The sequence below is a fragment of the Bacillus sp. B1-WWTP-T-0.5-Post-4 genome, assembly GCF_009183795.1.
GTDB lineage: Bacteria > Bacillota > Bacilli > Bacillales > Bacillaceae_G > Bacillus_A > Bacillus_A cereus.
Map to the genome: position 1 here is coordinate 287,688 of NZ_WEIJ01000001.1, position 57,165 is coordinate 344,852.

Sequence of the window (57,165 nt, forward strand, 5' to 3'; positions counted from 1 at the left end):
CAAAACTTTTTATCCGTATCTTCACGTAAATAATCTTCGTACTTACCTGTGTATTTACGAATAAGTGGATACTTCATCAATTCTCTCGCCATTATAGCCATATCATTTGCTGTCGAATAATGGTCTTTGGCCGGAAGACCTGTTGGATTTTGAAAATGTGTATTTTTCAGCCCTAAATCTTTCGCCTTTTTGTTCATCATATTTACAAATCCTTCTTCTGAACCTGCGATGTGCTCAGCTACTGCAACAGATGCGTCATTTCCAGATGCAATTGCAATACCCTTTAACATCTCATTTACAGTCATCTCTTCCCCAGGTTCTAAAAAGATTTGCGATCCACCCATTGAAGCTGCATGTTCACTCGCTCTAACTTTATCGGTCAGTTTTAGTTTTCCTTTTTCAACTTGTTCCATAATTAAAAGCATTGTCATAATCTTTGTCATACTAGCAGGTGGTAATTTTTCATTTGGGTTTTTATCAAATAAAACTTTACCTGTATCTTGCTCAATTACGATTGCTGACGACGCTTGTTCCGCTAACTTCGGCGTTGTTTCTTCTGTTTTCTCCTGCTTCGTTTTTTCAGATTGCGCAAAACTCACTGAAGTTCCAGAAAGCAATAACATGAAACAAACAAGTATTCCAAAAACTCGCTTCATGACTAACCCTCCATTCTATATCAGACCTATTTTTTCCAATTCTCCTTTTTTTAATACCAATTTTTTCTATTATTTTCAGTTGACAAATACATTCGTCCCCTATATTGTATTAAGTGTATTACACATAGTAGTACACTTAATACATATGAGGAAGGAGACATTGCTCTTGCATATTCAACTTGACCCAAGAAGCAACACTCCGATATGGGAACAAATTGTTCAAAATATAAAAGAACTCGTATTGAAAAACATGTTGGCTCCAAGTGATAAACTTCCTTCTGTACGCGAACTCGCTTCTTTACTCGTTATAAATCCAAATACAGTGAGTAAAGCGTATCAAGAGTTAGAGAGACAAGGAATTATTGAAACGTTACGAGGAAAAGGAACATTTGTATCCCAATCGATTACCCCAACATTAGACGAAAGGAAAATCGCTATGGTTGAAAAGCAATTTCATCAATTACTATTAGAAGCCTCTTATCTTGGTATTACGAAAGATAAAATTCATGATTGGATAGATTCATACTATAAAGAGATTGGAGGGAATACGGATGTTGAAAGTGACAAGCTTGAAGAAAACAATTGATAATCAAACAATTTTAGACGATGTTTCTTTCACATTACAAAAAGGTAGTATCGTCGGATTACTTGGAAGAAACGGCGCGGGAAAAACAACTTTATTACGAACGATGGTCGGCATTTTAGACCCAGACGAGGGAACTGTTACATATGAGGATATCGACATCCATAAAAATCCTGAAACGAAACAAAAAATCGTATATGTTCCGGATTCTACTAACATACTGAACGGTTATACAGTAAAAGAAATCGTGAAGTTTTATAAAGCAGTTTATACAGCATTTGATGAACCATATTTCTACGAACTACTAGAACGTTTCAACTTACCAAACAAACGAATTCGTAGTTATTCAAAAGGAATGAAAGCACTGCTTGCCATCATTTTAGCTGTTGCTGCAAAAGCAGAATATATTATTTTAGATGAACCAACAAACGGACTTGATCCTATCGTTAAAAGACAGATTTTACAGTTTCTCGTTGGAGAAGTTGCAGAAAAAGAAATTACCATTTTCATCTCTACCCATCATTTAGATGAAGTGGAACAAATTGCAGATACAATCATTATGTTAAAAGGACATACTGTAGCATCTATTACGTCACTAGACGATGCAAAATCACAATTTGCAAAAATACAAGTAGCTTACGAGCGTTCATTACCTCAAAAACTAGAAAACTTAAGCAATATTAAAATATTAAATCAAACAGGAAAAATATATACAATCTTAATTGAGGGAAATGTGGCTACAACACTGGAGAAGTTTTATAAAGAGCAACCACTGCTCATTGAAGAATTAACAATGTCACTTGAAGATGTCTTCGTTACGACACTGGAGGAGGATGGATATGTTTCATAAAGCGTTGTGGATGTGGAATTGGAAGCGCGGGAAATATGCTGCGTTACTTTTTCTCTTCAGTTCACTTTATCTTCTATCTCTCGGATACTATAGAAGTGCTCAGATGGAACTCGATAAATATTACGAATTACAAGAAAAAGGGGAACAGTATTATTATTTTTATACCTTTTCTGCACGAGATGGTAATAGTTTTTGGTTAACTGTTCTTATCATTGCTTTAGCCTGCTTATTGATAGGATGGGAACGTAGCAACCAATCTAATACACTACTTATGACGATGCCATTTAAAAGAAAACATGTTTTCTTATCTAAATGGGCTTTCGGTTCCTTCTGTATTGTGAGCTCGTTACTTATAAATTGGATTATTATGTATGTTATTTATAGAACAACTATCCATTTTGATTATCAATCATTTAGTCCACTTCACCGATACTTTCTTTATGCGATAGTTTCTTATGTTGCAGTCTATACAGCTGCTCTATGTATCGGTACTTTTACTGGAAGCATTATTTCACAGGTTGTTTTTTGTATTCCATGGTTACTAATGGGGCTTACATTTATTCCACTAGTGTACACTTTTACGATAAACCATTTAGAGGCTACCAATACTAAAAATAATAAATTAGATCAACAACTTTATGAAATCAATAAAAAAACAAATATAGTTGCACCAATATATAACTTCACGATTTATTACCAATATAATCCTGAATCACGTAAAAAAGAAAATGACTCAACTATTTTAAGAAATCCAGCATCTTATCACTATTATTCAGCCAAATCAATGTTAGTCCCTATTTTTTATACAATAGTTTACTTACTACTTGGAACATATTTATATAAACGATCGCCAAATGAAAACAGTCAAAAGATATTTATTTTCCAACAGCATTTACGAATATGTATATGGGGGACAACCATTTACTTTGCATTACTAGGTGGCTATAAAATCAATCAATTTTTTTTCTTACCAAACTACTATATCAGTTTGTTTCTCGCTGGAATCATTACTTATGTTATATTATCACGCTTAACAAATTATAAAGTTTTTTAAAGGAGAGATCCTATGTTTCAAAAAGCACTGTGGCTAAGAACGTATCAACAAAGTAAATATGTTATATGGTTATTTTGGCTCGTCAGCTTCTGTACTTTATCATATAAATACTATATGACTTCTATTCAACAGCAATATTTTCTAAATATGAATAAAAAATGGAAAGCTATATATCATTACAGTTTTGATTTAACACTTCTAGATTCTATCATGCTGTTAGGTAGTTTGCTAATCATTCTAGCTTGTACGTTAATTGGATGGGAAAGACAAAATAACACTAGCGACTTGTTATGGTCTATGCCCTTTAAACGTTCGCACCTCTATATAACAAAGTGGTTGTTTGGAATCTGTAATATCGCGGCTGTTGTCGTTTTAAACTGGGGACTATTTGCTATTATGAAAAAGTTGACTTTTCATAATAAATATCAAGTATTCTCCCCCTTTCATAGTTACTTTATATACATGTTAATTGTATTAATTGCTATTTATACACTTGCCTTATGTATAGGAACAATCGCTGGAAATGTGATATCGCAAGGATTTCTTACTGCAGCTATATTAATCTTCCCAGTGTTACTTCCATCTCTAATATCAGGAGTTATTGCTGTTCACTCGAATGCCGACTTTCATGAGAACAATGGCATTATACATGATGTTATGGAAAACATACGTATTTCTAGTCCAGCAGAAGATTTTAATATTTACTTTAATTATGATCCACAAAGCGCTTATACTGATCAAAATGGAGTACGTCATAACGAGCCAAACTTTACAAAGATTCCACCGGTCAAAACATTGATTGGACCTATTGCACATATCCTTATTTTATTACCACTCGGTATATATTTATATGCCCGTTCAGTCAATGAGCGAAATGGTAACTACTTATTATATCCAAAACTACAAAAAGTAGTTTTAGCTTGTGCGATTTTCTTTGGTGGAATCATCGGAGGTTTAATACTAAGTCATGAGCAGTCATTGTCTAGCTTTTACATCGGATTTTTAGTGACTAGTTTCATTACGTATTTCCTCCTACCTAAAATATTAAAATGGAAAGTCTCTTGGAATTTTAAATAAAATAACCTCCTCTCGATGAGGAGGTTATTTCACATTCTCTCTCCTATCCCCATACACCATCTCTTCTTTCATCCCAAATCCATCACCATTTTGCACAATTTGCTCTGTCGGGGCAACTACACTTTCAGCAATTTTCCATTCCCCACGCTCTTTTACGAATACTTGTAGAAAATAGTTCATGCCATCTAATTGATATGCATTTTCTTTTTTTACATTATAGTGAATCGCAATGTAGTACACTTGAATATTTTCTTTTCCTATTTTTGATACGTATTGCGATAGTCTCGGTATATAGAGTGCTGCTTTCTGAAAAGATAGTTGCTTCGCTTTAACAAGCGATGAACTTGTTACATTACGTAATGTGTCCCGATTACGAATATTATCGCTATGGTGGAATAATACTGCGTTTTGCATAGAACGAACCCATAATTTTGAATATAAGACTGTATTATCGTTTTCGATGTACTTCACTTCTTTTCGCACCACTTGGATAGGCGTATCTGCGTACGTGAATGTTTGAAAATAGAAAAAACCACCAAATAAAATGGTAAGTGCAGCAATATATTTCATAATCTTTCCTCCGATCTTTTAATTAAAGTATCGGAGTTTCAAAATATTTTTATTCAAAAGAAAAAGGATAGGAATGCTTTCGCTTCCTATCCTCATTTATTATAATACGCGGCCAAATAGTTCTAAGACCATTTCTATTTCTTGGTCGCTCCAACCTTTAAATCTCTCTTTATAATATTCTTTACGCACAGCTTCAAGTTTTTCAGTTACTTCTCTTCCGTGCTCTGTAATTTCTAAGTACACGATTCGACGATCTGAATTAGAACGTTTTCTTTCTACTAATCCTTTTCGTACGAGACGATCTGTAACAGCTGTAATATGACTGGAGGTTACGTTTACTTCACTCGCAATTTGCGAAGCCATCTGTGGACTCTTTAAAAATAACGCACGTAATACAGAAAATTCATTATATGGCATATGTTCTGCAAAACGTGTATTAATATCATTTTGTAATAAACGTATCATTTTTCGAAATGATGCAGATAAATCTAAAATCAGTGTTTCTCTTTTTTCGTTCAATAGCCTCGTCCCTTTTTTATCATATTTACACATATTATAATCTATAAATACCTATGTTGTATATGCTTTCTTTCCTCAACATTCTCATTTATGTAACTTTTTTCATATAAATTTCTTTTTTGTTCACACATATACATATAAAAAGGATGGTGATGGAAAATGCAGGGTGGAATGAATCCTTATTTACACAACGTATGCACAGCTAATACTGGTAAAGAAGCTACTATTACTGTACAAGGGGAAGGCGTCGTTAAAGCAAAACCGAATGTTGTTATATTAACGCTTGGCATTCGAACAGACGATAAAAATGTAAAACAGGCTCAAGAAGAAAATGCAGTGCAATCCAAACAATTGCTGGATGCACTTAAACAGCTTGGTATTGCCGATAAAGATATAGAAACGATTTCTTATACGATCACTCCTCAATACGAATATGTAAATGATAAAGCATTGCTACAAGGATACCGCGTGGAGCATTTGTATGAAATTACCGTTTTAAATGTACAAAAAGCTGGGGAAGTATATGATATAGCCGTTTCAAATGGTGCAAATGTAGCAAAAGGTTTACGTTTCCGAGTATCTCATCCAAATAAATATTATGAGCAAGCTCTCATTCAAGCTCTGCACCAAGCAGTAGAAAAAGCTCGTGCTATTGCGAGTACATATAATTTAAATATTAATCCTGTTCCCCTCTCATTCGTTGAAGAATCTGCCCAATTACCAAGGGAGGTTACGTCTTATGCTACTTTACATGCACAAGCAGCCCCGCCTATTCAATCGGGTGAATTAGAAATCATTTCATCCATACGGGCTATTTTTACGTATTTATAACGAATTCTCTTTACAAGTAAACGTTATCATTTTACTTGTTGTAAAAACATGATGTTCTGATATAATAAAGAACGGTGAGCTCTTACAAAAGAGATATCACGGGTGGGAGAGGGATATGAAAAAGAAGGTTTAACATGAAAGGAATACTTGAAAGAACATTTAAATTAGGTTTACACGAAACATCACCAAAACAAGAAGTTTTAGCTGGAGTTACGTCATTTTTCACAATCGTATATATTATGATTGTAAATGCGTCAATCTTATCAGATGCTGGCATTCCTCTTGAAGCTGGAATTTTAGCAACTGTTTTTAGTTCATTTGTCGGATGTCTACTCATGGCATTTTGGGCAAATGCACCTGCTATTCTTGTCCCGGGTATGGGTGTAAATGCATTCTTCACGTACACAGCTGTGCATACACTTGGACTAACTTGGCAAGAAGCATTGGCTGCTGTCTTTATCTCTGGTATTATTTTTGCAATTGCCGCTTTTACACCAATCGCTCGCGTGCTATCAATATCAATTCCAAAGTCATTAAAGGAAGCGATTACTGTCGGCATCGGATTATTTTTAGCGTTTATCGGATTGCAAAAAGGTGGTTTAGTCGTTTCGAACCCAAATACTGCTGTGGCAATGGGGAAATTAAGTAATCCTGTCGTTCTTGCGACATTACTTACTCTTATCATTGCACTTGTATTATTTATTCGTAACGTACGTGGAAACTTTTTATGGACGATTGCAATAGGAACTGGTATCGCATGGTTATTTGGTCTTGTGGATACGAGTCAAGTGGGAAATGGTTCATTCTCATTCGCTAATTACGGTGATGTGTTTGGAGCTATGTCATTTGGGAAACTTTCTTCCTTACCGTTTTGGATTGCAACATTCTCCTTAAGCATGGTGCTTATTTTTGAGAACATGGGACTTCTGCACGGTTTATTAGAAGATGACCGTAAATTCCCACGTGCTTACCAAGCCAATGCAATTTCAGCAATGACATGTGGTCTATTTGGCACAAGCCCTACCGTATCAACAGTAGAAAGTGCCGCAGGTATTACTGCAGGCGGAAAGACAGGTCTGACGTCTATCGTTACTGGGTTGCTATTCTTTGCATCACTGTTTGCTCTTCCATTTGTCAAATTAATTCCTGATAGTGCCATTGCACCAATCTTAATTATTATTGGCGGGCTGATGATTACAAGCATCCAACAAATTCCTCTGAATGACTTTTCAGAAGGATTTCCAGCATTCTTAATTATCGTTATGATCCCGCTCACATATAGTATCGCTGATGGCATTGCGTTCGGATTTATCGCTTACCCTATCTTAAAAGTTGCTCTTGGAAAGCGTAAAGAAGTCGCACCATCTATGTATATCATTACATGCTTATTCTTAGCTATGTTTGTATTACATGCTATTGGTTAAAAAAACACCGAGGAAATCCTCGGTGTTTTTTTACTTAAACCATCCTTTTTTATAAAACCAGGCCATCATTCCGCCGCCAATTAGTGCCATGATAAGTAGACAAATAAAATAACTATATTGTCCACCAAGCTCTGGCATATGCGTAAAGTTCATTCCATATACTCCCGCAATAAATGTTAATGGCATGAAAATAGTCGAGAATACAGTTAATGTTTTCATAATGTTATTCATATGATGTGAGTTTAATGAAAAATAACTATCCCGAATATCTGCTGTTAACTCTCGACTTGCCTCAATCATTTCTGTTAGTTTAAGCAAATGATCATGTATATCTTTAAAGTAAATTTCATGATCGCTTATACCATAAAAACGAGTCGAATTTAAAATACGATATAATAAATCACGCATTGGAATGATTGTACGCCTTAGCTTTGATAAATCTGCACGTATATCAAATACCTCTTCTAATACGCTTCCTGCTGTCTCCCCGGTTAAATTATCATCAATTGCATTTAAATGATCCTCAATGTAATATACAGGCGCAAAATAGTCATCTACAATTTGGTCAATAATTGTATGAGCTACGTGTAAAGGACTATTTTTAATACGCTTCTTTTCTCCAAGTGTTTTCCATACTCTTTCGATTGCATTGTTATGAGAAAAGTGGAAAGAAACAATATAACGATCACTAATAAATAAATCGATTTCGTGCGGTTCTAGTCCATCTTCCCCAAATGCATGAAGAACTAAAAAGTTATATCCATCATAAAAATCAACTTTTGGCCTCTGTACGTATTCTATACAGTCTTCAATTGCAAGGGGATGGAACTTAAAATGGTCCTGCAGAATATATGTATACTCTTCTTTCGTTGGCTTATATAAATCTAGCCAATACCATACAATATGGTCTTTCTTTGTTTCTTCTAGAGAAACATCATATAATACTTCATCTGTTTTTGTTACTGCACAAATTCTAATCATAATTTCACCCATTATTATTATAAACAAAAAATAGTAAAAAAAGCCAAGGAGAAACCTCCTCAGCTTTTTTTATTACTTCGTTACGATACCGTGTACTAAAGTTGGTGCATCTACGTGTTCTTTAGAGATCTTCATGTTCTCATAAATTTTCGCTTTTACATCTTCAACATTTTCGCGGTTTGCGTAAATTGTAACGAGAGATTCACCTTGCTTCACGCTATCGCCTACTTTTTTGCGCAGCATTAGACCAACTGCTAAATCAATTTCAGACTCTTTCGTTGCACGTCCTGCTCCTAAAAGCATTGCTGCTGTTCCGATTTCGTCTGCAACGATTTCTGATACATATCCGTCTTCTTTCGCTTCCACTTCAATTTTAAATTGTGCTTGTGGCAATTTAGAAGGGTCATCAACAACAGATGCGTCACCGCCTTGCGCTGATAAGAACGTTTTAAATGATTCTAGCGCTTTTCCGTTGTTCATTACTTCAATTAGCTTTTCACGTGCATCTTCTAAAGATGAAGCTTGTCCAGCAAGGTACACCATTTGACTTCCAAGTGTTAAACATAGCTCTTCTAAATCTTTCGGCCCTTTACCTTGTAATGTATCAATTGCTTCTTGAACTTCTAATGCGTTACCGATAGCTTCACCGAGTGGTTGACTCATATCAGAAATAACTGCCATCGTATTACGACCAACGTTATTACCGATACGTACCATTGCTTCTGCTAAACGTTTTGCATCTTCATCCGTTTTCATAAATGCACCTGCTCCAGTTTTTACATCAAGAACAATTGCATCTGCACCAGCAGCAATTTTTTTACTCATAATCGAACTTGCAATAAGCGGAATTGAGTTTACTGTTGCTGTTACATCACGAAGTGCATATAGCTTTTTATCAGCAGGTGTTAAGTTACCACTTTGGCCGATAACAGCGATTTTGTTTTCATTTACAAGACGCATGAATTCATCGTTTTCAATTTCCACATGGAATCCTGGAACTGCTTCTAATTTATCAATTGTACCACCAGTATGTCCTAAACCGCGTCCAGACATTTTCGCTACTGGTACATCTAAAGCAGCTACTAATGGACCTAATACAAGTGTCGTTGTATCACCAACACCACCTGTTGAATGCTTATCTACTTTTACACCTTCAATAGCCGATAAGTCGATTGTATCACCGCTATTTACCATTGCCATCGTTAAATCAGCACGCTCTTGATCGTTCATATCTTGGAAGAAAATTGCCATTGCAAGTGAACTTACTTGATAATCAGGAATATCACCATTCGTATATCCTTCAACAATAAAGTTAATTTCTTCTGTCGTTAATGCATGTCCGTCACGTTTTTTTGCAATTAGGTCCACCATTCTCATTGTGAAGTCACCCCTTCATTTGTTTTACGATTGCTTTTACTAATGCTAAGAAGTTAGCTTTAACACGTTCTGTCGTTTCAATTACTTCATCGTGATGAAGTGGTTGATCTAAAATACCAGCTGCCATATTTGAAATACAAGAAATACCTAATACTTTCATACCAGCATGACGCGCTACAATTACTTCAGGTACTGTTGACATACCAACTGCATCTCCGCCAAGTGTACGAAGCATACGAATTTCAGCAGGTGTTTCATATACAGGACCTGTCATTCCCACGTATACACCTTCTTGTACTTTAATATTTAAGTCTGCTGCAACTTGTTTCGCCATTTCGCGAAGTTCTACTGTATATGATGTAGACATATCAGGGAAACGTACGCCCATTTCAGAATCATTCGGTCCGATTAATGGATTCGTACCCATGAAGTTAATGTGGTCTGAAATTAACATAAGATCGCCTGGCTCAAATGATGTATTTACACCACCAGCTGCGTTTGTTACAACTACTGTTTCTACACCTAGTTCTTTCATAACACGAACTGGGAATGTTACTTTTTGCATGTCGTATCCTTCATAGAAGTGGAAACGTCCTTGCATTGCTACTACTGTTACACCTTGAAGTGTACCAAATACTAGTTGACCTGCATGGCCTTCTACAGTTGATACTGGGAATTCAGGGATTTCACTGTACGGTACTGTTACTGCGTTCTCAATTTCGTCTGCTAATACACCTAGTCCTGATCCAAGGATTAGTCCTACTTGTGGTGTCTCTTGAAATTTCTCTTTTAAGTATGAAGCTGATTTTGTAATAAGTTCACGATTCATTTGTTTATCCCCCTATTTCTTTAGCTCATTTAAGAAGCTTGTTCCGTATTCTGGCATTTTCACACCGAAGTTTTCTGCTACTGTTGCACCAATATCAGCAAATGTTTGACGAAGTGGTAACTCTTGTCCGCCTTCTTTCATGCTTGGGCTATATGCTAATAATGGTACATATTCACGTGTATGGTCAGTACCAGGGTGAATTGGATCATTACCGTGGTCTGCTGTAATTAATAATAGATCATCTTCTTTTAGTTTTGCGAATACTTCTGGAAGACGTGCATCATATTCTTGCAGAGCTTCTCCGTATCCTTGTGGATCACGGCGGTGGCCGAATAATGCATCAAAGTCAACTAAGTTTAAGAAGCTAAGACCTGTAAAGTCCATATTTAATGTATCTACAAGCTTATCCATTCCATCCATGTTAGACTTCGTACGAAGTGATTCCGTTACCCCTTCGCCATCATAAATATCAGAGATTTTACCGATAGCAATTACATCGTAGTCACTATCTTTTAATTCGTTCATTACTGTACGGCCGAATGGTTTTAATGCATAGTCATGACGATTTGGTGTACGTGTAAAGTTTCCAGGTTCACCAACGAATGGACGAGCAATAACACGACCTACCATGTATTTCTCATCTAATGTTAATTCACGTGCAATTTTACAGATTTTATATAACTCATCAAGTGGCACTACTTCTTCGTGTGCTGCAATTTGCAATACGCTATCAGCAGAAGTATAAACGATTAAAGAACCTGTTTCCATTTGCTCTTGACCAAGTTCATCAAGAATCTCAGTTCCAGAAGCTGGCTTATTACCGATAATTTTACGGCCTGTTTTTTCTTCTAATTCATCAAGTAATTCTTTCGGGAATCCTTCCGGGAACACTTGGAATGGTGTATCAATGTAAAGGCCCATGATTTCCCAGTGACCTGTCATTGTATCTTTACCAGTAGATTTCTCTTGCATTTTTGTGTAATATCCAAGTGGTTTCTCTACTTTAGAGATACCTTTCATTTCTCGAATGTTACCAAGACCTAATTTCACCATGTTAGGCATTTGTAACCCATTCATATGTTCAGCAATGTGACCAATTGTGTCAGATCCTAAATCACCAAATTGCTCAGCATCTGGTGCTTCACCGATTCCCACAGAGTCCATTACGACTAGGAATATACGTTTATATTTATTCATAACTGCGACCTCCTATAAGTTCAGTTCTACTTCTTGTAGTATGTTCAAAACGCTATAAAGTGAAACTGTTATCCAAAAGAATTCTCATTGTCAAACAGTACTTCTTTAAATCATTTTCTAACCTATTTCGTTTACTTGAAACGATTCAAAAACATTTCTAGTTTTTTCTAAGTCAGATGTCAGACATCTGATACTGATATCATAACATGTTTACGCTTTCTTTTTAATACATTTTCGTAGAATTTCTCATTTTCTTCACACTTCTATTGTAATCCATTCTGCAACGAAGTGCTAATTTTTTTATGATTTATTTCTTCATATTAAAAATAAAAAGTAGCTCTAAAGAGCTACTTTTTATTTTACTTCTATTGTTTCCTCTTTATGTTCATGCAATTCGCCTTTTCTTACATGTACTTTCACTTTGTAAGCACCGTTCTCTTTGAAAGTATGTTTCGTTTCATACTCTCCTTTATTCCCTTCTTTCGCTGGAATAAATTCGTGTTTTTCAACACCATCTTTCCAAATCTCTAGTTGTACTTCAGCACCAGTTAGGGCTTCTTCTTTTTGTTTTAAATGAACTTTCATTGTAGATTCAGCATTTGCCTTTATGTCTCCAGCCATAAGATGGATCATTGTGTCACTTTTATGATCTCCATGTCCTGCACTGTGATCACTATTTTCTTTTTTCGCATCTTCTACTTTCGCATTTCCTACAGCAACTTTCACTTCTGGCATAACGTGCATTTCACGTGCATTTGTGTGAGCGATAATATGGTATACTCCATCCGCTTCGAATGTTTTCTCTACTGCATAAACACCTTTTCCTTTATGCTTACCATCTAACATCTCGTGCTTTTCGTCGCCATCTTTCCAAATTTCAAACTTTACATCATCGGCATCCGTTACTTTTTCTTTCCCTTGTGTAACAAGTGCTTGTACTTCTGTTTTTTCACCTGGTTTAATTTCTTTCGGATTTGTTTGGACTGCTACTTTTACAGCTTCAAGTTTCTGTTCTTTTTTCGGTTCTTCTTTGTTTGTATTACAGCCAGCCAACGCTAGCATCGCGATAAATAAAGTTATAATCAGTTTTTTCATCATCATTTCCTCCTTTATACTTTATTTAGTATAGAGGAAATACATTGTAATATTCCAGTCTTCTGCTGAAAACAATATACGAAATGTTTGTGAAGTTTCTGTGAAACTGTCTTTCCCTCTTAATCTATGAAAAAAAGAGCATAGTAACTATGCTCTCGGATGAAACTGTTTATATACATCTTTTAATCTAGTTTTTGAAACGTGCGTATAGATTTGCGTCGTTGAAATATCTGCATGTCCAAGCATTTCTTGTACAGCACGTAAATCTGCTCCATTTTCTAATAAGTGCGTAGCAAACGAATGACGCAACGTATGAGGTGTAAGCTCTTTTTCAATGTTTGCTTCTTTCGCTAATCGTTTTAATATTTTCCAAAATCCTTGTCTTGATAATCGATTACCATGATGGTTTAAAAAGAGTGCATCTACTACTTTTTTCCCCATTAATTCTCTTCTTCCTTTTTCAATATACTTTTGAATCGCTTCCGTTGCTAAACTTCCTAGTGGAATAATTCTTTCTTTATTCCCTTTCCCTATGCAACGAACAAATCCCATCGTTAAATGTACATCTTCTAAATTGAGTGCAATCAATTCTGAAACACGAAGTCCTGTCGCATACAGTAACTCTAGCATCGCCTTATCACGAATACCAAAAGCACTTGTCATTTTTGGTGTTTGAAGTAACGCCTCTACTTCATCAACTGATAATACTTTTGGTAATTTCCGTTCCCCTTGTGGCGTTTCAATATGTACGGATGGGTCGTGTTCTACCGCTCGTTCACGAAGTAAAAATTGGTGGAACGAACGAATTGATGCGATATGACGCGCCAATGTTTTCGAAGATTTTCCGTTCTCTTTTAAATACTGCAAAAAGTTAACAATGTGTAAACGGGTCACTTCATGAAAAGTTTTCGTCTGTTCCACATTTTGCAAATACTTTACGTAGCTTTTTAAATCCCGTTCATACGATACTACTGTATTCTTTGCTAATCCTTTTTCGACAACCATATAATGAATAAAATCTTTTAATTGATCTTCCACTCTACACTACTCCCCATTTTCATAGAAAAACATCATTCTATTTACGAAAGCATCCTTTGCCGGTTCTTCATTCCCTGATACTTTTTCTACAGTCTCTTCTTTAGGTTTTTCATAACGATGATAGCTTTCATATTCTTCATTTATCCATAGTATAGCGAAATAAAACAAAATCGTACAACTTGTAAATAATAAAAATACTTTTATTCCATCAAAAGTTAATTTTAAAGCTCGGCGCATTGTAAATTCCTCCAAAATATAAGTTATTACAACATATGCCAAGCTTTCACCAATTTATACCTTATTCAAATAAAAAACCTCTTCCTAGATAAATAGGAAAAGGTTATTTTTCATCCGTTTCATTTTCTTGACAATTTTTACAAATCCCATGGAATGTTAAACGATGATCTTTCACCTTAAAGCTCCAGTCTCGTTCTACTTTCCTTTCCACTTCACCAAGTAAATCTTCTTGTATTTCTTGTACAGCACCACATTGTGTACAAATCAAATGATGGTGGAAACGCTGCGCACCTTCTTGGCGTAAGTCATAGCGTGAAACACCGTCTCCGAAGTTAATCTTATCGACAACTTTTAACTCAGATAATAGTTCTAAAGTTCGATAGACGGTTGCTAATCCGATCTCTGGCGACTTTTCTTTTACAAGGAGGTAAACATCTTCTGCGCTTAAATGATCTTCTTCATTTTCTAGCAGCACACGAACTGTTGCTTCACGTTGCGGTGTTAATTTGTAGCTCGCTGCATGTAATTGCTTCTTAATTCGTTCAATTCTTTCTTCCATTCGGTACTACTCCCTCCTCGCCACTCTTACACCATTATATCAGAAGAAGGGCTTCTGTCAAAAGAAAAAACAATAAAAACAAATTGATAATTATTCTCAAAAAGTATTTATTTTTTATTAATAGCCTCAACTACTTCTTTCATTAAAACTGGTGATGCGTAAGCCTCCACACTAGAAGCAAGTGCTAACACCACTCCAATTACGAGAAAGAAGCATGTATAACGGATTAATAATGGTAATAGTGGCTCGGTTATTTTTCTAATAAATTGATGCCTAATCATCCGTAAAGAAAAACTTGCAGCAATGGTTGTCATAACGAGAAAGACTGGAATGATAATTAAATTTTGTGGCAAAACAGATACAAATGCTAATAATAGTCCATTCCATCCATGCTGACTTACTAAAAAACCAACTGTAAATCCAACGACAACTCCTTTTACAAATAATAAAATAAAAATAAGTGGTAATCCAATAATTGAAATTCCTAAAATCCAAATAAATCCGATGTATTTTAATTGCGAAAAGTAACTTTCTCGAAACATTTCGCCCGCAATGGCAAATTCTCCTTTAGAGACTTGTCCAAAAAAACGTTGTAAATAAAATGATAAATCTTGTTTTTGATTGATTTGTAAACTATTCACGAGAATGGCTCCGAATATTACTCCCATCAATAATAAAACAGCGTTAAATATATATAATGAAGAGTTTTCCTGTATGTGAGACATTACACGGTCTTGCCAATTTTTTCGCCACATTTTTCTTCCCTCCGTTCACACTCTTATTAAAAATGTATGAAAGAAAGAAAAAAGTATGACGAATTAACATTGAAATTCCGCTCTACTTTGCTAAACTAAAAAGTAGAGAATAGGAGGGATTTCTCTTGAAACCATTATTATTAGATTTTCCAACATTATTTCAAACTGAACGCTTGCAAGTTCGTAAACCATTTCCAGGTGATGGTGCAGAAGTATATGAAGCAATCCAAGCTTCTCTAGAAGACTTAGTACCGTGGATACCAATTAACGCTGAAACAGAAGAGAGTGCTGAAGAAATTGTTCGCGAAGCTCACGGACAGTTTTTACTTCGTGAAACACTTGATTTTCACTTATACGATAAAGTATCTGGTACATTCATCGGAGCAATTACACTAAAGCCTGAAAACTGGGATATTCCAAAGTTTTCACTTCACTTCTGGCTACATAGTGCCTATACAAAACAAGGCTATATGACCGAAGCTGTTAAAGGTGCAATTCAGTTCGCCTTTGATAAACTAGGCGCTAGAAGAATTGAAATTCGTACTGATGCAACAAATATAAATGCATGTAGCTTAGCAGAACGTCTAGAATTCATTCTAGAAGGGACAATGGAAAATGATTTCCTAGCACCAGATGGTAGCTTACGTGATGCACGTGTATATGCAAAAATCAATTAAAAAACACTCGCCTTTGGCGAGTGTTTATTTTTGTAGTTGTAAATATTGTACTGCAAACATCGTCTTCGCATCATGAATACGAAGATCTTTCATAAGAGTAATCGCTTCTTCTAACGATACTTCCATTAATTCCACAAACTCATCTTCATCTAACTCAGCTTTATTTTCTTTTCTTGTCAAACCTGTCGCTTTATATACATATAAAATTTCATCTGCGAATCCTGGAGATGTATAGAAAGAAGTAATGAGCTCCATATTTTCACATACATATCCTGTTTCCTCTTCTAATTCACGAACTGCTGTTACCTCAGGTTTTTCACCAGGTTCTAACTTGCCAGCCGGAATTTCTATAATCGCCTTTTCAAGTGCTTTACGATACTGCTCAACAAGCACAATTTTCCCCTCATCAGTAATAGCAATAATAGCAACTGCACCAGGGTGATTTACAATTTCACGTTTACTCATTGCTCCATTTGGTAATACTACATCATCAACACGAACTTTTATAACTCTACCATCAAAAATTGGCTCAGTTTTTACTGTTCTCTCTGCAAGATTACTCATACTACTTCATCTCCCTGTTCTATTTCCTATTCTTTCCTCATACATTTTACCACATTGAAAGGAGCGTGATAGAAATGAAAGTTTATATTTTACCAAATCGCGTCACTTTAGTCGGAAAAGCATGGCAAATTCGCCATAAGCTAAAGCAATATAGCAAAGAGTATACAACTGTACAAGAGTGGATTACAGCAAATAAAGTGAAACATTAATCATGCTTTTACGGGCAGTTAATGCGAAGCGGAAAGTAAACGTTTGTCAACCTCTTTTCCCTCTCGTACAATAAAGGTAAGGAGGTTGACCTATGAAAAAACGTCAATTAGGAAACTCAGATTTGTTTGTTACAGAAATGGGCCTTGGCTGTATGTCTCTCGGTACATCTGAAACAGAAGCTATGCATATTATCGATGAAGCGATCGATTTAGGAATTAATTTTTTTGATACAGCAGATTTATATGATTACGGATTAAATGAAGAATTTGTTGGAAAAGCCTTGAAGGGAAGAAGAGACCAAATTGTACTTACAACGAAGGTTGGAAATCGTTGGACAGAAGAAAAAAATGGCTGGTCTTGGGATCCTTCTAAAGCTTACATAAAGACTGAAGTAAAGGAAAGTTTACGTAGACTTCAAACTGATTATATTGACCTTTACCAACTTCATGGCGGAACAATTGAAGATCCAATAGATGAAACAATTGAAGCTTTTGAAGAATTGAAAAAGGAAGGTATTATTCGCCATTACGGTATTTCTTCTATACGCCCAAATGTCGTTCGTGAATATGCAAAACGCTCAAACATCGTTAGTGTACTAATGGAATATAACCTTTTAAATCGTCGTCCAGAAGAATGGTTCCCCCTTCTAAATGAACACCAAATTAGCGTCATTGCCCGCGGGCCACTTGCAAAAGGAATTTTAACTGACAATAATGCAAGAAAGATAGAAAGAGTAAAGGAAAAGGATTATCTCTCTTATTCTTACGATGAATTACATGCAACTCTAGCAAGTGTAAAAGAAATAATTGGAGAACGCTCTTTAACAGGAACAGCTATTCAATATTGCTTACATAATAAGACTGTTGCAGCTATTATACCTGGTGCAAGCTCTCTTCAACAATTACAGGAAAATATACGAGCTAGTCAACAGTTACCTTTAACGAAAGAAGAATATATACAACTTCAAAAGATTGTTAAATATGACACATATGCTTTGCATCGTTAAAAATATCGAATTACCGATAAAACAGAAGACTGTCTCCAGTATTAGGAGACAGTCTTTTTTATAACGTATCATATTTATCAGGATTCGTTCCTACATGTAAATCACGATTCAACGTGTTAATTTGACGTATCTCTTCTTCAGTTAGTGCAAAATCAAAAATAGTAAAGTTTTCTTTAATACGAGATGGTGTAACAGATTTAGGAATTGTAACAATCCCGCTTTGAATATCCCACCTTAATATAACTTGTGCAGGTGTTTTTTCATATTTGTTAGCAATAGCCTGAATGATTGGATGCTGGAATACTTCTCCGCCCCTCATTAACGGACTCCATGCTTCCATTTGAATTTGCTCATCTTGACAATAATTTCGCAACTCAAATTGCGTCAACATCGGATGAAGTTCCACTTGGTTTACCATCGGCTTCACTTTGCAATTTGGTAATAATAGTTCTAAATGATGTTTATGAAAATTAGAAACACCAATCGCACGCACTTTACCTTCTTCATACAATTTCTCTAAAGCTCGGTACGTATCAACATACTTCCCTCTTACCGGCCAATGTATTAAATATAAATCTACATAGTCCATTTGTAATTTTTTCAAACTCTTTTCAAACGCCTCGAGTGTCTCCTCATATCCTTGATCGTCGTTCCATACTTTTGTTGTAATAAATATATCTTCTCTTGGAATTCCTGATTCACGTATCGCCTCTCCGACACCGCTTTCATTTTCATATACAGTTGCTGTATCAATCGAACGGTATCCAACTTCTAACGCTGTTTTTACTGCTTGCTTTACTTCGTCTCCTTCTTTCGCTTTATATACGCCTAGACCAATCATCGGCATTTTCACGCCATTATGAAGTGTAGTTGTTGGAATATGCACAGTCGTCTCCCTTTCATTGTTACATTTTTTATAAGCCACAATTTTATTTCAACAAGATTCATCCCAAAAGTCAAAACATACGTACAGTTTACATAACACTTTTATATAGCTAAAAAATAGCGTGAACTCATTCATTCACGTTATTTTTTCTCCATTCTTTCGCTTTTTCATCCACATTGCGCACAAACTCATTTTTTCCTTCCGTATATAACGCGCCATCATATGTATACTTTTCGGCTAATTCTTTCTTTAAGGTTGCATATGCCTCTGCTTCTTCACAATGAGCCATCATATAATCACGAAATGCTAAATGCCTTACTATCTCTGGATTTCCTTTTTCAAACACGTGTAAATGATACGAGCGTTTTTCTTCAGTTCCATGAATAAAATATCGGCGTCTTGAAATACCATTTTCCCCTTTTACGATGTAACCAAGCTCTATAAATCGTTCATTCCACCCATCTACTCTTTCGATATTTTCTACTTCCATGATCATATCAATAATAGGTTTAGCTGCCAGTCCGGGAACTGACGTACTTCCAATATGATGAATTTTTACCGTTTCTGGCATCGCTGATTTTAATCTTTTAGCCTCCATTTGAAATTTTTCACTCCAATGGTTTTCATGTGGAACAACGACAATTTTTCTCATTCTAACTCCCCTTTTCTTACAAGCTCGTCAAAAAATGATCAGTGGTATTTCACTGATCATTTTTTTATTATTTAAAGTCTTTCCAAGTAAGGTTACTTTCACTTAGCAGTTCTTCAAATGATTTATTCTTTTCACGTTCTTTTTGTTCTTGGCGCTTTCTTTCCAGTTCAGCTGCCTCTTTTTCCTCTTCCCTCACTTGCAACTCTTTCTTCTTACTCTTTAATTGTTGCATGAGTGAATCATTTAATTGATCGCCTAATGTAAGTGTTTCTTTCTTTGGTTGATTCACTTGTGATTGTCTTTGCATTTGTCTTTGTTTCTTTTTCTTCATGCTACTCACCTTTTACTTTTTTCTCCATTATAGTAGATACACAATGAAATCGACAATAAAAAAGGGTCTTTACTCTATTATTCACTTTTTGTAAATATGTTAATTTTTCGAAAAGACTAAATTTTTATGTAGCTATAATCCTATGAATCTATTAAAATTATGTCGTATGATGTCAGATTATAAAAAAGGAGAATTATATTATGTGGAAAAAAATTATTCCTGCCGTTGCTGTTTTAAGCACCATTACTTTTTCAAGCGTATTTGCCGCTCCCCCATCTCAGAATCCAGCTGAACAAAACCGCTACATAGACGTACAAATGCTTGGTATTAATGATCTCCATGGACAACTAGATACTGTTAAAAAAATCAATAATAAAGAAGCTGGTGGCGCTGATTACTTAGCTACTTATTTAAAAGAACATAAAAAACAAAACCCTAATACACTTCTCGTACATGCTGGTGATATCGTCGGAGCTAGTCCACCAGTTTCAGCATTATTACAAGATGAACCGACGATTGAATTTTTAAATGACTTAAAATTTGATGTCGGTACAATCGGGAACCATGAATTTGATGAAGGCATTGATGAAATGAAACGCCTCATTTACGGTGGATATCATGAAAAAACAGGAAATTTCAAAGGGGCTAACTTCCCCTATGTAGCTGCTAATTTCTATAACAAATCAACTGGCCGCTTATTTTTACCACCATTTACTGTAAAAATGGTAGATGGTGTTCCTGTAGGATTCATTGGGGTTGTTACAACTGATACACCAAATGTTGTTATGCCTACGATGCTTAACAATGTACAAATTACTGATGAAGTAGAAGCAATTAATAAATCAACACAACAATTAAAACGCCTCGGCGTTAAATCTATCGTCGTTCTTGCTCATGTCGGTGGAACAACCGATGAGTCTGGGGTAACAAATGGCGACCTTACTCGAATTGCAAATGAAACAGACCCAGAAGTTGATGTTATCTTCGGTGGACATAGTCATACGTATGTAAATGGTACAGTAAATAATAAACTAATTGTCCAAGCAAATTCATATGGAATGGCTTTCTCAGACGTCGATGTAACAATTGATCGTAAAACAAAGGATATTGTAAAGAAAAAAGCTGAAGTTGTTACAACGTATCATGAAGGTGTAGAACCTGATAAACAAGTAAAGAAAAAACTAGATCAATATAAAGAAAAAATCGCACCACTTGTAAATGAAGTGGTCGGAAAATCTACAGCACCTATCGACCGTAAACAAAATGATGCTGGTGAGTCCACTCTTGGAAATTTAGTTGCCGATGCTCAGCGTCAAACGATGCAAACTCAAATCTCCCTCATGAATCCTGGTGGCATTCGTAATGACTTAGATGCTGGTGATATTACGTGGGGTGAGTTATACGGCATTCAACCTTTTGGAAATCAATTGATTAAAGTAAATTTAACAGGTCAAGACATTCGCGATATTTTAAATCAGCAATGGCAAAAGGGAACAACAAGAATGCTTCAAATTTCAGGTATTCAATATACGTGGGATGCAAATAAACCAAACGGTGAAAAAGTTACAAATATACGTTTAACAAACGGAGAAGAATTATCTCCATCTACAACGTATAGCGTAGTTGCAAATGCCTTCTTAGCTTCTGGCGGTGATGGATTCGTATCATTTAAAAATGGTAAAAATGCAGAAACTGGGCCAAACGACTTTGAAGCGTTAGTCAATTACGTAAAACAATTAAAAGAACCAATTCAGCCAGTTATTGATGGAAGAATTCAAAAAGTAAATTAAGTGTTTCTCTAATAATAAATTTCATTTTTCACGCATAAAGGATTTGTACTGATCCTCTATTTTATACGTAATATACATCATAAAAAGGATACTCGTTCTTCTAATGAACACAGTATCCTTTTCTTTAGTTATCAAAATGTGATGTTTTGTCAACTTCATATTGCTGTAAAAATTGTTGCAACGCCTCTTCTACAAGTTTAGATTTTTGAATTCCTTTCGATTCTGATATAAGGTCCAATCTTGCTAATATTTCTGTATTAATAGAAAAGGTCCGTCTCTTTTTCTCTGTACTTTTACTCACAATTGGTGCAATTACTTCTTCTCTTTTTCTTAATAACTCATAAATGCTTTGTAATTGCTCATAAATTAATAATTGATAATCTGTTTTCTCATATTGAAGGGCGGTCGCTTCTTGGAGTTGTAAGTGACGTGGTTCTTCTCCATCTCCTACAAAAATACGTTTCTTCTGCTCTCCATCATATTCGTATCCAATCAATCTTAATTTCTTCGATAATGTATACGGGCTTATTTCAAGACGTTTTGCTATAATAGCGATGGATTCACGTCTATTTAAACCATCTATAATTTCTCCAATCGTCACAATTTCCCTCCTCCCGTGTTGAAATGACACTAGTATGGTATGTTACAATGATTTTCTAACAGTATATGCAAAATGAATAGCCTGTGCGATTCATACGATTTCACAAAAGGAGGTTTTCAATATGCTTTTTCGTAGCTACACCCCTCAGTTCTATAACGAAAACAAACAACTTATTCCTAATAGTATCGCTACGATAGAAAGCGTTATGATTAATAATCGAAAACAAACTCTCCTTATGCGTGGACAAAACGTAGAGCAACCTATTTTATTATGCTGTCACGGCGGACCTGGGATGGCACAAATCGGATTTATTCGCCATTTTCAAAAAGAATTAGAGAAGCAATTTATTGTTATTAATTGGGATCAGCGCGGGGCTGGTAAATCCTTTTCAATGAAAGATTTCGGAGCAAATTTCACAATCGAACAATTCGTTTCCGATGCAAAAGAAGTGATTCAATATGTACTTAAAAGGTTCAACAAACAAAAACTATTTCTCGCTGGTCATTCTTGGGGAAGTATTATTGGGCTTAACATAGCACATCAATATCCAAAGTATATCGAGGCTTACATCGGTATTGGGCAAATTGTACATATGAAACAAAATGAAGAATTGCTATATCAACATTTAATTCATTCTGCAAAAAAACATGATCATAAAAAAGCATTAGCTTCCCTTTTAAAATTAGGCAAACCACCATTTTTAGATACGAGACGTCTCATTATTCAAAGAAAGTGGCTTGGCACATTTGGAGGCGCAATCCAAAACGGATCTTCCTTTTCTTTCATACGAAAAGGTTTCTTTTCTCCTGAATATACGCTATTAGATTGGTTCAAGTTTCTCGCAGGAAATTTAAAATCTGGTGTTTTATGGGAAGAAATGCTGACAATCGATTTCTTTTCTTCTATTTCAAGTTTATCTATTCCAGTTTATTTTTGTTCTGGTCGCTATGATTATCAAACTCCTTATGCACTCGTTCAGGAATATTGCGATATTATTGAAGCGCCTATAAAAAAGATGATTTGGTTCCCAAATTCAGCACATTCTCCTGATTTAGAAGAACCAGAATTATTCGCTAATTCTTTACAATCAATTAAACAAGAGCTAGCTTTTCAGCATTAGTAACAAAAGGCTCTTTTACATTTCATAGAAAACATTTTATAATAATATGTCGCAAGCATGTATAAACATAGCAAAATGTTTCATATTTACTTGTCTTAACAGAATAAAAATTTAGGGAGATTACATTTATTATGAACGCTGTACTCGTCGCAGTAGCAATTATGCTATTGCTTAGTTTGTTACGTGTCCAGGTCATTGTCGCCATCATTGTTGGAGCTTTAACAGGCGGACTTATCGGCGGACTCGGTATTTCAGAAACGATTAACACTTTTACAACTGGTCTTGGAAACAGTGCTCCAATCGCTTTAAGTTATGCAATGCTTGGTGGTTTCGCTATTTCCCTTTCCAAAACAGGACTTCCAGATGCTATGATTCAAACTGCATTAAAATGGATTGGCAATGAACAAGACACGAAAAAACAAGTTTATTCTAAAATACTTATTTTATTCATTATTTTAACGATGGCTTGTTTCTCACAAAATGTGATTCCTGTTCACATTGCTTTCATCCCCATCTTAATTCCAGCACTTTTAAAAGTATTAAATGAGCTGAAAGTGGATCGCAGACTTGTCACATGTATTATTACATTTGGATTGATTACTCCTTATATGTGGATCCCTGCAGGATTCGGAAAAATTTATCATGACGTATTACAAACCAACGCTGCGCAAAGCGGCCTTACATTTGATGTCACACTTATTCCAAAAGCAATGACTATTCCAGCAATTGGTATGATTATTGGATTATGTGTAGCGGTATTTATTACGTACCGAAAACCTCGTACGTATGAAACAGAACAAATTCATACTACCGAAAATGAAATCGTTCCCTATACAAAACGTAGCATTACTTTCGGTTTATTATCTATCATTGCTACATTAACTGTTCAATTAACAACAGAATCAATGATTTTCGGTGCTTTAGCAGGTATTATCGTCTTATCAGTTAGTGGCAGTCTACCACTTAAAGAAGCAGATGCGATATTAACAAGCGGAATGCGTATGATGTCCTTTATTGGCTTTGTTATGATTGCTGCCGCTGGATTCGGCGCTGTTCTTCGAAAAACAGGACATGTTGAATCTCTAGTGCAAACGAGTGCACATATAATTGGAAATAACAAACCACTCGCTGCATTTCTTATGCTCGTTATTGGACTTCTCGTTACGATGGGAATTGGTTCATCCTTTTCAACCATCCCTATCTTAACAACCATTTTTGTACCTCTTTGCATTCAGCTTGGATTTAGTCCAATGGCCACAATTGCAATTATCGGTACAGCCGGAGCACTAGGTGACGCAGGATCTCCAGCATCGGATAGTACCCTTGGACCAACATCCGGTTTAAATGCTGATGGTCAGCACCATCATATATGGGATACATGTGTACCCACTTTTCTACATTACAATATACCGTTACTTATATTTGGCTTTATTGCCGCAATTACATTATAAAAAGGTGCGTATAAAACGCACCTTTTACTTTTTTATTTTTCCTTTTAATTGTTGAAAAGCTACTTTTCCGTTATCTTTGACATAGCTTTCAATTGTCGGTAGTGATGAACCTATCCATTCACACTCTATACTCCCATTCGGTCCAACAATTTTTAATTTATCTGGTATATGTATATTTAGAAATCTCGCTGACCGAATTAACTCAATAGCAATCTGATCACTTGAGGCTACAATTCCATCTATATACGGATTGTTTTGCAATAATGTAATAAATTGTTTATTTGTATACCCTTGTACACATTCTTCTCGATAAGAGATTCCTTCATCCCAAACAGCGTCTAAAAACCCTGCTATATGATCTTCCATTTCTTCACTTCCTTCTCCCTCACCGAAATATGCAAGAAAGTGACACCCTTTCTCTTTTAATAAAGAAACAGCTCTCTGTCCACTTTCATAATAATTTCCATGTGATTGTTGCTCATCGATCACAACAAACGGAAATGGAATTTCTCCTACACTTTTAAAAACTGCTCTCGTCAAAATAACACCTGCAATGTTATTTTGCTTCAGCATATGTATGTATCTATCTTTATTCTCTATATTACAAATAATGATTTGATAGCCTTCTTTATATGCTATTTCCTCAATACAATGTAGCAAAGTGATGTTTGATTGGTTACATAAATTATCTACAAGTAATGCAATTATCGTTGAATTCTCTTTAAATAGTGGCTTCGCTGCACTGTTTGGCCTATAACGTAATTCTTCAATTGCTTCCTTTACTTGTTTTACTGTGTCCTCATGAACGTATCCTTTTTCATTAATAACTCGTGAAACGGTTGCGACTGAAACACCTGCCAATTTTGCAACATCACGTATAGTTGCCACATCGTCACCCCTTAATATGGTAATAGATTACAATTTTACGGTAACCTAAATTACACTATCCGTCAAGATTAATAACTCACATTTCTGAAAATTGTTACATCATTTCACTAAACGATACTCCAACTGAATTTCATGTAAAATAGGGATATTATCATATCCCATACGTGGAATTTCTTTCTTTATTTTTCGTGCCTCCTCTACCGCATTCACATATAAATTAGTCATTACAAAATTACGTTTTTGGTAAAATCGTAACGCATTCATATTATCATTTGTTGTAATAAGCAAAACCTGTCTGCACCGTTCTTCTTCTGCAACTTGTAATACACAATCCACAAGTTTCGTCCCTATTCCTTTTCTTTCTTCAAAGCTATCTAGCGATACAATTTCGCATATATTTCCGGTCACTTCATACGTTATAATTCCGATTATTCTGTCATCTGAGAGCGCAACAAATCCTGGCAACTCTTCTAACTGATGTCCCTTACCACGTGAAACCATCAATGAACTTCCCCAGTTCTCACACATAAACATTCGGATTGTTTCTTTCATCGCTGGCGTAATTTTTTGTATATGCAGCATTTCCTATTTCTCCCCTTTTATATCATTGTGATACAATATAAGTGTATCACATGTAACGGTATTTGGAGGATGAGGTAAAGTATGAAACGTTTTTTTGCAGCATTGTTTACTATACTAGGTGCAATAACTGCCCTTGGGATTTTCTTTACAAATAAAGTGATGTACTTAAAGAAAAAAACAGAGGAAGAAGTACTCGAAAGAGAAACGAAAAAACATTTTCGTATAGAGGATTTTGATGCTCTTCATAAAGAAGAAATTCATATCCCTTCACAATTCGGATACGACCTTCACGGATATTACATTCCTGCTAGTCATTCCACCAATAAGTTTATGGTTTTTTGCCACGGTGTAACTGTAAATAAAATAAACTCTGTAAAATATGCAAACTTATTCTTAAAAAGGGGATATAACGTCCTCATTTACGATCATCGTCGTCACGGTAAAACTGGCGGAAAAACAACAAGCTATGGATACTATGAAAAACATGATTTAAAATCCGTAGTTGACTGGCTAAAAAACCGTTTTGGCACCAATATTACACTTGGTATTCATGGTGAATCTATGGGAGCTGCAACACTTCTTCAATACGCAGGACTTGTAGAAGATGGTGCTGATTTCTATATTGCAGATTGTCCTTTCTCTGATTTTCGCGGACAATTACAGCACCGTTTAAAGGTTGAATTCCATTTACCAAAATGGCCTTTATTACCTTTAGCAAACGCATTTTTGAAAGTTCGTGACGGTTATACAATTCGTGAAGTTTCACCAATCGACTGTATAAAAAACATTAACAATCCCGTTCTCTTTATTCATAGTAAAGATGACGACTATATTTTAGCTGATATGACAAAAGCGTTATATGAAGCGAAAGAAAATAATAAGCAGCTTTATATTGCAGAACACGGTGCACACGCTTGCTCTTATAACGAAAATAAAGAAGAGTACGAAGCAGCCGTCGATCAATTTTTAAACACATATGTGAAAGAAACAAAAAACAGGCTTGCATAAGCCTGTTTTTTATTGCGCTAAAACGTCTGTAACTTGTTCCATATTTTCAGAAATCCATTGCATTGCATCATCTAACGTTGGGAATTCTGTCGTTTGAAATGTTACTTCATCTTGAAGTAACCAAACATCCTTTGCCTCTTGCCCTACACCTGCAATGGACCAATGTAACAAACTATATGGATGATTATCATTCAAAAATGATGCCCACGTGCGCTCATTTGCAATGTTTCGTAATGTATGTAATTGTTTATCCATCTCTCGTCACCTTACTCTAGTCAGTTATGAAAACTATTATAACACTCTCTTCTTTCTCAAACAAAGTGCTCTTTTTATATTGTCAAGCACTTCCCTTGATTATATGATGAAATTAAGCGTTTGGGAAGGAGGGATAACGTTGGCAAAAGTACAAATTAAAGTAAATGATAATGGCTCTTTTCGCGTTACAGGGGACGTGGAATTAGTCGACTCACAAGGGAATGTATTCCCAGCAAAACCGGCATTTTCTTTATGCCGTTGTGGTTTATCAAAAAATATGCCTTATTGCGACGCTTCGCATAAAGGTAAATTCGAGTCTGTTGTTAGAGCACCAGAGGCAGAATAATTTTACATGTGACATGCACATTTTTTGTGCATGTTTTTTCTTTTTAGCAACTCCGTTATATCCCTTCTCCTTACAACATTTCTAATACTTTTATTTCCATTCCAGCCTGCATATATTTTCACACAATTCTTCACATTCGAATATTTTTTACTAGCCTTTTATTTTTTTTGTGCTATAATTTGAGCAAACAGCATCCTTCGGGGTCGGGTGAAATTCCCAACCGGCGGTGATGAAGTGAAAACTTCTAAGTCCGTGACCCGTTTTCAACTCGAAAACGGTGGATCTAGTGAAACTCTAGGGCCGACAGTATAGTCTGGATGGGAGAAGGATATGTTTCTAGTTTTTTATATAGTGAATACACTTTTATTTCAGTATGCATATTTTTAAAGATTCATTTTGATTCTTTATATATGTTTAATTTTCTATACTTATTTTTTATACTGAAATAAAAAGAGACAACTAGCGTTTAAAAATTCGATATTTTGCTAGGTTTTTTCCTTATGCAGAAATATCAATTATCGTTAGGTTTCTTTCCTATGCTTTCGTATTCAAACTATATTTCTAGAAATCACGTCTCCCAAACCCCAAGGATATTAAATCCTTGGGGTTTTTGATTTTTTTAGGAGAGGTGAAGAAAATGACAGATCAAGAATATATGAGGATTGCCCTGCAGTTAGCAGAAGGGACATCAGGACAAACAAGTCCAAATCCTATGGTTGGTGCTGTTGTTGTAAAAGATGGAAACATCGTTGGTATGGGGGCTCATTTACGAGCTGGTGAAGAACACGCAGAAGTTCATGCCCTTCAAATGGCTGGTCAGAACGCCAAAGACGCTACCGTTTATGTAACACTGGAACCGTGTAGCCACTTTGGAAAAACACCACCTTGTTGTGAATTGCTCATCGAAAAAGGAGTTAAGCGTGTTGTAATTGCTACTCTCGATTGTAATCCGCTCGTTTCTGGTAACGGAAAAAGAAGATTAGAGGAAGCTAGAATTGAAGTAACTACCGGTGTTCTTGAAGCAGAAGCAGTTTTATTAAATCGCTACTTTTTTCACTACATGAAAACGAAGCGCCCTTTTGTAACAATCAAAACAGCGATGAGCTTAGATGGAAAAACAGCAACTGTAACTGGTGAAAGTAAGTGGATTACAGGTGAAGAAGCACGTGCTGATGTTCACCAATATCGCCATACACATGATGCAATTCTTGTTGGAGTGAATACAGTTATAGCTGATAATCCTCATTTAACAACAAGAATTCCAAATGGTGGGAAACATCCTATTCGCGTTGTTTTAGATACCCATTTACGAACGCCACCATCTTCTCATGTTATAACAGATGGTTTAGCACCGACATGGATTATTGTCGGTAAGGATGTAAAGAAAGAGAAGATATCTTCTTATGAATCTAAAAATATAGCTATATTCCAAATGGAAACGAAGCATATAGAAATCGAGGACCTTCTTTCCTTTCTTGGAGAAAAACAAATTCTTTCTCTATTCGTTGAAGGTGGCCAATCGATTCATGCAAGTTTCTTAAAAACAAACAATTTTAATGAAATTGTAACCTATATAAGCCCGAAATTAATTGGTGGGAAAGATGCTCCTACTTTATTTGGAGGAAATGGTTTTTCAAAATTACAAGATGCGCTTTCCTTGAAAATTCAAGAGATGAAACAAATTGGTGATGATATAAAAATCGTTGCGAATGCCCGAAACGAGGTGACAAAATGTTTACAGGAATTGTAGAAGAATTAGGAACGATAGCAAACATGCAACAAAGTGGAGAAGCGATGAAATTAACGATTCATGCAAAGAAAATTTTATCAGATGTTCACTTAGGTGATAGTATCGCGGTTAACGGTATTTGCTTAACTGTAACAAACTTTACAACTACTTCATTTACAGTTGATGCAATGCCTGAAACGATGCAGTCGACATCACTTCGCATGCTTAAACCGCACTCTAAAGTAAATTTAGAGCGAGCAATGGCTGCAAACGGACGATTCGGTGGACATTTCGTTTCAGGACATATTGATGGAATCGGAACGATTTTAAATAAAAAACAACATTACAATGCCGTCTATTACAAAATAGCAATTTCTGATGACCTGCTGCGCTATTGTTTGCAGAAAGGGTCCATTGCTGTTGATGGAACGAGTTTAACGATATTTGATATAGACGAATCTTCCATAACGATTTCACTCATCCCGCACACAGTAAGCGAATCTGTCATTGGAGAAAAAAATGCCGGAGATATCGTAAACATTGAGTGTGACATGATTGGTAAATATATCGAACGCTTTATTACTAAACCTACAAAACGAGTAGGTTCAATGACCGAAAGCTTTTTACAAGAAAACGGATTTCTATAAGGGGGAAGCACAATGTTTCATCGTATTGAAGAAGCTCTAGAAGATTTAAAAAAAGGTAAAGTCGTTATCGTATGTGATGATGAAAACCGAGAAAATGAAGGCGATTTTATTGCTTTAGCAGAGTACATTACACCAGAAACAATTAATTTTATGATTACACATGGCCGTGGTCTCGTTTGTGTACCGATTACGGAAGGGTACGCAGAACGTCTACAATTAGAACCAATGGTATCTCATAATACAGATTCACATCATACTGCGTTTACAGTGAGCATTGACCATGTCTCTACAACAACAGGGATTAGCGCTCACGAACGTGCAACTACGATACAAGAATTGTTAAACCCCGCATCAAAAGGCGCTGATTTCAATCGACCTGGACATATCTTTCCATTAATTGCGAAAGAAGGCGGTGTCCTGCGTCGTGCAGGTCATACAGAAGCTGCTGTTGATTTAGCAAAGCTATGCGGTGCCGAACCAGCTGGAGTTATTTGCGAGATTATAAATGAGGACGGCACGATGGCACGTGTACCTGATTTAATAGAATGCGCAAAACAATTTGATATAAAAATGATTACAATAGAAGATTTAATTGCTTACCGCCGCCATCATGAAACACTTGTGACGAGAGAGGTGGAAATTACATTACCTACAGATTTCGGTACTTTCCACGCAATTGGCTATTCTAACTCATTAGATACGAAAGAACATATCGCACTTGTAAAAGGTGATATTTCAATAGGTGAACCGGTACTTGTGCGTGTTCATTCTGAATGCTTAACAGGAGATGTATTCGGTTCACATCGCTGCGATTGCGGACCACAACTCCATGCAGCACTTGCTCAAATTGAGCGTGAAGGAAAAGGTGTTCTTCTTTATATGAGACAAGAAGGAAGAGGCATTGGGCTTCTTAATAAGCTTCGTGCTTATAAATTACAAGAAGAAGGATTCGATACTGTAGAAGCAAATGAAAAACTCGGCTTCCCTGCTGATCTTCGTGATTACGGTATCGGAGCACAAATATTAAAAGATTTAGGTTTACAAAGTTTACGATTATTAACGAATAACCCAAGAAAAATTGCTGGCTTACAAGGTTACGATTTAGAAGTAGTCGAGCGTGTACCGTTGCAAATGCCAGCAAAAGAAGAGAATAAATCGTATTTACAAACGAAAGTAAACAAATTAGGACACTTACTAAACTTATAATTAAAGGAGAGATTTATTATGGTATTCGAAGGTCATTTAGTTGGTACAGGATTAAAAGTTGGAGTTGTTGTTGGACGTTTTAACGAATTTATTACAAGTAAGTTACTTGGCGGCGCTTTAGACGGATTAAAGCGTCACGGTGTAGAAGAAAATGATATTGATGTTGCTTGGGTTCCTGGTGCATTTGAAATTCCTTTAATCGCTAAAAAGATGGCTAGTAGCGGAAAGTATGATGCTGTTATTACATTAGGTACTGTAATCCGAGGTGCTACAACTCACTACGATTACGTTTGTAATGAAGTAGCAAAAGGTGTTGCGTCTTTATCACTACAAATGGACATCCCAGTTATTTTCGGCGTATTAACGACAGAAACAATTGAACAAGCGATTGAACGCGCAGGTACGAAAGCTGGTAATAAAGGATATGAATCAGCTGTTGCTGCAATTGAAATGGCTCACTTATCAAAACAATGGGCATAAAAAAAGAGGCTGCGGCCTCTTTTTATTTTTTCACCTTTTTTTGTACATCTTTTATTAATTCATTCATCGTTTTTCCTTCTGTTTTTATATGAAGAGCTTGTGCTGTTCTCCATACATTCTCTCTTTTTTTCGCTTCTTCTATAATAGTAATTTCTTTTCTAACTTCCTTTAAATCTTTTCCTTCCGTTTTCAATCCAAAATGTTCAGCTTTCGTTCGAAAGTGTTGTTCGATTCTTTGTTGCATCTCTTTTTGTTCAGGATTTTCAGCAGCCTTAACTGGATCAGAACTTATTGCTTTTATTAAAATTAAACAAGTCATAATCGCTAATATGTATTTGTACATGTAAAATCCTCCAACCCAATATAAATTACATATTTACTATGTACAACTAGGGCTTGGAAAATTCGTCCACAAAAATTCTTTTTTTCGTTCAAAAACCAATAGTAACAGGCGTTCACAACTATTTATTACATTTTATTTACAAAAAAAGCAAACCCTTTTACAAGTTTGCTTTTTCATCTATCTTATAATGCACACTCTTCAATCTCAAATCCTAAATCTGCAATCATACCCCAGTCTGCAGTCGGCTCTTGTCCAGCTGTCGTTAAGTAGTCCCCGACAAAAATAGAATTCGCTGCAAATAAACCGATTGGCTGTACAGAACGTAAATTGATTTCACGTCCTCCTGAAATACGAATTTCTTTTGTCGGGTTTACAAAACGCATCATTGCCAGTACTTTTAAACATTCTACTGGCGTTAACTCTTTTTGCCCTTCAAGAGGTGTCCCCTTTACAGCAACAAGGAAATTACAAGGGATAGAATCTGCATCTATACGTTGTAATTCAAATGCAATTTCAGCACGCTCTTCAATTGTTTCTCCCATGCCAAAAATCGCTCCAGAGCATGGAGAAATGCCCGCTTGTTTCGCTTTTTGAACTGTATCAACACGATCATCATACGTATGAGTTGAACAAATACTATCGTAATTATTTTCATGTGTATTTAAGTTGTGGTTATAACGATGCACGCCCGCTTCCGCTAAACGTCCTGCTTGATCTTCATTTAAGAAACCTAAACAACAACAAATCTTCAAGTCTGTCGTTTCACGAATTTCCTTAACTGCTCCAATTACGTGATTTACCTCTTTATCCGTCGGACGACGACCAGACGCTACAATACAATATGTACCTGCTTTACGGCGTATTGCTTCATGTGCCCCTTCTACAATCTTCTCCTGCGTTAACCATGCATATTTATCAATCGGTGCTTCTGAAATAATAGACTGTGAGCAATATCCACAATCTTCAGGACATAATCCAGATTTCGTATTAATAATCATATTCAATTTTACTTTCTTACCAAAGTGATGATGGCGAATAATGTAAGCTGCATTCATAATTTCTAAAACTTCTGTATCATCAGCTTCTAATATCGCTATTGCATCTTCTTTCGTAATCATCTTCTCTTCCACTACGTCGTATGCAAGTTTTTTCCAATCCCTTTTTGTTTGTACTTGTTTCATTTTATCTCTTCCCCTCTTTTGTTATATGTATAAATAAAGCATGATACGTTGCCATTATCCCTTCATTTCCCGTGAAGTCTCTTTCGTATATGCGTAGCATCGCACGAAAGAGTGAGGGACTTTGACAATATGATCCTTCATTGCTATTAGTTGCTCCTACTTTTCGAATAGAATGCAGAAACTCCTTAACTTCTGTAAAACTTTCTATGTAACATGTTTCAGAAACATGCACATCCCCTGTTTCTATCTTACATATATGAAGCAACTGATCTTTTGAATAAAAACGTTGACCAATCGATGTTTCATTTTTTATATTTCTTTCTTCTTTCGCACGTTGGAACGAAGCATGCAATTCTTGAAATGTTTCATGTCCAAACGTTGAAAAGAGTAATATCCCATCTATAGACAAATGTTGAAATAAATTTCTTAACACTTGTTGTAAATTATTTAACCATTGAAATGTAGCATTTGAAATAATGACATCATATGATTCTTCTAATCGTAATCGCTCAATATCTTCACAGTGAAACGTTACATTTTTTACATTTTGTCTAGTTTGCGCAATCGCAATCATACTTTCAGCAAAATCAACTGCTGTAATATGTGATTTCGGAAATAACTTTGATAATTGCTCTGTTACATACCCCGTCCCGCATCCTAGTTCTAAAATACGTATTGATGCCGTTTCACTATATCGTTCCTTTAAGATTGAAAGTAATGAATGTGCCATCTTTTTTTGTACATTTGCATATCGATCGTAAGATACGGCTGCCCCATTAAACCGTTTTTGTAGTAACGTTTTGTTGATCATGTCGTATCCCCTCTACAAATTGAATTATCTCATTTGCGCAATATTCAAAATTCGTCACACATAATGCATGCCCTGCTTCACTTACTACTTTCAGCTCGCTGCTGCTATTCTCCGTCATACTACGTGCCGCAGACAATGGGCATATTACATCCTGTTCTCCGTGAATAAGTAGTATAGGTACTTTAATTTCTTTTAGTTCTTCTCTCATATCTGTTTCTATTAAATAATCCAAACCTAGTTGTAAAGACTGAATAGAATCACCTTTAAAACGGTCTACAATGTCTTCAAAGTTTTTATTCCCTTTTAGCTCATCTTTCGTAAACATATTTTCATAAAACCGCTTGAGCGTATCTTCTTTCCTTCTCGCCAAATTCCTTTTCAGCCGTTCTACATGCAAAGCATTCCATCCATTACTATAGTCGCTCGTATTTGTAAATTTAGCAGTCCCACCAATTAATACGATGCCTTTTGCCTGAATCTTTTTATAAGCTTCAACTGCTGCTAACGCTCCTAGTGACCATCCAACTAAAATTACGTTGTCGTTATGCGCTACATCTATAATTCGTTCCGCAAATTCACTTCGTTCTTTCACATTACGCCAATCTACGCATTGAACAGGATATCCTTTAAAATACGGAAGTACTAAATCCCAAATATTCTCTTCCATTCCCCATCCGGGGATAAAAATAATCTTTAGCTCGTTCATACGAAAATCTCCTCTTCTTTCGCAATGTGAATAATTCGGTCAATAGCCCATTTTAAATCAGCTATTGTATGTTGCGATGTAACTGCAAAGCGAATTCGAGAACTATGAACCGGCACAGTTGGCGGACGAATTGCAATGGCCGCAATCCCTGCCTCTTGCAACCTTTTACTAAATCGTAAAGCATGTTCATTTGAACCGACTACAATCGGTACAATATGAGTTGAACTATTCCCAATATCAAAACCAACATCCCTTAATTTAGTTCTGAAGTATTCTCCGTTTGCTATAAGGTTCTCTCTTCTTTCGTTATCTTCTTTTACAATTTCAATTGCTTTTTGCACTGCTCCTAACGTACTTGGTGGTAAAGCTGTAGTAAAAATAAAGCTTCTCATCATATTTTGTAAATACTCTATATAAATTTCATCACCTGTCAAATACGCACCATAACACCCTAAAGCCTTGCTAAACGTCCCCATATGTATATCAATTTTTTGAGCAAGATTTTTTTCTATATGAGATAACCCAGCTCCGCCGATTCCATATATTCCACTCGCATGTGCTTCATCGACTATAATGATTGCCCCGTATTTCTCTTTCAGCTGTACTAAATCTCTTAAATACGCAGTATCACCATCCATACTAAAAACGGTATCTGTTACGATTAATTTCCTTTTTTCAGGCGAAGCCATTTTCAACAGCTTCTCTAAATGATCCAAATCATTATGACGATACCTTTTATGCTCTGCCCCGCTTAATAGGATTCCATCAACAATACTTGCGTGATTTAACTTATCACTAAAAACAATATCGTGCCGAGAGGCCAAAGAAGATATGGCACCTATATTTGCCGTATACCCACTATTTACAATTAAAGCTCTTTCAGTACCTTTCCAGTCACATATGCTTCTCTCAACCTCTTCATATAATGGATGATTTCCTACAACGAGACGAGAGGCAGTCGCTCCAGTTCCATATCTTTTTGTACAGGCAATAGCAGCTTCTTTTAACCTTTCATCTCCAGCTAACCCTAAATAATTATTTGACGCTAAATTTAACATCCTTTTTTTATCTCGAATAAGCCAAGTCTCTTCTGCCTTCTCTGTTACATGCAAATCACGATACTGCCCTTGCTCATGTAATTGTTGTAATTTACATTGAAGGTGCGCCCGCCACGTTTGATTCATTTTGGATAAACTCCTCTAATTTTGAAATCATAATATGTTCTTTTGCAGATTCTAATACTTCTTCTTTCGTAAACTCACCTTCAAAGAATGGTAATAATCCTAAAACTGGTACCCCGCTCAGCTCTTCAATCATCTCTTTATTTTCTTGCACTCTTTCCATTTCACATTCTTTGCAACCTGATAAAATGACACCCGCTACGGTTAAGCCATGCGCCTTTGCGTAAGCAATCGTTAACACTGTATGATTTACTGTTCCTAATGTAGGACGAGCTACTACAATAAGAGGCAACTGTAATTCTTTTGCAAAATCAATTACTAAAGCATCTTCTGTATATGGGACAGCAAGCCCACCTGCCCCTTCTACAAATAAGCTATTAAACTCTTTTAATAGTTCATTATAGTAATCAGTAATTTCTTTTAACTTTACTACTCTTCCAGCTCTTTTCATGGCAAGTCTCGGAGCAAGTGGTTCTTCAATAGAATAAGGGCAAATTTCATTTTCTTGTGTCGGCACACCTGATAATGCTTTTAACCTTGCCGCATCTCCCTCAGGGTTTGATGCAACATGCCCACTTTGCAACGGTTTATATACTCCGATGTTATATCCCAATTCTCTAAATACACCGGCTAATGCACCGGCAACGACAGTTTTCCCCACTTCAGTATCTGTTGCTGTTATAAAAAAACCGCTCATTATTCTCCCTCCGTAACATCCGAGATTGCTTTATACAAAATACGTAACATATCATCAATCTCCTCAATTGTAGAAGCAAGAGGTGGCATAAATACAATCGTATTACCGAGCGGTCGCAAGATCATACCCAGCTCTCTTGCGCGTTTACATACTTGAACACCAACTCTTTCTGTCCAGTCAAACGCTTCTTTCGTTTCCTTATTCTTCACAAGCTCAATACCAACCATTAATCCGCACTGACGAATATCACCTACATGTTTATACGCAAAGAGCTTTTCTAATTGCGCTGCCACATAATCCGTTTTATGTGTCACTTCTTCTATTAAATTTGTTTTTTCATATAGCTCTAAATTCGCGATTGCTACGGCACACCCTAACGGATTGCCTGTGTAGCTATGTCCATGGAAAAATGTTTTTTGTTCTTCATATTCTCCTAAGAAGGCATTATATATTTCATCCGTCGTTACCGTAACTGCAATTGGTAAATATCCACCTGTTAAACCTTTCCCAGCAGTTAAAATGTCTGGCGTCACATTTTCATGTTCACACGCAAACATTTTCCCTGTACGCCCAAATCCAGTCGCTACCTCATCTGTAATAAATAATACATTGTACTTAGTACATAAATCGCGCAGTCCTTTTAAATATCCTTTTGGCATTGTAATCATCCCGCCAGCACCTTGCATTAATGGCTCCACAATGATGGCAGCTACTTCTTCATGCTTTTCTTTCAACAATTCTTCCATTTCTTCTAAATGGCTTTTTACAATTTCCTCCCTATTATTTCCGTAAGGAGAACGATATGTATATGGATACGGCATTTTAATCGCATCAAATAAGAGCGAACTATACACTTGGTGAAACAAGTCTATTGCTCCTACCGAAACAGCTCCAATTGTATCACCGTGATATGCTTCTTTTAATGTAACGAATCTTTGTTTCTTTCGTTTCCCTTTATGCTGCCAATATTGGAAAGCCATCTTAATTGCAATTTCAACAGCGGTAGAACCTGAATCAGAATAGAATACCTTCTTCAATCCATCTGGTACAACCTCAATAATTTTTTCTGCTAATAAAATAGATGGAACGTTAGCAAGTCCTAACATAGTAGAATGAGCAATTTTATTTAATTGCTCACGAATTGCTTCATCTAATTCCGGTACTTGATGTCCGTGAACATTTAACCATATAGATGAAACACCATCCCAATATTCATTACCATTTACATCGTATAGCTTTCTTCCCTCTCCACGTTCAATAATGACAGGATCTTCTTCTAAATAATCTTTCATTTGTGTAAATGGGTGCCATACGTAAGCTTTATTTTTCTCTGCTAATTCTTCATATGTATAAGATGATTTTTCAATCGTTTTACTATTTATTGTCACAATTGTCACCCCTAATGTTAACTTGTTTACAAATAAAGTTAACATTAAATCTGAATGACTGTCAATTATTTTAAAATCAAATAGTTCTTAAAAAAGAACAACTTATCATACGATAAGTTGTTCTACTTTCCATGCTGTATCTTTCCAATTTCTAAAATAATTTCTTCATCTTTTTTTCCCTCTGTATTAATTCCAAGCTGCTTCGCATGCTCAATTAATAAATTATGACGCTGCTCAAATCTAGCCTTATTTACTTCTTTCGTAATTTCTTCTTTTGTTTTTCCATCACTAGAAACCCCTAGTTTCGTAGCTGCTTTCTCCATCGACTTCTTCTCTTCCGCTTCTTTCGCTTTCTTCACTTCTGACTGCTGTACTTGCTTTTGCTTCGCTTGCTCTGATTCAGCTGCAAAAGCTGTGTAAATGCCAGCACTTCCGCCAATGACTAGTAAGGTGGTAAAAAGAATTATTTTTTTCTTCACTCTTTCCTCCCCTTTCAAATTCATTATAACGCACATTTTTTAGTGTTAAAACCTATCTCCTTTATTTCCCTAAAAAAATATCACATATTTTTATTGACATGTATGATGAATATATGATAAAAATTTAACTAACATCATATGAATCGGCGTTGATAGGATTTAGTAGTATTTCGATTTCTGATTTCAGAGAGCTGGTGGTCGGTGCGAACCAGTACAGAGCGAATTATGAATTACCCCCTGGAGCTTCTTTTACGAAACGTAAGGAGTAGTGAAAGACGGTTATAGACCGTTATGTCTAAAGAGTGGTGAAACGAAACTGTTTCACAATTTAGGGTGGTACCGCGAATTTTTCGTCCCTGCATATATTGCAGGGGCGTTTTTATTTTATAAGCGCATATCATATGACCCTTTATTTTGTGATACATTCATTTCACAAGCTAGGGTGGTACCGCGATTTCTTCGTCCCTGCATAATTATATGCAGGGACGTTTTTTTATCCAATCATTTCCGTATCATATAGAAGGACTAACAATTACCGGTAATTTGTCACAAAATTCTAAATTTTAGAAGGAAATATACAATATTGGCGAATTTTATATAAAAAAGAGCTATTTCACATTACTTAGGAGGGGAAAACAATGGTTTCAAAAATTGAGTCTGTTCTTTTAACAATTTTTATCTTTTTCTGTATTGGTTTTAGTGTTATTCAATTAGAAGTTTCACCACACATCCCAATTTTATTTGGTATCGTTCTTTTATTAGCATTTGGATTCTTGAAGAAAATCTCTTGGTCTACTATGGAGAAAGGGATGATTAGTAGTATTTCAGCTGGCATTCCATCTATATTTATTTTCTTACTTGTAGGCGTATTAATTAGCGTTTGGATCGCAGCTGGAACTATTCCCACTTTAATGGTATACGGCTTCCAACTTGTATCTCCAAAAATTTTCGTTCCAACTGTTTTTGTTGTTTGTGCAATTGTTGGAACGAGTATCGGTAGTGCATTTACAACTGCTGCAACTGTAGGACTTGCCTTTATGGGAATGGGTACTGCCCTTGGATACGATCCAGCTCTTATTGCTGGTGCAATTATTTCTGGTGCATTCTTCGGAGATAAAATGTCTCCTTTATCTGATACAACAAACTTAGCGCCTGCTGTAACAGGTGTAGATTTATTTGAACATATTCGTAACATGCTTTGGACAACAGTGCCAGCTTTCATTATTGCTTTTATCGCATTTTTCATTTTAGGAAGCGGATCTGGTGGAAACGTTGATTTCTCAGCATTTATTAACACACTAGAAAAAAATGCAACGATTTCTATCGTTACACTGATTCCTATTTTATTACTGTTCCTATTCGCATTTAAAAAGGTACCCGCAGTTCCAACATTACTTGCAGGAATTGTGGTAGGGATTATTATTCTCTTTATTTTTAAACCTAGCACTTCTTTAGCTGATTTAATAAAAATTATGCAAGACGGTTACGTTTCTAAAACTGGTATCAAAGACATTGACAGCTTATTATCTCGCGGTGGCCTGCAAAGTATGATGATGTCAATTGCTCTTATTTTCCTAGCTCTTTGTATGGGAGGATTATTACAAGGAATGGGTATTATAGCGCAGCTGATGAATATTATCTCTAGCTTCGTAAAAACTAGTACACGCTTAATTATTTCTACTGCTTCAACTGCAATTGGTGTAAACTTCTTACTTGGTGAGCAATACTTATCTATCGTTTTAACAGGACAAGCATTCGCTAATAAATACGATGAAGTCGGTTTAGAACGTCGTAATTTATCACGAGTATTAGAAGATGCTGGTACAGTAATTAATCCACTCGTACCATGGGGTGTAAGTGGCGTATTCTTAACAAACGTTCTTAGCGTTCCAACATTCGATTACCTGCCATACGCAATCTTCTGTTTAGCTTGTCCAGTCGTAACCATTATCGTCGGTTTTACTGGATTCGGTCTTTCATGGAAAAAAGAAAAAGCAGTACCAGTTTCATAATATAATAAAAAGGATTACCAAATCGGTAATCCTTTTTATATTTCTCGACTATCTATTCGCTTTCTTTCTTCTAAATAACATAAGTAATCCCGCTCCAACAAACGCAAGACCCGCTCCAATTGTAGAAGCAATACTTGCACCTGTTTTCGGTAAATCACGTTCATCTTTTTCAGCTTCTTTATTTTCACTTACAGTTGTTGTTTCTTTTGTATTTTGATCATCTGTTGTAGTTTGTCCAGATCCAGTATTGTTTCCATCTTGCTTTGGTTCATTACCATTATTACCTTCTTCTGTTGGTGGTGTTGGGTTTTCTCCATTACCTGTTGGCGGTGTCGTTTGGTTTTCTCCACCACCTGTTGGCGGTGTTGTTGGATTTCCTTCACCAGTTTCTTTATCATCATTTTTCTTCGTTATATCAATTGCATATTTCGCAAATTCATTTTCAGATGGTCCAACATATGAAATCTTTCCATCTTTCTTTATATACTTTTGTGCATTTGGTGAAGAATCAAATGTTGTATTTAATTTATCTGCAACAATCGGTTTAAATGTCCAATTTTGATCAGCTGCTGGATCAATATCTTTTATTTTTTGCATATACTTCACAATGATTTGACGTGTTTCATCTTGTGATTGGTATACAACTTCCCCTTTACTTACACCTGGGAACGTTTGGCTACTTCCACGATAGTTATTTGTAGCGACGATGAACTCTTGATTGTCAGCTACTGGCTTACCTTCATATGTCATATTTACAATACGATTAGCATTTGCATTTACAACTTTTCCATCTTTATCGTATTTCGCCGGTTGTGTTACATCAATTTCGTATTTTAAGCCATCTAAAATATCGAAGTTATATGTAGGATATCCTATATTTACTAACGGCTGTTCTTCTGTTTTCTTTGGATCAATTTGATTAAACTGACCTGCAGACATTTCAAGCCATTCTTTCACTTGTGCCCCATTTACTTTTACAGCATATAACGTATTTGGATACACGTATAAATCTGCAACGTTTTTAATTGCTAACGTTCCAGCTGGAATATCCGTATAATATGTAGCACCGTTTCGGCCACCTGCTTTAAATGGTGCTCCTGCAGATAAAACTGGAATATCTTTAATCTTTTCGTATTCTGGTTTTTTAAGTTCTTGTTCTACATACCATTTTTGCGCATTTGTCACAATTTGTACGGAAGGATCATCTTGTACTAATGAAAAATAACTATTAATTGGTGCTTTCGTTTTACCTACATGTGTATTTACATATTCGATTGTCTTTTCATGTTCATCTTTAATTTCATTAACTAATTTTTGATCAGATGCTACTAATGGATTACCTTTACTATCAGCAATCGGACGAAGTTGCGGCTTAGACTGATCTTTTTGCACTTCCCATTTTCCGTTTACCTTTTTCAATTGCATATCAATAATACCTAAGTTACTACCAAAAACACCCGGCATTACAACTGGAACACCATTAAATACATCCTTCACTTCAGTATGTGAATGTCCCATTAATACTGCATTTACGCCAGGAACTTCTGTCGCTAAATAAAACGATGAATTTTCCATTCCTTCGTTGTATCCACTCTTATCAACACCTGAATGCGCTAGTGCAACTATAATATCCGCACCTTGCGCCTTCATTTCCGGAACTAATTTTTTCGCTGTTTGCACAATATCTTTTGCTTTTACTTGTCCTTCTAAATTCGCTTTATCCCAATTCATAATTTGTGGTGGAACAAATCCCATTACACCAATTTTCACTATTTGTTTTTGGCCTGCTTCATCCACTACTTCTTTCTCTAAAATATGATATGGTCTATCAAAGTAATGCTCGTCATTCTCATCATTACCATCATGGTCATCTCTGTAGACATTCGAGTTAATAACCGGAATTTTTGCTTTACTAGTCACTTCCTTTAAATAATCTAAACCGTAGTTAAATTCATGATTCCCAAGAGAGATGACGTCATACTTCATTAAATTCATTACACGATATAATGGATGTGTATAACTAGGATCCACACGATTCTTCGGATCTTTTATTTTATTCGCTACGTAATCCCCAAGCGGTGTCCCTTGTAATGCATCCCCATCATCAAATAGGACAGAGTTTTTCACTTCTTCACGTGCTTTATTAACGAGTGTTGCCGTTTGTACAAGACCTACTTTATTATCTGTTTTCGTTTGATAATAATCGTAATTCATTAAGTTAACGTGAATATCTGATGTTTCTAGAATTCGTAAGTTAACTGTACTCTCCCCAGCGTTCTCATCTGCATGAGCTGTTGCTGGCATTACTTGCGGTGCCATTACACCAATCGCAAGAGTTGCTCCAGCTAGCATTTTTTTTGACTTTTTCACAAAAAATCCCCCTTATACAATTACCAGAAATAATGAAATGAATCCCTATCTGTCTCTAACCACATACCTTTTTTCTTCTATTAGAGACACAATTTTCATTTCACCCTGCGCTAACGAGTAGTCCCCTTAAACGCCCGATTGATGAAGACTATTAATTAAAAGGAAATAAAGCTCCCACTCATTAAAGTTTCACCTTATCTGACATTATCATATATAAAGTTCTTTCCTATCGTCAATATTTTTTGACAAACTTCAACAAATTTTCTGTAAAGTTATTATAAACTTTTCATAAACATATAATATGCCCTTACATTGCTAATACTGCTGAATATGATACAATTACCAATTACAAGGAGGATGAATTTATGAAAAAAGTCATCTTAACAATTGTTTGTCTCCTCCTTCTGATCATTTCTTATTCTTATTTTGAAAAGAACGACGAGACAAAACAAAATGAATCTGAAGAAAAAACAGAAAAAACATCTGCCCCAAATTGGATTGATAAGCAAACAAACGAATCTTTTTATCATCTTGTATTAGGTGATTCACTCGCTAAAGGATATGGATCGACACAAGGTGGATTTGCTGAATTAGCTTCTAAGCAAATAGAAGCACAAATTCATAAACCAATTACAGTAGAAAACCTTGGGGTAAACGGTCTTACAACAGATCGTCTCGCTAAAAAAGTTCAATCAGAAGATGTAAAGGAAAAAATTAGAGCAGCAAATATAATTACAATTAATATTGGAGGAAATAATTTATTTCGTTTAAATCGTGATGTTGGTGTTATAGATGGTATAAAAATGTTAAATAAAGAAAAAGCCCATTTTGAAGCGGATATAAAAAGTATTGTAAAGACAGTTCGAGATCAAAATCCGGACGCTTTACTCATTCTCTCAGAACTCTATAACCCGTTACAACTCGATGACTCCATCGCAAGTTATGCAGATATGTTTTTAGATGGCTGGAATGAATCTGTTTATTCCATTTCCAAAGCAAATCAACCATCTATCGTTTTACCAATTCGCAAATTAATATCGAATGATAAAAAAGAGTTATTATTTGACCAAGTACACCCAAATGATAACGGCTATGCAATTATTGCCAATACATTTACAAAGCAAGTGTTATCCTACAAATATTAAAGCGACCATGAAACAATTCTATTTTTATAACATGTCTTTTTTGTTACAATGATAGTGGAAGGGGGCCTTTATATGGAATCACGCGAGTGGGAACGTATTGTTGATCATCTTCTTTCGCTAGTGCCTCTTTTTTATCGCAAATTTATGCTTCCTGGAGAATTTTCTTCTCAAAGACATATGCCGCCATCACATACACAAGTATTACTGCTTTTGCATGAAAACGGCACATTAGCAGTTTCCGAAATCGGCAAGCGGCTAGCGATTTCACGGCCTAACATGACACCTCTATTAAACAAACTTATTCAAGAAGAACTAATAGAGCGTCATTATAGCGAAAAAGATCGACGGGTCATTTTAATTTCCCTAACAGCTGAAGGGAAATTATTAGTAAATCAGTATCAGCAATTCATTTTAGACAAACTAAAAGAAAATTTCCAAACATTATCTGAGGAAGAGCGCGAAAAGCTCATTCATTCTCTTCAAACCATTCAAAATTTAATTTTGAAAACAAACGTATAAAGCTGCTTCTAAATAGAAGCAGCTTTATGATTCGTAATAGTTACCATAGTATACATTGGAATATGGCCATGTTGTTAAATATGGTTTTTTTTCCTGTGTAGGCTGTTGTGTTGGTAATTGTGGTATTTGTGATAATTGCTGTAATTGTTGTTGCCGATATAATTCGTATTGTCTACTCGTATCATAAACCGGATAATAATTTACATATGGATATACTTGAGGTACGTAATAATAATACATTATCCTATCCTCCTTTTTCTTAAACATATTCAAAGGAGAAAATGAATGTGACATTGTTTATAATTGTACAAGTGGTTCTCTCACTCGTTTCTTCCTTTTCTTCAAGCGTAACTTACGGTTCTTTTCGTATAAATAATGCACAACGAAATATGAAATGAGACCAAACACAACTCCTAAAATCGTCATTCCAATTAATACATACACTTCACTTTGTAATAAGCTCTTTAATATCGTAAAAATGTGACTTGAAAACAAGTCCGATATCTTAAATGGTTCATGATGAATTTTCTGTACATGAAATGGATAAATCATTTTTCCTAGCGCATACGCAAGCGGAAATAAAAATACTGGGAGAAACGATATTTTCCCAATAATATTGCCAATAACTGCCGCAGGAAAAGATCCCTTTGCTAACCTGACGATTGGATAAAATATTACATATACGAGCGATGCCGTATAAATGACTAACATTTCTAAGCCGAATCCTATAGCAAACCCTAACGATACTTTCTTTGCGCCTTCTGGCGATCGAAGCAACTTATAATATTGAAACTTTAATATTCTCCACATCCGCTGAAAAAACGAATATGTTTTCTTAGTTGTTTTCACCCTCATCATCTCTTTAACTATATTTTTATATGTAGTATGTCCTTACACACTCTGAAAAACAAATTTAGTTTTCTCTTTTATTATAAATGATATCGAAATGGTTAACCAAATATACATCCGACATTTTAATATAAAAAAACCTCCCTTTTAGGAAGGCTCTTCTACATTTCTAAATAAACTCACTAATAACGCTTTTTGAGCATGCAATCGATTACCAGCTTGCTCAAAGACGATAGACTGCGGTCCATCTATAATTTCTCCTGTTACTTCTTCTTCACGATGGGCAGGTAAACAGTGTAAGAAACGATATGTTTGCTTCGCATGCTTAACAAGTTCGTTATTGATTTGGTAAGGTTGAAATAAAGTATACTTCTCTTCTTCGCCCTCTTGCCCCATGCTCATCCAAACGTCAGTATAAATGAAATCTGCTTCATTCACCGCTAATTCAGGATCATGCAAAACTTCAATTTCAGCTCCTGTTTCCTTGGCAATTGCTAACGCTTTTTTTACAATCTCTTCATTCGGTTCATACCCTACAGGCGTTGCCACAGTCATATGCATTCCAACTTTTGCACTCGCTAGCAACAATGAATGACATACATTATTTCCGTCACCTACGTAAGCCAATTTTATTCCTTTAAATGTATTTGTTTCTTCGTATATCGTCATAAGGTCTGCCAATGCTTGACAAGGATGATGATCATCCGTTAAACCGTTAATAACAGGAATACTCGATTCTTTTGCAAGCTCTTCTACATCCGCGTGTGAGAATGTACGTATCATGATCCCGTCAATATACTGCGATAATACTTTCGCAGTATCTGAAACGCTTTCTCCTCTTCCCATTTGCATCTCTTTCCCACTTAAAAACATACCATGTCCCCCGAGCTGTACCATTCCTGCTTCAAAAGATACACGAGTACGAGTTGAATGCTTATCAAAAATAAGCCCTAATATTTTGCCTTGTAATAAAGGCTCTTGCTTATTCTTTTTTAAATATATAGCGAACTCAATTAAAGAAATAATTTCTTCTTTCGTTAATTCTTCTAGTGTTAAAAGATCTTTCGTATTTAATTTCGGTACTTGTACAGTTGACATGAAACTTCCCCCTTATATGATTGATACGTTTTTTGTACAAACTACTTTTTTTATTATATATACTGCCTGTTCTAACTCTTCATTCGTGACAATGAGTGGCGGTAATAGTCTTATCACATTAGGACCTGCTTGTAATACGAGAAGTCCTTCGTTTTCTAGTTGTTCTATAAAACTTGCAACTTCATGCTTACACTCAATCCCAATCATAAGCCCCTTACCACGTATATTTTGAATACATTCGACATGCTGTAATTCCTCTTGCAACTTCTCTAATACGTACTCGCCTTTTTCTTGTACTTCTTTTAAAAACGATGTTTTTTTACTCACTTGCAATACTTCTTTCGCTGCAGCCATCGCGATGTAATTCCCGCCAAAAGTTGAACCGTGTGATCCTGCAGTAAACGATGTTCCTAGCTCTTTCCGGCCAAGCATCGCTCCGACAGGAACTCCATTCCCAAGTGCCTTTGCAACGGTAACGATATCAGGCTCTATTCGCACTTGTTCATAAGCGAATAGTGTTCCAGTTCTTCCTATCCCCGTTTGTACTTCGTCTATAATAAATAAGGAACCGAACTTATTACATAATGTTTCAATCTCTTTCAAAAAAGATAGATCAGCAGGTATTACTCCTCCCTCTCCTTGAACAACTTCTACCATTACCGCCGCAACTTCTTCATTCATTACTTCCTCTAATGCTTTAATATCGTTAAAAGGGATATGTAAAAAAGATGGAAGTAATGGACCAAATCCTTCTTTCACCTTATCTTGGCCCGTTGCACTCATCGTTCCAAATGTTCTACCGTGAAAAGACTGCTGGCATGTTACGACGAGAGATTTTCCAGTATGCTTACGTGCTAACTTTAAAGCCGCTTCATTTGCCTCTGCCCCACTATTACAGAAAAACACATAATCTAATGCTCTATTTTCTGTTAATAATGACGCAACTTCTTCTTGTAAGCTGTTTGTAAACAGGTTAGATATATGCCATATATCATCAAGTTGCTCTTGTACACCTTTGAGAACAGTAGGGTGACAATGTCCTAAATTACATACGCCAATTCCTGATGTGAAATCTAAATATTCCTTACCGTTATTATCAATAACTTTCGTTCCAGTTCCCTTTACAAACTCAATAGTTCTTCTGCCATACGTTTGAAAAAGATGACTCGTCATGCAATACTCACGCCTTTCGTTACCGTCGTTCCAATACACTCTCCCGTAACCTCAGTAAAATCTTTTGTACCATTCACAATACTTATCTTTTGCACTCCCATTTTTAATGATGCTAGTGCCGCCTGTACTTTCGGAATCATCCCACCTGTAATAACACCTGTTTCTATAAAAGTAGCAATTTCAGACTCATCCGTTTCCTTTACCAAATTCCCTTCATGTAATATTCCATCTACATCCGTAATAAAAATCAGCTCTTTTGCCCCTAACGTGGCCGCAATCCCAGCTGCAGCATTGTCCGCATTTATGTTATAAATTTCATTACCATTTACCCCGATTGGAGCAATAACAGGAATATACCCCATATTTATTAATCCTTTTAATAAGGCTGTTTCTACATAACTTACTTCCCCTACATATCCTATCTCCTCGCTGACAGGTTGAACTTGAAGTAAATTGCCGTCACACCCTGAACAACCTACCGCAAGTAAATTATGCTTTTGTAAATTCATTACGAGTTTTTTATTCGTACTTCCGCATAGCACCATTTGAACAACATCCATAACTTCTTTTGGTGTTATCCGTAATCCATCTCTTTTTTCTACGTTGATGTTACAATCTTTTAATTTGGCATCAATTTCTGGTCCACCACCATGGACAATCACTACTTTATACTTCTGCTGTAATTTCTTTATACAATCAAAAAACACATCATTTAATTGATTCAACATACTACCGCCGCATTTCACTACAATATAATCGCTCATCTTCTCTCTCCTTATGTACGATAACAAGCGTTTATTTTCACATATTCATAGCTTAAGTCACAGCCCCAAGCTGATCCTGTCTCTTCACCTAAGTGTAAGTACACATTAATGACTATTTCATCTTCTTGTAATCTCTCTTTCATTTTTTCTTCAGAAAATATTTGAGGCTCACTATTTTTTAATACCGATATAGATTGAAGAGTAATGTCAATTGTGTTCGGATTAATAGCTACTTCACTTTGTCCAATACTGCTAATAATTCGCCCCCAGTTTGGGTCTTCACCATGTATTGCTGTTTTCACAAGACTCGAACCGACTATTTGCTTTGCAATTTTTTTTGCCTCTTCATTCGTTTGAGCTCCTAGCACATTTACTTCTATTAACTTCGTAGCGCCTTCACCATCTTGCGCAATTTTTTTTGCTAAATCTTCACATACCTTCTGTAAAGTACATACGAAAGTTTCCCAATCTGTATGTTCCATATTTATCGGGCTTGTTTCTGATAATCCACTTGCCATAACGATGACCATATCATTCGTAGAAGTATCTCCATCTACCGTAATTTGATTAAATGTATGATTCGTAATTTGGGATAATGCTGTTTGCAATACGTCATGCTCTATATGAGCATCTGTCGTAATAAAACTAAGCATCGTTGCCATATTCGGATGAATCATCCCTGAACCCTTTGCAACACCCGCAATCGCCACTTTCTTCCCATCAATAATCATTTCATAGCAAGTTTCTTTCGTGATAAGATCTGTCGTTAAAATTGCTTCAGAAAAAGAATATGCTTCACTTTCTTCCTTCGTCGGTATAAGAGTTGCAATCCCCTTTCGGATTATATCCATCGGCAGTGGAACACCAATTACACCTGTTGAAGCTACTGCAACGTAATTTTCTTTCACTCCAAAATGTTCCGCCCCTAACGCGCGCATCTCGTATGCGTCTTGTAATCCTTGCATTCCAGTACAAGCATTTGCATTTCCACTATTAACGATAATTGCTTGTAACTTCCCTTCTGCCGTTATACTATCCTTCGTTACTTGCAAAGGGGCTGCTTGTATTTGATTCGTTGTATACACAGCGGCACATGATGCTGGTACGTCACAAACGATTGCCCCTAAATCCTTTTTCTCCTTTTTCAGACCATTTACAGTACCAATTGCCGAAAAGCCTTTTGGCGTTACAATTGAACCATTTTCTAATTTTGTAATAGACGCTACTTTAATCATCATGTCCCCCTTATAGATAAAGCGGCATATGTTGTAAACCTGTTGTCTCTTCTAGTCCCGCTATTATGTTTGCATTTTGAATCGCTTGCCCAGCCGCGCCTTTCATCATATTGTCTATAACAGAAACGACCGTAACTCTTTCAGTTCTTTCATCGTAAGCTATGCCAATATCACAATAATTTGAGCCTCTCACTTCTTTTGGACTTGGAAATTTCCCTTGCGTACAAATTCGGATGAAAGGAGATTGTTCATACGTTTCTTCATACAATTTTTGAAGTTGCTTTATTTCCATCTTTTGTTTTACTTTTGCATAAAGTGTAATCATAATTCCTCGTGATATCGGTATTAAATGTGTGCTAAATGTAATTGGCTGTGATTCACTATTCCATTCTGTAAGCATTTGCTCAATCTCTGGAACGTGCTGATGCTGGTTTACTTTATAGATATGTAAGTTATCGTATAGCTCAGGAAAATGAGTCATTGTTGTTGGTGTTTTTCCTGCTCCTGATACCCCAGATTTCGCATCAATAATAATCGAATCTTCTTCAATCATGCCGCTACGTATTAACGGCGCTATCGCTAGCAATGTGGCTGTAGCAAAACATCCTGGGTTTGCAATTAAATTTGCCTTTTGAATCTCAGTCCTTTTCCATTCACTTAACCCATACACTGCTTTTCTAAGAATTTCTTCTTTCGCTGCTGGCCTTTTATACCACAGTTCATATGACGAAGGATCTATCATACGAAAGTCTCCAGATAGGTCAATTACTTTTAAACCTTCTGCTACTAACTTGGGAGTTAACTCCGCTGATACTCCTGCTGGTGTTGCTAGAAATACGATTTCTGCTTCTTTCCCTATTGTCTTCACATCAATTTCTTGTAACGTATGAAAAAGGACATTTCGAAGATGCGGATATACATTTGTTATACACTCACCAACTTGCGAAAAAGAATGAAGAGATGCTATAGAAAAATATGGATGTTGTTCTAATAAACGAATTAATTCAATGCCCCCATATCCAGTGGCTCCAATAATTGCGACTTTCATAAGTTCCTCCTCAAATCGATTCTTTAAATTAAGTATGATTATAATATTGTATATTTATAGAGTCAATTAAATATTTATAAATTTTTAAATCTAAAAAAAACTTAATTTTATTAGAAAAATAATATACTCAACCGAATTTTTATACAAAAATAGTGCATAGTAGTTTTTTTATTTCACTTCAAGTACAATAAAACAATACATACGTACATACAGGCGGGAAAAAATATGAACGAAAAATTAATTGAGAAAATGATTATAAAAAGTTTTCAGCAATATCAATGCAGTCCAATATCAAAAGAAGATCAGGAAATGCTAGTGAAACATATTCAAACGGTGACTCATTCAAATATTGAAATTGATTTATACGAGGAGATTGAGGATATTGTTTATGATTATGTGACTGGAAAACAATAAAAAATAGGAGATTTCCATGTGGAAATCTCCTATTTTTTACTTAATGATTTACCTGCTACACGTTCAAATAAACCTGGGAATAAAGCATAAAGTTTTGGACCAATTCCCATCCACTTCGGTAAGTTTACTTCACGTTTTTTCGTGTGCATCGACTTTACGATTTGTTCTGCTACGTATGTTGGTTTTAACATGTAACGTCCCATATTCTTTACATATGTACCAGATTGATCCGCTATTTCAAAAAAGTTTGTATCTATCGGACCTGGATTAATTGCTGTAACATAAATATCTGTATTCGCTAATTCCATGCGTAAACTATTCGTAAATCCTAATACAGCATGTTTCGTTGCTGCATACGCACTTGATTTCGGAGTTGCAATTTTTCCGGCAAGTGAAGCAATATTAATAATATGTCCTTCGTTCTTGTTTACCATATAAGGTAGTACCGCTTTCGTACATGCTACTAATCCAAATACATTTACTTGGAACATATCTTTTACTTCACCCATTGACGCATCTTCAAACGTTTTAAAAATACCAAATCCCGCATTGTTTACTAATATATCAATACGTCCCACTTCTTGTAATACCTTTGAAAAAACAGACTGTACTTCCATCTCTTCACTTACATCTAATACATAATAATAGCAAGGCGTATTATAAGTTTCTTTAATTTTGTCTACTAACGCTTGTAGTTTCTCTTCTGTTCGAGCCATTAATACTGGAGTCGCTCCCTGTGCTGCAACTTGCATTGCAACTTGCTCACCAATCCCACTAGAAGCACCTGTAATGACGATTACTTTATTTTGTAAACGTCCTGTCATTGCTGTCACCTACTTTGCATAATAAATCAATTGTTGCGATGACTCATCAATCATCACTTGTTGATTATATGCTAAATAGTCCAATTGTCCAACCGTTTCTGAAATAGTAAGTGGTAATTGTTCTTTATATAATACCGGAAATAGTTTTACACATACTTCAAATGCTGTCATTGGTTTTTCCTTTAATAACTCAAGCACTTTAAAAGCACGTGTTTCTTGCTTTTGTAATCTCGTTTCAATAAGTTGTTTCACATTTAGAACATCTTCCCCATGCCCTGATAAAATGCGTGAAATATTCATTTCGCTTAAACGCTGTAATGTTTGATTATATTGTAGTAATGGGCGTGCCCGCTCTGTTTGCCCTTCATATGGCGGTTCTAGTATTGGATTCGAAGAAATATGACTAATGAGAGCATCTCCACCAATTAATATTCCATCAGATTCTCTATATAAAGAAATATGAGTAGAAGCATGACCTGGTGTTTCAAGTACTGTAAATCCAGGCAAAGAATCAATACGATCTCCTTCTCTCACAGTATGCGTTAACGATCTATTACAAGAATATTTAAGTGTCCTCGTCGTCAATAACGACTCGTCTTTCAAAAATGCTGCTGGCACACCAAACTGTAAGGCCGTCTCTCTAAAAAATTCATGATACCGCTTTAAAAATTCTGGATTTTGTGTAATCCAAGGCTCATTCCAAGGATGTCCAATAATATTCGTCTTCTCAGAAAATATATTTAAAAGTCCACAATGATCTGCATGATGATGCGTAATGACTACTGTTTCAATATCTTCTATCGTATGTCCTAATGCACCTAATTGACTTTCTAACGCATTCCTTGCCTCTTCTGTATTCGTCCCTGTATCAATTAATGTTAATGTCTCCCCCTCAACTAAAAACACATTCACAGTTTCCACTGCAAATGGTACAGGAATCTCCATTCGGTGAATCGCCGTCATGCTTAGCCCCCCTGTCTCTTTCCGGTTCAAAAATGAATACTTCTTCAGTTTACAACTTCTATATATATTTGTCATTATTTTCAGATAAAAAGAGGTGTTTCCTATAAAAAAACGAATGTATGTACATTTATAAGAATTTCTAACCAAAATTAAAGGAGGAACATCATGTCTATTCAAAACATTTCCTTTCTCGGTGCAGGCTCTATTGCCGAAGCTATTATTGGTGGCTTGTTACATGCAAATGTCGTTAAAGGTGAACAAATTACTGTAAGTAATCGTTCTAACGAGACAAGATTACAAGAGCTACATAAAAAATACGGTGTCAAAGGTACTCATAATAAAAAAGAATTACTTACTGATGCAAATATTCTTTTTCTAGCAATGAAACCAAAGGATGTTGCAGAGGCGCTTACCCCTTTTAAAGAATACATAAATAATAACGTGCTTATTATTTCATTACTAGCAGGTGTTTCTACTGACTCAATTAGAAAACTACTTCAAAAAGACGTTCCAATTATTCGTGCAATGCCAAATACCTCCGCAGCCATTTTAAAATCAGCTACCGCTATCTCCCCTTCAAAACATGCAACAGCGGAGCATATTCGCACTGCAACATCTTTATTTGAAACGATTGGTCTCGTCTCTGTTGTAGAGGAAGAAGACATGCATGCTGTCACTGCATTATCCGGAAGTGGACCTGCTTATATTTATTACGTAGTGGAAGCTATGGAAGAAGCTGCAAAAAAAATTGGTTTAAAAGAAGATGTTGCAAAATCACTTATTCTTCAAACGATGATTGGTGCTGCTGAAATGCTAAAAGTAAGTGACAAACACCCTTCTATTTTGAGAAAGGAAATTACTTCTCCTGGTGGAACTACCGAAGCAGGTATTGAAGTATTACAAGAACATAAATTTCAACAAGCACTTATTTCTTGTATTACACAGGCAACGAAACGATCACATAATCTTGGAAAAACATTAGAACAACTAACAAAAGAAAAATAGAAAAAGGAGCTCAAGTTTATTTGAGCTCCTTTTTCTATAATTACACTTAGTTATTGTTCTTCCCAAAAATCTCTTCTTGCAGGCGACGACCAGTCGGCGTTGCTGCAAGTCCACCTTCTGCTGTTTCACGAAGTGCTACTGGCATCGTTTGTCCGATTCTAAACATTGCCTCAATTACTTCATCACATGGAATTGTACTCGTTACACCAGCTAATGCTAAATCTGCTGAAATCATCGCATTCGCAGCTCCTGCTGCATTACGTTTTACACAAGGTACTTCTACAAGTCCTGCAACAGGATCACACACTAAACCAAGCATGTTCTTTAATGAAATTGCCATCGCTGTAGCTGCTTGATCTTGTGTTCCACCAGCCATCTCAACTGCAGCTGCAGCCGCCATTCCACTTGCTGAACCAACTTCAGCTTGGCATCCTCCCGCTGCACCAGAAATACAAGCGTTATTCGCAACAACCATACCGAAAGCTCCTGCTGTAAATAAGAATTCAATCATTTCTTCACGTGTAGGCTGCAATTTTTCTCTTAGTGCAAATAGTACACCTGGCACTGTTCCAGCAGAACCTGCTGTTGGTGTTGCACAAATAATTCCCATCGCTGCGTTTACTTCATTTGTTGCAACAGCTTTGCTTACTGCATCCAAAATCGTATCTCCAGATAAGCCTTTTCCACTCTTCATATACGCTTGAACTTTTACAGCATCTCCACCAGTTAAACCAGTTGGTGATTTCACGCCGCGAATACCACGTTCTACTGCTTGCTCCATCACGACTAAGTTCTTTTCCATACCAGCAATTACTTCTTCACGTGAAATACTTCTTGTTTCCATTTCACATTGAATCATAATTTCTGCGATTTTTACATTTTGTTCTTTAGCTTGCGCCACTAGTTCCGCTGCGTTCCGAAACATGGTGTGTCCCCCCTGCAATTATTCCATAATAGTTACTTGACAAATATTTTGTTGCGCTTTTATTTCTTCAATTACTTCATCTGCTAATAATTCATCTGTTTCAATGACCATAAGCGCTCTTCTTCCTTTTTCTTTACGAGAAACACTCATTGTGCTAATGTTAATCTCATGTTTCGCAAGGATTGAAGCTACCGCTGCAATAGCACCGAAGCGATCGTTATTTACAATAAGTAGTGCTGGGCTCGTGCCTGATAATTGAAGATCGAATCCGTTTAATTCTACAACTTCAATTTTACCGCCACCAATTGAGCAAGCAACAACTTCAATTTCATCTTCACCTTTATACAAACGAATTCTCGCTGTATTTGGGTGAGGTGCATTGGCATCTTCTTCAATGAATTCCACTTCAATTTCGCGCTCTTTTGCTATTTCTAGCGCCTCTGGAATACGTAAGTCATCTGTTTCAAATCCTAATATTCCACCGATTAGTGCTACATCCGTACCATGCCCTCGATACGTCTTTGCAAATGATCCATATAACGAAATGCTTACTCTTTCTGGTTCATGACGAAACAGCTGGCGAGCAACTTGCCCCATTCTTGCTGCGCCTGCTGTATGTGAACTTGATGGTCCAATCATAACTGGACCGATAATATCAAATACTGAGCGATACTTCATCATAACTCCCCCTAAACCTCTATGAAAAAATTTATTCTACTATTCTATTAAGCTGCTACATCTGTCGCTTTTCCAGTTGTACCACGAATTTGTTCTGCTGTACGAATTGGATAGTTTTTGAATAAAAGTAATCCAATATAACCTGAAATAATACCAGTTATCATAATACATAAGAATCTTAGCATTATTTTCATTTAAAAATGATACAAGATAATCCAGAATAAAGTCTGGTAGCAATCCAAAGTTTAACACAGAAGCCATTGCAAGCATAGCATAAACAAGTGATATAACCATTGCTAATGCAACTAAATTTGCACCCGCTATTCCGCCTAGACTACCTGCTGATGTTCTGAACTCTTTTAAAGAGTGGTGTACCAATTAAATCTCCACTACCTTATTAATAAAAAGCTTCTACTAAGGAACTCGCAATAGCTACACTTGCTAATCATATCGTTTAGCTAAAAAGTGAAAAAGACTTATGACAAATAATAGTAATATCTTTCCTATTATAATTCTCGTGTTACTCTCTCATGATTTAGTCAACTTCACTTGTTACGATAATGACTAAAATACATGCGGCTTATCATAAATTATAATCTGCCCTCATTATAGCTTGTTTTTTATAAAACGCTTACTTTTGTTGAATTTTAAAAGTTCTGAATAAAAGTCCATTTCTGCTATTTGTATCACTTGTATGTCATCTGACTTATATAACAGTTTTTCTAAATAATCATTATTTCGTATTTTTATCCTATATATTCAAACCATCCTAATTTTCTGTATCATCCAAGTATAAGTATAAAATAATAACAGTTTTATTTTTAAATTTTTTTAGACATAAAAAAATGGTAACCCGCTGTTACCATTTTTTACAAAATAATTATTTTTCTACTGGGAATGATTTCAAATCTGTCGCTATTTCTGTATTAGAAAACAACTCTCTAGCCTCTTTCAATAATTCCTTATATGTATCTCCTTGATAGCGAGAACTAATGTGAGTTAATATTAGTCGCTTCGCATTTGCCTGAAGTGCAATGCTCGCAGCTTGCTTAGATGTAGAATGAAAATAATCATACGCTTGTTGCTCATCTTCTGCTGCGAAAGTCGCTTCATGGACAAGTACATCTGCATCTTGCGCAAGCTCCCTACTCGCTTCGCAATATCGCGTATCACCTAAGATAGTAATAATTCTTCCTTTTTGAGGTGGGCCGATAAACTCATTTCCATTTAATATCGTGCCATCCTCTAATTCAACTACTTCACCATCTTTTAAACGTTTAAAGATTGGACCTGGTT

Annotated in this window: 64 protein-coding genes, 1 riboswitch and 1 other annotated feature (2 of these 66 running past the window's edge); of the genes, 23 read left to right on the forward strand and 41 right to left on the reverse strand. The window is 35.9% G+C overall.

The genetic code is table 11. The annotated features are described in order from the left end of the window. On the reverse strand, positions 1–656 hold the 5' portion of the coding sequence (gene dacF, locus GBN91_RS01540) for a serine-type D-Ala-D-Ala carboxypeptidase DacF (protein ID WP_000831998.1). Its footprint begins 535 nt before the window's first position; the window shows 656 of its 1,191 coding nt (coding positions 1–656); the start codon lies at positions 654–656; its stop codon lies beyond the left edge, outside the window. Positions 657–822: 166 nt separating this feature from the next. Between dacF and GBN91_RS01550 the strand changes: the two genes are divergently transcribed. Genes GBN91_RS01550 through GBN91_RS01565 form a run of 4 tightly spaced genes read left to right on the forward strand, consistent with a single transcriptional unit; the run spans position 823 to position 4,220 of the window. Further along, complete coding sequence (locus tag GBN91_RS01550) at positions 823–1,242, forward strand: GntR family transcriptional regulator (protein ID WP_000548027.1); 420 nt, start codon at positions 823–825, stop codon at positions 1,240–1,242. Beyond that, on the forward strand, positions 1,208–2,089 hold the full coding sequence (locus GBN91_RS01555; protein WP_086411649.1) for an ABC transporter ATP-binding protein: 882 nt from the start codon (positions 1,208–1,210) through the stop codon (positions 2,087–2,089). Before GBN91_RS01550 ends, GBN91_RS01555 begins: the two co-directional genes overlap by 35 nt. After that, complete coding sequence (locus tag GBN91_RS01560; RefSeq protein WP_086411648.1) at positions 2,079–3,143, forward strand: ABC transporter permease; 1,065 nt, start codon at positions 2,079–2,081, stop codon at positions 3,141–3,143. Before GBN91_RS01555 ends, GBN91_RS01560 begins: the two co-directional genes overlap by 11 nt. A 12-nt stretch (positions 3,144–3,155) precedes the next feature. Further along, on the forward strand, positions 3,156–4,220 hold the full coding sequence (locus GBN91_RS01565; protein WP_152121217.1) for an ABC transporter permease: 1,065 nt from the start codon (positions 3,156–3,158) through the stop codon (positions 4,218–4,220). 24 nt (positions 4,221–4,244) lie between these two features. On the opposite strand, the gene GBN91_RS01570 is transcribed toward GBN91_RS01565, so the two are convergent. Next, a complete protein-coding gene (locus tag GBN91_RS01570; protein WP_000873779.1) occupies positions 4,245–4,790 on the reverse strand; it encodes a hypothetical protein in 546 nt (181 codons plus the stop codon). Between the two features lie 99 nt (positions 4,791–4,889). After that, entirely contained in the window at positions 4,890–5,309 is a 420-nt protein-coding gene (locus GBN91_RS01575) for a MarR family winged helix-turn-helix transcriptional regulator (protein WP_001003305.1), read from the reverse strand. Between the two features lie 159 nt (positions 5,310–5,468). On the opposite strand from GBN91_RS01575, the gene GBN91_RS01580 reads away from it, so the two are divergent. Both GBN91_RS01580 and GBN91_RS01585 read left to right on the forward strand, forming a co-directional pair. Then, a complete protein-coding gene (locus GBN91_RS01580) occupies positions 5,469–6,140 on the forward strand; it encodes an SIMPL domain-containing protein (RefSeq protein WP_152121218.1) in 672 nt (223 codons plus the stop codon). A gap of 134 nt (positions 6,141–6,274) precedes the next feature. Beyond that, positions 6,275–7,564 (forward strand): NCS2 family permease, encoded by a 1,290-nt coding sequence (locus GBN91_RS01585; protein ID WP_152121219.1) that lies wholly within the window; start codon positions 6,275–6,277, stop codon positions 7,562–7,564. Positions 7,565–7,594: 30 nt separating this feature from the next. Here GBN91_RS01585 and corA read toward each other — a convergent pair whose 3' ends face one another. The 9 genes from corA to spoIIM form a co-directional block, all read right to left on the reverse strand. Further along, a complete protein-coding gene (gene corA / locus GBN91_RS01590) occupies positions 7,595–8,557 on the reverse strand; it encodes a magnesium/cobalt transporter CorA (RefSeq protein ID WP_002000765.1) in 963 nt (320 codons plus the stop codon). Positions 8,558–8,617: 60 nt separating this feature from the next. Further along, entirely contained in the window at positions 8,618–9,922 is a 1,305-nt protein-coding gene (locus GBN91_RS01595; RefSeq protein WP_001243069.1) for a pyrimidine-nucleoside phosphorylase, read from the reverse strand. Between the two features lie 7 nt (positions 9,923–9,929). Further along, positions 9,930–10,751 carry a purine-nucleoside phosphorylase gene (locus GBN91_RS01600; protein WP_001078446.1) on the reverse strand — a complete coding sequence of 274 codons (822 nt, stop codon included), beginning with the start codon at positions 10,749–10,751 and terminating at the stop codon, positions 9,930–9,932. A gap of 12 nt (positions 10,752–10,763) precedes the next feature. After that, entirely contained in the window at positions 10,764–11,948 is a 1,185-nt protein-coding gene (gene deoB, locus GBN91_RS01605) for a phosphopentomutase (RefSeq protein ID WP_001046079.1), read from the reverse strand. Between the two features lie 354 nt (positions 11,949–12,302). Beyond that, positions 12,303–13,043 carry a FixH family protein gene (locus GBN91_RS01610; protein ID WP_000733453.1) on the reverse strand — a complete coding sequence of 247 codons (741 nt, stop codon included), beginning with the start codon at positions 13,041–13,043 and terminating at the stop codon, positions 12,303–12,305. 147 nt (positions 13,044–13,190) lie between these two features. Then, positions 13,191–14,081 (reverse strand): site-specific tyrosine recombinase XerD, encoded by an 891-nt coding sequence (xerD, locus tag GBN91_RS01615; protein ID WP_000390088.1) that lies wholly within the window; start codon positions 14,079–14,081, stop codon positions 13,191–13,193. A 6-nt stretch (positions 14,082–14,087) separates the two neighbouring features. After that, positions 14,088–14,318: a YqzK family protein gene (locus tag GBN91_RS01620; protein WP_001250432.1), complete on the reverse strand. Its 231-nt coding sequence runs from the start codon at positions 14,316–14,318 to the stop codon at positions 14,088–14,090. 103 nt (positions 14,319–14,421) lie between these two features. After that, a complete protein-coding gene (gene fur, locus GBN91_RS01625; protein ID WP_000392657.1) occupies positions 14,422–14,877 on the reverse strand; it encodes a ferric iron uptake transcriptional regulator in 456 nt (151 codons plus the stop codon). A gap of 107 nt (positions 14,878–14,984) precedes the next feature. Beyond that, positions 14,985–15,602: a stage II sporulation protein M gene (gene spoIIM, locus GBN91_RS01630; protein ID WP_013142149.1), complete on the reverse strand. Its 618-nt coding sequence runs from the start codon at positions 15,600–15,602 to the stop codon at positions 14,985–14,987. Positions 15,603–15,757: 155 nt separating this feature from the next. Between spoIIM and GBN91_RS01635 the strand changes: the two genes are divergently transcribed. After that, positions 15,758–16,309, forward strand: a complete 552-nt coding sequence (locus GBN91_RS01635) for a GNAT family N-acetyltransferase (RefSeq protein WP_000803479.1) — start codon at positions 15,758–15,760, stop codon at positions 16,307–16,309. Between the two features lie 24 nt (positions 16,310–16,333). On the opposite strand, the gene GBN91_RS01640 is transcribed toward GBN91_RS01635, so the two are convergent. Beyond that, positions 16,334–16,873, reverse strand: a complete 540-nt coding sequence (locus GBN91_RS01640) for an NUDIX hydrolase (RefSeq protein ID WP_000067042.1) — start codon at positions 16,871–16,873, stop codon at positions 16,334–16,336. 74 nt (positions 16,874–16,947) lie between these two features. Between GBN91_RS01640 and mciZ the strand changes: the two genes are divergently transcribed. Both mciZ and GBN91_RS01650 read left to right on the forward strand, forming a co-directional pair. Next, positions 16,948–17,082: a Z-ring formation inhibitor MciZ gene (gene mciZ, locus GBN91_RS01645; protein ID WP_000870302.1), complete on the forward strand. Its 135-nt coding sequence runs from the start codon at positions 16,948–16,950 to the stop codon at positions 17,080–17,082. A gap of 92 nt (positions 17,083–17,174) precedes the next feature. Continuing rightward, the gene (locus GBN91_RS01650) at positions 17,175–18,089 is read left to right on the forward strand and encodes an aldo/keto reductase (RefSeq protein ID WP_044307304.1); all 915 of its coding nucleotides are present in this window, start codon (positions 17,175–17,177) and stop codon (positions 18,087–18,089) included. A gap of 58 nt (positions 18,090–18,147) precedes the next feature. Here GBN91_RS01650 and GBN91_RS01655 read toward each other — a convergent pair whose 3' ends face one another. The 3 genes from GBN91_RS01655 to GBN91_RS01665 all read right to left on the reverse strand — a co-directional run bounded on the left by GBN91_RS01655 (position 18,148) and on the right by GBN91_RS01665 (position 19,958). Further along, positions 18,148–18,975 (reverse strand): aldo/keto reductase, encoded by an 828-nt coding sequence (locus tag GBN91_RS01655; protein ID WP_000547992.1) that lies wholly within the window; start codon positions 18,973–18,975, stop codon positions 18,148–18,150. A 127-nt stretch (positions 18,976–19,102) separates the two neighbouring features. Continuing rightward, positions 19,103–19,627 (reverse strand): GrpB family protein, encoded by a 525-nt coding sequence (locus GBN91_RS01660; RefSeq protein WP_001227186.1) that lies wholly within the window; start codon positions 19,625–19,627, stop codon positions 19,103–19,105. A gap of 67 nt (positions 19,628–19,694) precedes the next feature. Next, entirely contained in the window at positions 19,695–19,958 is a 264-nt protein-coding gene (locus GBN91_RS01665) for a YqkE family protein (RefSeq protein WP_000727561.1), read from the reverse strand. Between the two features lie 200 nt (positions 19,959–20,158). Between GBN91_RS01665 and GBN91_RS01670 the strand changes: the two genes are divergently transcribed. Beyond that, positions 20,159–21,748, forward strand: a complete 1,590-nt coding sequence (locus GBN91_RS01670; RefSeq protein ID WP_000265553.1) for a bifunctional metallophosphatase/5'-nucleotidase — start codon at positions 20,159–20,161, stop codon at positions 21,746–21,748. Between the two features lie 124 nt (positions 21,749–21,872). On the opposite strand, the gene GBN91_RS01675 is transcribed toward GBN91_RS01670, so the two are convergent. After that, positions 21,873–22,349: a ribbon-helix-helix domain-containing protein gene (locus GBN91_RS01675; RefSeq protein ID WP_000151931.1), complete on the reverse strand. Its 477-nt coding sequence runs from the start codon at positions 22,347–22,349 to the stop codon at positions 21,873–21,875. A 121-nt stretch (positions 22,350–22,470) separates the two neighbouring features. On the opposite strand from GBN91_RS01675, the gene GBN91_RS01680 reads away from it, so the two are divergent. Next, positions 22,471–23,469 carry an alpha/beta fold hydrolase gene (locus GBN91_RS01680; RefSeq protein WP_000898973.1) on the forward strand — a complete coding sequence of 333 codons (999 nt, stop codon included), beginning with the start codon at positions 22,471–22,473 and terminating at the stop codon, positions 23,467–23,469. A 131-nt stretch (positions 23,470–23,600) separates the two neighbouring features. After that, complete coding sequence (locus GBN91_RS01685) at positions 23,601–24,920, forward strand: Na+/H+ antiporter family protein (protein ID WP_000994816.1); 1,320 nt, start codon at positions 23,601–23,603, stop codon at positions 24,918–24,920. A gap of 24 nt (positions 24,921–24,944) precedes the next feature. On the opposite strand, the gene GBN91_RS01690 is transcribed toward GBN91_RS01685, so the two are convergent. Together GBN91_RS01690 and GBN91_RS01695 are read right to left on the reverse strand one after the other, a co-directional pair. Next, complete coding sequence (locus GBN91_RS01690; RefSeq protein ID WP_139019721.1) at positions 24,945–25,808, reverse strand: LacI family DNA-binding transcriptional regulator; 864 nt, start codon at positions 25,806–25,808, stop codon at positions 24,945–24,947. 99 nt (positions 25,809–25,907) lie between these two features. Continuing rightward, positions 25,908–26,390, reverse strand: coding sequence for a GNAT family N-acetyltransferase (locus GBN91_RS01695; RefSeq protein ID WP_070179483.1), 483 nt, complete (start codon positions 26,388–26,390; stop codon positions 25,908–25,910). Positions 26,391–26,471: 81 nt separating this feature from the next. Between GBN91_RS01695 and GBN91_RS01700 the strand changes: the two genes are divergently transcribed. Then, a complete protein-coding gene (locus GBN91_RS01700) occupies positions 26,472–27,398 on the forward strand; it encodes an alpha/beta hydrolase (protein WP_152121220.1) in 927 nt (308 codons plus the stop codon). Between the two features lie 9 nt (positions 27,399–27,407). On the opposite strand, the gene GBN91_RS01705 is transcribed toward GBN91_RS01700, so the two are convergent. Continuing rightward, a complete protein-coding gene (locus tag GBN91_RS01705) occupies positions 27,408–27,653 on the reverse strand; it encodes a DUF2552 family protein (RefSeq protein ID WP_000360793.1) in 246 nt (81 codons plus the stop codon). Between the two features lie 139 nt (positions 27,654–27,792). Here GBN91_RS01705 and GBN91_RS01710 point away from each other — a divergent pair, with 139 nt between their 5' ends. The 5 genes from GBN91_RS01710 to ribH all read left to right on the forward strand — a co-directional run bounded on the left by GBN91_RS01710 (position 27,793) and on the right by ribH (position 32,061). After that, entirely contained in the window at positions 27,793–27,999 is a 207-nt protein-coding gene (locus GBN91_RS01710) for a CDGSH iron-sulfur domain-containing protein (RefSeq protein ID WP_001151582.1), read from the forward strand. A 189-nt stretch (positions 28,000–28,188) separates the two neighbouring features. Then, positions 28,189–28,332, forward strand: a riboswitch (FMN riboswitch). 304 nt (positions 28,333–28,636) lie between these two features. Further along, positions 28,637–29,749 carry a bifunctional diaminohydroxyphosphoribosylaminopyrimidine deaminase/5-amino-6-(5-phosphoribosylamino)uracil reductase RibD gene (gene ribD, locus GBN91_RS01715; protein ID WP_000131988.1) on the forward strand — a complete coding sequence of 371 codons (1,113 nt, stop codon included), beginning with the start codon at positions 28,637–28,639 and terminating at the stop codon, positions 29,747–29,749. Beyond that, positions 29,731–30,375, forward strand: a complete 645-nt coding sequence (ribE, locus tag GBN91_RS01720) for a riboflavin synthase subunit alpha (RefSeq protein ID WP_000493900.1) — start codon at positions 29,731–29,733, stop codon at positions 30,373–30,375. Before ribD ends, ribE begins: the two co-directional genes overlap by 19 nt. Positions 30,376–30,387: 12 nt before the next feature. Beyond that, entirely contained in the window at positions 30,388–31,581 is a 1,194-nt protein-coding gene (gene ribBA, locus GBN91_RS01725; protein ID WP_006921466.1) for a bifunctional 3,4-dihydroxy-2-butanone 4-phosphate synthase/GTP cyclohydrolase II, read from the forward strand. An 18-nt stretch (positions 31,582–31,599) separates the two neighbouring features. Next, positions 31,600–32,061: a 6,7-dimethyl-8-ribityllumazine synthase gene (gene ribH, locus GBN91_RS01730; protein ID WP_000230895.1), complete on the forward strand. Its 462-nt coding sequence runs from the start codon at positions 31,600–31,602 to the stop codon at positions 32,059–32,061. A gap of 22 nt (positions 32,062–32,083) precedes the next feature. Here the strand turns inward: ribH and GBN91_RS01735 are convergent, their stop codons facing one another. From GBN91_RS01735 to GBN91_RS01770, 8 genes are all read right to left on the reverse strand, one after another. Further along, positions 32,084–32,404: a hypothetical protein gene (locus GBN91_RS01735; protein WP_000280032.1), complete on the reverse strand. Its 321-nt coding sequence runs from the start codon at positions 32,402–32,404 to the stop codon at positions 32,084–32,086. Positions 32,405–32,586: 182 nt separating this feature from the next. Beyond that, positions 32,587–33,585, reverse strand: coding sequence for a biotin synthase (gene bioB / locus GBN91_RS01740; protein ID WP_000815858.1), 999 nt, complete (start codon positions 33,583–33,585; stop codon positions 32,587–32,589). Between the two features lies 1 nt (position 33,586). Beyond that, a complete protein-coding gene (gene bioC, locus GBN91_RS01745) occupies positions 33,587–34,396 on the reverse strand; it encodes a malonyl-ACP O-methyltransferase BioC (RefSeq protein ID WP_000608914.1) in 810 nt (269 codons plus the stop codon). Next, complete coding sequence (locus tag GBN91_RS01750; protein ID WP_070179486.1) at positions 34,362–35,102, reverse strand: alpha/beta fold hydrolase; 741 nt, start codon at positions 35,100–35,102, stop codon at positions 34,362–34,364. Before GBN91_RS01750 ends, bioC begins: the two co-directional genes overlap by 35 nt. Then, entirely contained in the window at positions 35,099–36,286 is a 1,188-nt protein-coding gene (gene bioF / locus GBN91_RS01755; protein WP_070179487.1) for an 8-amino-7-oxononanoate synthase, read from the reverse strand. Before bioF ends, GBN91_RS01750 begins: the two co-directional genes overlap by 4 nt. Continuing rightward, on the reverse strand, positions 36,252–36,980 hold the full coding sequence (gene bioD, locus GBN91_RS01760) for a dethiobiotin synthase (protein WP_000012496.1): 729 nt from the start codon (positions 36,978–36,980) through the stop codon (positions 36,252–36,254). The genes bioF and bioD overlap by 35 nt, the downstream gene beginning before the upstream one ends. Then, the gene (gene bioA, locus GBN91_RS01765) at positions 36,980–38,413 is read right to left on the reverse strand and encodes an adenosylmethionine--8-amino-7-oxononanoate transaminase (RefSeq protein ID WP_070179489.1); all 1,434 of its coding nucleotides are present in this window, start codon (positions 38,411–38,413) and stop codon (positions 36,980–36,982) included. Before bioA ends, bioD begins: the two co-directional genes overlap by 1 nt. A gap of 77 nt (positions 38,414–38,490) precedes the next feature. Continuing rightward, positions 38,491–38,847 (reverse strand): hypothetical protein, encoded by a 357-nt coding sequence (locus GBN91_RS01770; RefSeq protein ID WP_152121221.1) that lies wholly within the window; start codon positions 38,845–38,847, stop codon positions 38,491–38,493. Between the two features lie 140 nt (positions 38,848–38,987). Further along, positions 38,988–39,208, forward strand: a binding site (T-box leader). 277 nt (positions 39,209–39,485) lie between these two features. Here GBN91_RS01770 and nhaC point away from each other — a divergent pair. Continuing rightward, complete coding sequence (gene nhaC, locus GBN91_RS01775; protein ID WP_000253730.1) at positions 39,486–40,859, forward strand: Na+/H+ antiporter NhaC; 1,374 nt, start codon at positions 39,486–39,488, stop codon at positions 40,857–40,859. Between the two features lie 48 nt (positions 40,860–40,907). Here nhaC and cpdB read toward each other — a convergent pair whose 3' ends face one another. Continuing rightward, positions 40,908–43,229 (reverse strand): bifunctional 2',3'-cyclic-nucleotide 2'-phosphodiesterase/3'-nucleotidase, encoded by a 2,322-nt coding sequence (cpdB, locus tag GBN91_RS01780; protein WP_152121222.1) that lies wholly within the window; start codon positions 43,227–43,229, stop codon positions 40,908–40,910. A 365-nt stretch (positions 43,230–43,594) separates the two neighbouring features. On the opposite strand from cpdB, the gene GBN91_RS01785 reads away from it, so the two are divergent. Continuing rightward, positions 43,595–44,374 carry a GDSL-type esterase/lipase family protein gene (locus tag GBN91_RS01785; RefSeq protein ID WP_000755850.1) on the forward strand — a complete coding sequence of 260 codons (780 nt, stop codon included), beginning with the start codon at positions 43,595–43,597 and terminating at the stop codon, positions 44,372–44,374. A 72-nt stretch (positions 44,375–44,446) separates the two neighbouring features. Further along, a complete protein-coding gene (locus GBN91_RS01790) occupies positions 44,447–44,893 on the forward strand; it encodes a MarR family winged helix-turn-helix transcriptional regulator (protein ID WP_000445819.1) in 447 nt (148 codons plus the stop codon). A 24-nt stretch (positions 44,894–44,917) separates the two neighbouring features. On the opposite strand, the gene GBN91_RS01795 is transcribed toward GBN91_RS01790, so the two are convergent. The 7 genes from GBN91_RS01795 to argC form a co-directional block, all read right to left on the reverse strand. Then, the gene (locus tag GBN91_RS01795; protein ID WP_000291957.1) at positions 44,918–45,133 is read right to left on the reverse strand and encodes a hypothetical protein; all 216 of its coding nucleotides are present in this window, start codon (positions 45,131–45,133) and stop codon (positions 44,918–44,920) included. 57 nt (positions 45,134–45,190) lie between these two features. Continuing rightward, positions 45,191–45,751, reverse strand: coding sequence for a DUF2062 domain-containing protein (locus GBN91_RS01800; RefSeq protein ID WP_002026296.1), 561 nt, complete (start codon positions 45,749–45,751; stop codon positions 45,191–45,193). A 138-nt stretch (positions 45,752–45,889) separates the two neighbouring features. Further along, positions 45,890–46,840: an ornithine carbamoyltransferase gene (gene argF, locus GBN91_RS01805; protein ID WP_000108853.1), complete on the reverse strand. Its 951-nt coding sequence runs from the start codon at positions 46,838–46,840 to the stop codon at positions 45,890–45,892. Between the two features lie 12 nt (positions 46,841–46,852). Then, entirely contained in the window at positions 46,853–48,013 is a 1,161-nt protein-coding gene (locus tag GBN91_RS01810) for an acetylornithine transaminase (RefSeq protein WP_049106617.1), read from the reverse strand. Then, the gene (gene argB / locus GBN91_RS01815) at positions 48,010–48,777 is read right to left on the reverse strand and encodes an acetylglutamate kinase (protein ID WP_001286793.1); all 768 of its coding nucleotides are present in this window, start codon (positions 48,775–48,777) and stop codon (positions 48,010–48,012) included. The genes GBN91_RS01810 and argB overlap by 4 nt, the downstream gene beginning before the upstream one ends. An 11-nt stretch (positions 48,778–48,788) precedes the next feature. Then, positions 48,789–50,012 carry a bifunctional glutamate N-acetyltransferase/amino-acid acetyltransferase ArgJ gene (gene argJ / locus GBN91_RS01820; RefSeq protein ID WP_000598394.1) on the reverse strand — a complete coding sequence of 408 codons (1,224 nt, stop codon included), beginning with the start codon at positions 50,010–50,012 and terminating at the stop codon, positions 48,789–48,791. A 10-nt stretch (positions 50,013–50,022) separates the two neighbouring features. Next, on the reverse strand, positions 50,023–51,060 hold the full coding sequence (gene argC / locus GBN91_RS01825; RefSeq protein ID WP_000861244.1) for an N-acetyl-gamma-glutamyl-phosphate reductase: 1,038 nt from the start codon (positions 51,058–51,060) through the stop codon (positions 50,023–50,025). 225 nt (positions 51,061–51,285) lie between these two features. Between argC and GBN91_RS01830 the strand changes: the two genes are divergently transcribed. Continuing rightward, positions 51,286–51,474 carry a YqzH family protein gene (locus GBN91_RS01830; protein WP_001003222.1) on the forward strand — a complete coding sequence of 63 codons (189 nt, stop codon included), beginning with the start codon at positions 51,286–51,288 and terminating at the stop codon, positions 51,472–51,474. Between the two features lie 29 nt (positions 51,475–51,503). Here GBN91_RS01830 and GBN91_RS01835 read toward each other — a convergent pair whose 3' ends face one another. Then, positions 51,504–52,298 carry an SDR family NAD(P)-dependent oxidoreductase gene (locus tag GBN91_RS01835; protein WP_000147794.1) on the reverse strand — a complete coding sequence of 265 codons (795 nt, stop codon included), beginning with the start codon at positions 52,296–52,298 and terminating at the stop codon, positions 51,504–51,506. A gap of 9 nt (positions 52,299–52,307) precedes the next feature. Beyond that, positions 52,308–53,261, reverse strand: coding sequence for an MBL fold metallo-hydrolase (locus GBN91_RS01840; RefSeq protein ID WP_000125119.1), 954 nt, complete (start codon positions 53,259–53,261; stop codon positions 52,308–52,310). A gap of 165 nt (positions 53,262–53,426) precedes the next feature. Between GBN91_RS01840 and proI the strand changes: the two genes are divergently transcribed. Beyond that, positions 53,427–54,266: a pyrroline-5-carboxylate reductase ProI gene (gene proI, locus GBN91_RS01845; RefSeq protein ID WP_000027250.1), complete on the forward strand. Its 840-nt coding sequence runs from the start codon at positions 53,427–53,429 to the stop codon at positions 54,264–54,266. A gap of 46 nt (positions 54,267–54,312) precedes the next feature. Here proI and sdaAA read toward each other — a convergent pair whose 3' ends face one another. From sdaAA to rnz, 3 genes are all read right to left on the reverse strand, one after another. Then, positions 54,313–55,191, reverse strand: a complete 879-nt coding sequence (gene sdaAA / locus GBN91_RS01850) for an L-serine ammonia-lyase, iron-sulfur-dependent, subunit alpha (RefSeq protein ID WP_000489461.1) — start codon at positions 55,189–55,191, stop codon at positions 54,313–54,315. Positions 55,192–55,209: 18 nt separating this feature from the next. Beyond that, entirely contained in the window at positions 55,210–55,869 is a 660-nt protein-coding gene (gene sdaAB / locus GBN91_RS01855; protein ID WP_000877445.1) for an L-serine ammonia-lyase, iron-sulfur-dependent subunit beta, read from the reverse strand. A gap of 880 nt (positions 55,870–56,749) precedes the next feature. Next, on the reverse strand, positions 56,750–57,165 hold the 3' end of the coding sequence (rnz, locus tag GBN91_RS01865) for a ribonuclease Z (protein ID WP_000397455.1). 508 nt of this gene lie beyond the right edge of the window; only the last 416 of its 924 coding nucleotides appear in the window; the start codon falls outside the window, past its right edge; it ends in the stop codon at positions 56,750–56,752.

Bases quoted from the DNA above. Each gene is read 5' to 3' on its own strand.
- GBN91_RS01555 (WP_086411649.1), top strand. From the start codon at position 1,208: ATGTTGAAAGTGACAAGCTTGAAGAAAACAATTGATAATCAAACAATT.
- GBN91_RS01560 (WP_086411648.1), top strand. From the start codon at position 2,079: ATGTTTCATAAAGCGTTGTGGATGTGGAATTGGAAGCGCGGGAAATAT.
- GBN91_RS01565 (WP_152121217.1), top strand. From the start codon at position 3,156: ATGTTTCAAAAAGCACTGTGGCTAAGAACGTATCAACAAAGTAAATAT.
- GBN91_RS01570 (WP_000873779.1), bottom strand. From the start codon at position 4,790: ATGAAATATATTGCTGCACTTACCATTTTATTTGGTGGTTTTTTCTAT.
- GBN91_RS01580 (WP_152121218.1), top strand. From the start codon at position 5,469: ATGCAGGGTGGAATGAATCCTTATTTACACAACGTATGCACAGCTAAT.
- GBN91_RS01585 (WP_152121219.1), top strand. From the start codon at position 6,275: ATGAAAGGAATACTTGAAAGAACATTTAAATTAGGTTTACACGAAACA.
- corA (WP_002000765.1), bottom strand. From the start codon at position 8,557: ATGGGTGAAATTATGATTAGAATTTGTGCAGTAACAAAAACAGATGAA.
- GBN91_RS01595 (WP_001243069.1), bottom strand. From the start codon at position 9,922: ATGAGAATGGTGGACCTAATTGCAAAAAAACGTGACGGACATGCATTA.
- GBN91_RS01600 (WP_001078446.1), bottom strand. From the start codon at position 10,751: ATGAATCGTGAACTTATTACAAAATCAGCTTCATACTTAAAAGAGAAA.
- deoB (WP_001046079.1), bottom strand. From the start codon at position 11,948: ATGAATAAATATAAACGTATATTCCTAGTCGTAATGGACTCTGTGGGA.
- GBN91_RS01610 (WP_000733453.1), bottom strand. From the start codon at position 13,043: ATGAAAAAACTGATTATAACTTTATTTATCGCGATGCTAGCGTTGGCT.
- GBN91_RS01620 (WP_001250432.1), bottom strand. From the start codon at position 14,318: ATGCGCCGAGCTTTAAAATTAACTTTTGATGGAATAAAAGTATTTTTA.
- fur (WP_000392657.1), bottom strand. From the start codon at position 14,877: ATGGAAGAAAGAATTGAACGAATTAAGAAGCAATTACATGCAGCGAGC.
- spoIIM (WP_013142149.1), bottom strand. From the start codon at position 15,602: ATGTCTCACATACAGGAAAACTCTTCATTATATATATTTAACGCTGTT.
- GBN91_RS01640 (WP_000067042.1), bottom strand. From the start codon at position 16,873: ATGAGTAATCTTGCAGAGAGAACAGTAAAAACTGAGCCAATTTTTGAT.
- mciZ (WP_000870302.1), top strand. From the start codon at position 16,948: ATGAAAGTTTATATTTTACCAAATCGCGTCACTTTAGTCGGAAAAGCA.
- GBN91_RS01650 (WP_044307304.1), top strand. From the start codon at position 17,175: ATGAAAAAACGTCAATTAGGAAACTCAGATTTGTTTGTTACAGAAATG.
- GBN91_RS01660 (WP_001227186.1), bottom strand. From the start codon at position 19,627: ATGAGAAAAATTGTCGTTGTTCCACATGAAAACCATTGGAGTGAAAAA.
- GBN91_RS01665 (WP_000727561.1), bottom strand. From the start codon at position 19,958: ATGAAGAAAAAGAAACAAAGACAAATGCAAAGACAATCACAAGTGAAT.
- GBN91_RS01670 (WP_000265553.1), top strand. From the start codon at position 20,159: ATGTGGAAAAAAATTATTCCTGCCGTTGCTGTTTTAAGCACCATTACT.
- GBN91_RS01680 (WP_000898973.1), top strand. From the start codon at position 22,471: ATGCTTTTTCGTAGCTACACCCCTCAGTTCTATAACGAAAACAAACAA.
- GBN91_RS01685 (WP_000994816.1), top strand. From the start codon at position 23,601: ATGAACGCTGTACTCGTCGCAGTAGCAATTATGCTATTGCTTAGTTTG.
- GBN91_RS01695 (WP_070179483.1), bottom strand. From the start codon at position 26,390: ATGCTGCATATACAAAAAATTACGCCAGCGATGAAAGAAACAATCCGA.
- GBN91_RS01700 (WP_152121220.1), top strand. From the start codon at position 26,472: ATGAAACGTTTTTTTGCAGCATTGTTTACTATACTAGGTGCAATAACT.
- GBN91_RS01705 (WP_000360793.1), bottom strand. From the start codon at position 27,653: ATGGATAAACAATTACATACATTACGAAACATTGCAAATGAGCGCACG.
- ribD (WP_000131988.1), top strand. From the start codon at position 28,637: ATGACAGATCAAGAATATATGAGGATTGCCCTGCAGTTAGCAGAAGGG.
- ribE (WP_000493900.1), top strand. From the start codon at position 29,731: ATGTTTACAGGAATTGTAGAAGAATTAGGAACGATAGCAAACATGCAA.
- ribBA (WP_006921466.1), top strand. From the start codon at position 30,388: ATGTTTCATCGTATTGAAGAAGCTCTAGAAGATTTAAAAAAAGGTAAA.
- ribH (WP_000230895.1), top strand. From the start codon at position 31,600: ATGGTATTCGAAGGTCATTTAGTTGGTACAGGATTAAAAGTTGGAGTT.
- GBN91_RS01735 (WP_000280032.1), bottom strand. From the start codon at position 32,404: ATGTACAAATACATATTAGCGATTATGACTTGTTTAATTTTAATAAAA.
- bioB (WP_000815858.1), bottom strand. From the start codon at position 33,585: ATGAAACAAGTACAAACAAAAAGGGATTGGAAAAAACTTGCATACGAC.
- bioC (WP_000608914.1), bottom strand. From the start codon at position 34,396: ATGATCAACAAAACGTTACTACAAAAACGGTTTAATGGGGCAGCCGTA.
- GBN91_RS01750 (WP_070179486.1), bottom strand. From the start codon at position 35,102: ATGAACGAGCTAAAGATTATTTTTATCCCCGGATGGGGAATGGAAGAG.
- bioF (WP_070179487.1), bottom strand. From the start codon at position 36,286: ATGAATCAAACGTGGCGGGCGCACCTTCAATGTAAATTACAACAATTA.
- bioD (WP_000012496.1), bottom strand. From the start codon at position 36,980: ATGAGCGGTTTTTTTATAACAGCAACAGATACTGAAGTGGGGAAAACT.
- bioA (WP_070179489.1), bottom strand. From the start codon at position 38,413: ATGTTAACTTTATTTGTAAACAAGTTAACATTAGGGGTGACAATTGTG.
- nhaC (WP_000253730.1), top strand. From the start codon at position 39,486: ATGGTTTCAAAAATTGAGTCTGTTCTTTTAACAATTTTTATCTTTTTC.
- GBN91_RS01785 (WP_000755850.1), top strand. From the start codon at position 43,595: ATGAAAAAAGTCATCTTAACAATTGTTTGTCTCCTCCTTCTGATCATT.
- GBN91_RS01790 (WP_000445819.1), top strand. From the start codon at position 44,447: ATGGAATCACGCGAGTGGGAACGTATTGTTGATCATCTTCTTTCGCTA.
- GBN91_RS01795 (WP_000291957.1), bottom strand. From the start codon at position 45,133: ATGTATTATTATTACGTACCTCAAGTATATCCATATGTAAATTATTAT.
- GBN91_RS01800 (WP_002026296.1), bottom strand. From the start codon at position 45,751: ATGATGAGGGTGAAAACAACTAAGAAAACATATTCGTTTTTTCAGCGG.
- argF (WP_000108853.1), bottom strand. From the start codon at position 46,840: ATGTCAACTGTACAAGTACCGAAATTAAATACGAAAGATCTTTTAACA.
- GBN91_RS01810 (WP_049106617.1), bottom strand. From the start codon at position 48,013: ATGACGAGTCATCTTTTTCAAACGTATGGCAGAAGAACTATTGAGTTT.
- argB (WP_001286793.1), bottom strand. From the start codon at position 48,777: ATGAGCGATTATATTGTAGTGAAATGCGGCGGTAGTATGTTGAATCAA.
- argJ (WP_000598394.1), bottom strand. From the start codon at position 50,012: ATGATTAAAGTAGCGTCTATTACAAAATTAGAAAATGGTTCAATTGTA.
- argC (WP_000861244.1), bottom strand. From the start codon at position 51,060: ATGAAAGTCGCAATTATTGGAGCCACTGGATATGGGGGCATTGAATTA.
- GBN91_RS01830 (WP_001003222.1), top strand. From the start codon at position 51,286: ATGAACGAAAAATTAATTGAGAAAATGATTATAAAAAGTTTTCAGCAA.
- GBN91_RS01835 (WP_000147794.1), bottom strand. From the start codon at position 52,298: ATGACAGGACGTTTACAAAATAAAGTAATCGTCATTACAGGTGCTTCT.
- GBN91_RS01840 (WP_000125119.1), bottom strand. From the start codon at position 53,261: ATGACGGCGATTCACCGAATGGAGATTCCTGTACCATTTGCAGTGGAA.
- proI (WP_000027250.1), top strand. From the start codon at position 53,427: ATGTCTATTCAAAACATTTCCTTTCTCGGTGCAGGCTCTATTGCCGAA.
- sdaAA (WP_000489461.1), bottom strand. From the start codon at position 55,191: ATGTTTCGGAACGCAGCGGAACTAGTGGCGCAAGCTAAAGAACAAAAT.
- sdaAB (WP_000877445.1), bottom strand. From the start codon at position 55,869: ATGAAGTATCGCTCAGTATTTGATATTATCGGTCCAGTTATGATTGGA.